The following is a 42300-nucleotide window of genomic DNA, read 5'->3' on the forward strand; positions in this document are numbered from 1 at the left end:
CTTACTGATCGAGCTTGCGCGACAAAAAATCGCGCTCCACCGTCAGTCGACCGATCTCGCGGTAAAGCTCGTCTGTGCTGGGCTCATCGGATTGCTTGCCGGCCTTCCTCTTGCCTTCGAAGAGGTCTGGAGCGTTCTCCAGCAGCTCGCGCTTCCAGGTACTGACCATGGTGGGGTGAATCTGGAATCGGGCGGCGATCTCGGATGTGGTCTGGTCACCCTTGAGGGCGGCCAGAGCGACTTTGGACTTGAACGATGGGCTGTATTGCTTGCGTTTCTTGCTCATGATTCTCCTCCTTGTGGAGATGATGAATCAGAGCTTAGGCACCTGTCCAAAATTTGGGGGCCACTTCACAGGAGCCAGTGGCGACACTACATAACTAAAACATACAGCGACCGGTGCTGCGCGGACGTCCTCGGCACCGACATCCCTTTCCGACTTCGAACGCATACAAATGACTGAACGAAAGGAAATCTAGAATAATGGGGCGCTTGCAGAATTTAACGAGTTATTTCAGAAAATCACTGATCGATGCCGAGCATTTGTGTCCTGATGATAAAGACTTGTTGCCGCTGATAGGGCCGAGTAAGGAAAGCGAGCGCAACACACCCTATAAAGCACTCGCGCGTGAGGATTGGTTAAAAGGCCAGATTCCTCGGGAGTGCGCCGAAGCCATCCTGGGCCAAAAGCAAGGGAAACACTCCCAACCGTTGCGAGAGGTTGAGCTGGCGATGTTTCCGCGTGTCGACCTAATCCGGTACCACGGCGGCAGTCGCGATAGCCGAAAGAGACGTGTGCTCTTGCCATTAGTGGTTTTCGTACGAATGGATAGTAGCGGTCAATTGTGGCCCAGCGGTAAAGCGCCGTGGATTCCACGTGAGTGGCTGGGGCCAAACCAAAGCAGTGTGGAGCCCATCGCCGATGTCGTGGCCGTTGACGCTTTTATGACAAAGCATCCGTTTGAAGGCATCGAAACATGGCCGGAGCTTGTGGCGTATTGCACGCGCCTGCTCTGCTGGGTAACCGACACGCCCTATCTGGAAGCGGATGAACAAGAGCCGGGCACCTCGCTATTCGACTTTGATATCCACTCCGGCTACGAATTGACTCAACAGAGCTTGTTGCAGGTAGAAGATCTGCCGGTTGTGGGTGCTAAGGATAAGATGCTCAGGGTGCTGGATGCCCTGAGTGGAATGCAGGAGCCACCGTTGCTTTACCAGCGCTTTGCCGACAGTGATTCACCGGGGCTGGAACCGTACCAGGATCTCGAGTCCAGTGGGGAACTGGCTGCCCGCCACGTGGGGCAGATGACAGGAGAATTTCCACTCTCCCCAAAGCAGCGTAACGCGTTACATCACTTCCTGATGCAGCAGGATGGCGAGATATTGGCCGTGAACGGTCCGCCGGGCACTGGCAAAACGACCCTCCTGCGCTCGGTAGTCGCTACCCTGTGGACTCAAGCCGCTCTGGAAGAGGTCGAGCCACCACTGATTGTTGCTGCATCCAACAATAACCAAGCCGTGACAAACATACTTGAGAGCTTCGCCAAGGTAGATGAAGGTGGTCTCGATGAACGTCTGGCGGGGCGTTGGCTGCCAGAGGTAAATAGCTACGGACTCTACTGCTGTGCCAAGAGCAAGGCCAACGATCAAAATCCATTTTTGTATCATGGTCCGGAGGGTGAGGGGGCCATGAAGGACTGGCAGACGCGGGACTTTTTTGAGCGTGCCCGTGCTGTCTATCTTGAGCGCGCCAGCCGTTGGAAAGGGACTCGTGTTGCCGATCTCGCAGATGCCAGGAAGGCGCTACATCGAGCCATGGAGCACCACCGGAAACAGATGGTGACGGGCCTTGAGTTGCTTGGGGATTTTCAAGCCATCCAACAGGAGGTCGTTGCAAGCCATGGTGGTTTGGCTGGGCTGCAGGCCGAGATCGTCTCTAGGCGGGCGCAAAAGGAAGAACGTGAAATCCAGCATAAGGAGCTGCAATCCCGCCTCGATCAGATCTATGCCTTGTGGGAGAGTCGGCCTTTGTGGGTGCGTCTGCTGTCATTGGTGCCTGGTATCGGCCCTTCGGTCCGGCAGCAAGAGCATCGTAAGACGGCACGTCTCTTAAACCGATGGGACATGTCTTTTGACGACCACTCCGATGCGGCGGTAGAGGGCTGGTTTCAGGCGCGACTCAACGCCAATCGTAAAGCGCTCCGAGACCTGACGCAGAGCATTTCAGATCTGGAGGCGTGTGGCGAACGCTATCAAGCCACCAGAGAGAAACTGGATGGCTGGATTGCTTATTACCAGCCCGATAACCTGAACTCGGAAGATCTCGTTGAGCGAGTCCATGTAATCAACGATTGCGTTCTACGGTTCGAACTCTTCAAGCTGGCGACGCATTATTGGGAGGCGCGGTGGTTAATGGAGCTCGACGACTTCTTGACCGCCAACGATACGGATAAGAAGTCGCCTTTCAAGGTTCAGCGTAAGTTGCGCCGGTTCGCCAAGTTGACACCCTGTTTCGTTTCGACCTTCTACATGACGCCTTCGACCCTAATGGCCTACGAAAGGCAGGATCAGGCATGGAAGGATATCCCGCTATTTGGGGAGGTCGACCTGCTGATTGTCGACGAGGCGGGGCAGGCATTACCCGAGGTTTCGGCTCCGACTTTCTCGTTAGCTAAGCGCGCCTTGGTCGTAGGGGATACAGATCAGATCGAGCCAGTATGGAGTGTGCCGGCCGGTGTGGACCGGGCCAACTTGGAACTTTTCAACCTGCTGAATGACGAGCGTGCAGACGAGTACAGCTATGATGATTTCTGGCTAACCAGCGGTCTACTGGCGAGCAGCGGCAACCTAATGCGCATAGCTCAGCGCCAATGTCGCTATCACCAGGTGCCCAAGCTGCAACGGGGGCTCTATCTCACTGAACATAGGCGCTGCTTCGATGACATCATTGATTATTGTAATGCGCTTGTCTATGAAGGCGAGTTGAAACCACGACGTGGCAGGCCCGAGAAAGACGTGCCATCGGGGACTCTCTCACTGGTGCCAGTCGACACACCCTCTCGCTCTTATGGTGGTAGCCGAGGCAACCCCGGCGAGGCCGAACGAATCGCGCGGTGGCTGAACGTCGAACGGCAGCGGATTCTGGATTATGCACGCGGACAAGAACCGAAACTAAAGGCAGAAAACGATGCCGAAGTTCTAAAGAAAACGGTGGGCATTGTCACGCCGTTTAGTAAGCAGGCAGCGTTGATCCGGTCCGAGCTGAGGGAGGCGGGCATCAATGGCTTGACCGTGGGTACGGTACACAGCTTGCAGGGCGACGAACGGCTGCTGGTCCTCTTCTCGAGTGTCTACGGAGTCAACGAAAAAGGCTCGGGCAAGTTTTATGATCGGGGCCATAACATGCTGAATGTAGCCGTTTCCCGCGCTAAAGACTCCTTTGTTGTCTTTGGAAGCCTCGATGTTTTCGGGCAGGAAAACCGGAACTCCCCTTCGGGGCTACTTAGGCGGCGGCTATCCGTTTTGGGAGAACCGGAGGCGGATCTTGTTAACTGAGGCGTATTGGGGTGTAAGCTCGGGGCCTGCATGGTTCACTCGGTAGCCGCAGAAAAGTCCAACACTGCGCTCGACTGGAGCGCAATTCCGCCGCGCTTCGTTGCCACTAGCGAGCTTGCGAGCTATACAGAGCTCTAGAGAGCGAGTAATGCTTACTGAAGACCAGATTAACCAGTTCATAAACGAAGGCTTTGTTAAGCTGGAGGGTGCCTTCTCCACAGAGCTGGCAAGGCATTGTCGAGATATTCTTTGGGCTGATACCGGGTGTGACCCAAACGACGCGTCGACATGGAAAGAGGCGGTGGTCTGGTTGTGGGATTACGACCAGGAGCCATTCGTTGAGTCGGCCAATACACCGGCACTGCATGAGGCGTTCAATCAGTTGGTAGGGGAAGGCCGCTGGGAGCCACGCTACAGCTTGGGTACATTCCCTGTTCGTTTTCCTGCAGCATCCGATACCGGTGATACAGGCTGGCATGTGGATGCCAGCTTCCCGGGCCCAGACGCAGATTCTGACGATTTCGCCAGTTGGCGGCTTAACGTCTATTCGCGTGACCGGGCTCTATTGATGCTGTTCTTGTTTTCCGATGTAGGTCCACTGGACGCGCCAACGCGGATTCGGGTGGGTTCACATCAGGAAGTAGCGCGTATCCTCGCGCCCGCTGGGGATGCTGGGTTGAGTTCCTTCGATCTCAGCGCAACGGAGCAATGTGAGGAGGTTCTGGCAACGGGGCCAGCTGGTACTGTATATCTGTGTCACCCGTTTCTTGTCCATGCGGCCCAAGTAAACCAAGGGGTTGCGCCACGGTTCATGGCACAACCCCCGCTTTACCTGGAAGAACCGTATCAGCTCGAGGGGAAAGAAGAGGGATCTTATGTCCCGGTAGAGGAGGCGATTCGCCGGGCATTGGGTAAACCCCATGTATAACCAGTCGTACTGGCGACGTTAGGCTTGGCACCATGATACGCCACGCAACAACAGCGGATGCCCCTGGTATTGCGCAGGTGCATGTAGAGAGCTGGAAAGTGATCTACGGAGGGCACCATCCGGATGAGTACCTCGACTCGCTCTCGCCCGAACAAAGAGCTCCTTCCCGGGATGAAGGTGCCGATGACGCGGCCGGCGAGCTCACCGCCATGTACCTGAAGCCGTCCATACCCGCTAGTCTCGCAAGTTCCGTAAACCGGCGGTGCGACGCCGTGCGCCCAGATAACGGATGATCAGCAGCGGCAGGTGAACCGCCAGCAGGGTCGTGGCGGTGACGAGCAGGAGGCTGCGCATCATGGCGGGCCAGGCGTTATCGAGAGTGCGGGAGCCGTCGATGATGTAGTGGGGCGTTCCGTCCTCGCCGGCGTTCGCGTCAATCAGCATTCCGGAGATGGAGAAGGGTTGCGCGCCGTCGCTTGTGGCGAGTTTCCGCAGGGCGTGCCAGTACGTGTATTCGTCCTGGAGGGAGCCCGGGTCGGGGATGAGATCATCGTGGTCGGCATTGCGAACCTCGACGGTCACTCCGCCGGACTGCGCGTTGTACACCCGCTCTGCGAGTTCGCGGCGATGCTGTGCGATGGCCCGTTCTCCCAGGTTGCTGATTTCACGGTGCAACCGGTTGATATCGCGTCGAATGAGAAAACCGGGCACGGATGCTTCGTCGTCGGTGAGGGCCTCTTCGGCCAGGGCGCTGATTTCGTCCCAGCTGTCGTGCGCGGCGTCGGTGTTGAGCCTTACTGTCTCGAGGATGCTGGTTTTCACCGTGTTGCATCTGCGGCCGATGTCGCTGTCGTTGCTCTCGACGTCCATACAGAACTGGTCGATCGTGCGCACCACTTCCAGCGGGTTGGTTGCGACGCGGATTTCGCGCAAGCCCGTGCCGCTCCTGCCACCGACGAACAGTTGTTCCCGGTAGGTGAGGGAGCGATGCTCCAGTTGTTCGGTTTCGGTGAATTCAATCGCCTGCCGGGGCAAGGGCGCGGTATTCAGCTCCGGGAGGTCGGGGTCCAGGCGGAGATGGTGGCAGTCCAGGTGGAACCGGTTCCTCGGTCGATTGGGGCGCTCCGTGACCTGGCAGTGGGCTTTGCCGCTCAACTGAACCAGCCCGCCGATGCCAGGGGGCGCATCGAGCAGCGCTTGGCCGTTGGCGTACTGGCTGGGTGTCTGGTTGGATAACCACGCCTGAGTCAAATGCAGGTCGTCCTGGAGGTTGATGTCGATATCGGAGACGGCCAGCAGGGTCAAAACCAGGGCTCCCAGCGCCGGGAGCGAGACGGCCAGATGCTTGCCCCAGTAAACCGGGGGCAGGCGCCGGTGTTCGGACTCCACGCTGTAATGCGTGCCCAGGCGAACGGCGCTTTGGTCCTGGACCCGAACTTCCGCTTCCACGCGCTCGCCGTCCCGGTAGGGAAGCGACTCAAACCAGTGACGGGGCACGGTGAACGATAGGTTGTCCCCCAGAGCCATTCCTACGGGGTAATTGCTGTGTTGATGGGCCAGGTCTTCCGGCAGGGTATAGAGCGGCCCGCGGACGCGATTGACTCGGTCAGGGGCGCCGGCCCGGTAAGGGCGCCAGAAGATCCACAGCCCCACGGCCGCCAGTAGTCCCGCGACAGCGAGAGCGCCGTGCCGGACGAGTTCGGTTTCAACGGACGCGCTGGTGGCCAGTGCGATGAAGGCTCCGATCCAGGCTACGGCGGCGATCACGCCGTATCCCCGGCCTTCCCGCGCTTCTGTCTCCGCCGCGGTTTCGGACCGCTGGCCGAGGATGTCCACGCGCCCACCAGGGCCTTCCTGGTTATCGTCATCGTAGATGGGTTTCAGACGCCCGGACGAGCCGCTCTCCCATTGTGTTTGTTTGGCCTGTCGCCGCTGGTCCCGCTCCTGTGCCCCGCGGAGATCGAAGGTGCCGTTCAGCGTGATCACTACGGCATACCGGCCGGCGTAGACGACCTCTGCGCTGTTCAGGATGCCGACGTGGTCGGCCGCATCCAGAGGCAGAATCACTTCCACCCCGGCGATGTGGTAGTGAAAGGTCTCCTGGCCGTGCGCTCTTACACCATGCAGGGAGAAATCGCCTTCCAGGCGGTAGACATTGTGATCCTGTAGAGAAAGCTCGCGTTGCGGTCGAGCGGGGTCCTTCAGCCAGGGGGCCAGGATCTCCTGTTCCCACCCCTCAAGCTGGCGGATTGGCGTGTCCAGCTGCCTTCTGTTAGCCGCAGCACGCTTGGCCTGGTAACGGCGCCACTGGTAGGCAATGAGGCTGGTGAGCGTTACGGCGACGCACAGCACCAGAACGGCGAGCTGAAAAAGTGCAACTCCGGACATCGTGTCTCCCCGGCTTCGTCCATGAAGGTCGAGGCGGGAGTATGCCCGACGGCGGCGGATTTGTCGTGCACCAGGTGCGATGCACGCCGCCAGGGGCGCACTCCAGAGGCGGAGTGCGTTCCACCGGCATGGTCGGAGCCAGCATGGCATGGCCACAAGCGGCCGCGGCGAGATGGCAGGAACCAGCTGGCAACGGCCGTTCGGGGCGATTTGGAACGCAGGGTCCGACCTCGTTGACAGGCTCAATACCGCGTGCCATCGTTATTGCGAATTATTCGCATATAACCCGGGGTCAGGCAGAGTAATGATAAAAGCTGGCATGAAGCGGGAGGGGGAGTTGCAGGACGAGATTATCAAGGATGGTGTTTTTCACAATCTTGTGATCTATGGGCTGGTCGATTCTTAAGCTTCTCGGTGTCGTGAGTGTGCCTAAATTTATCTGGAGATTTGTCGGTTTGGCGGTGCTGGTTGCCAGCATTGTAGTCGTATACTTCGGTATCCTCAGTGGGTATGGGTTTGTTAAAGAGATAACTGGCTCGTCACGCGAAGGAGTAGAGAATCTTGCTATCTTCTTCGGCTTTCTGACTGGTTTTGGTGTCGTGATGTTTTTCTCTGGCATCAGCCTTGTCTTGATTGATCGAGCCGTGACACACGTCATTCTCGTGCCGTGGTACGCCCTGATGATAGCGGGGTTTCTGGTATCAGCGTCGATGGCGGTGTTTGCGTTTTATTCCCGTTACACAGAATACGCGTCGATTGGTATTGAAAGTAAAGGTTTGGGAATGATCTTTGCGCTTGGGCTTGCTTTTATGGCTTCAGGTTGGCGTCAGAAGAAAGCACAGGACAGGTCAACGTTGTAGCTCTACGTTAGAAAACAGAGGAAGTTATGGAGATCCATGAAAACGCAGTTCTGAAAACATCAAAGGAGATCGAGATCTTTACTGGAGGAAGTCCACCTTCCCCCGGTGTGTGCCCGGAGTTCGTGGTGGCCTCCATCTGGATTGTGGCACGATAGCGCCTCCCGGGGGTTCCCAGGGAAACTGACGGACCAGATCGAATGAAGCACGGAGTCGTCATGTCTCAGCCAACCCTGGCGGATACGCTGTCAACCGCAACCCCCTGTACACCGGTCCGGATCGGTACGCTGGATCCGTTGGGCCGAGATATTTCGTATTTTTTCAATGGTCACGGCTATTACGCATTCTCCCACCACGGACAGCGTTTCGCTGAGTTGCCGGAGCTCGATGCAGCGACGCTGAGAATCAAGGGGAAAATCCTGGGGGATGGAAAGAGCACCATCATCGGGTGCAGTCATTTCGCGGTGCCGCTCAGTAAGTCCAGGCGCATTGGCAAGTATGGTCATTATTACTTCAAGATCGGCGAGGCCATTTATCAGGACAGGGGGCCGAATGCCGGCGTGTCCCTGGTCGAGCGTCCGGATATGGATGCGAAGACCCTGAGCGTTCTGGATGAGGACTACGCCAAGGACGCCTTCCATTATTTCCGGCGTGACGGGGAGAAGCTGCCTGTTGCGGAACTGGGTGACGAAAATGAACTGCCTGTTCGGTTGCCGGCCAGGTTCAGGCCGTACCAGAGCCCGTTCCCGCAGCTGAAAAACGACCCGGCTGCCGACCTGGACACCTTGTGGCAGTGGCTGATGGAGGAGGGGGCATCCAGTTGGGCTGCCTACGCGGCCGATGACCGCTTTTATCCGTATTGGCTTGCCTACTTCAAACTGGCTGCGCGGCACTATGCAGAAACTCGGGATGCGGCGGTGTATGAGAATGCACTGGCGGTCGCCGGGCGCTATGGCGCGCTCTTCGTGGCTGAACCGAATGCCCTGGACGAACTTGCGGCATTGCACGAAGCAGCGCGGCAACCGCAGCGGCTGAATGACACCATGGCGGCGCTTCGGATACTGAAGCCGGAGGATCCGGCGTTCACCCCGGACATTGCGCGTCTGCTGGAGCAAACCCTGGATTCCGACCTGCTGCGTTCCGCCCCGGAACAGACGAAGCCCTATCTGTGTCGCCGGGTCCTGGCGCGCTATCGCCTGCTGGACCGCGATGAGCTGGAAGCCCGGTGGGGGAAAGAAGCCCCCTGGTTCGTGGCCAGGCAAACGGAATACTTCGAACGCTACGTGCTGACGGAGAGGATGGTTTCCGTTACCGAATCCAGTGCCGCCTGGCGGATGTACCAGGCTTACAAGGAATATGCCCTGCTGAATCCGCTGGCCCATCTCCAGGTCGCCAACGGCCTGTTCACCATGGCGCACCATTGGCACAACTGGAGCGCAACGTTCTTCAATAACGAACAGCAGGGACGCATTGCCCAGGCCTTTTATATTGCGCACCGGTTTTTCCAGGCGGAAACACCGAACGCGCATGGCGACGCGGCGCTTGCCGGCGCAGGGAAGGTGGACCTGGTCGCGTTAAGCGGTGGCCTGGATGCCACGCAGCAGTACTGCGAGCGGGTGGCGCAGGCAGTGCACAGGGAAATCACAGAACAGCCGTAATCCGATAGTTCCTGCCCCGGGCAGTGCGCTCGGATGCCGCGTTGCTCAGCTGGCGCAGCCGCTGCGTCTGCAGCTCCGTCCAGCCACTGCGGGAGACGATGCTCGAGGAGACATCGTCCATGAGGAGCCACCACTCGTCACGCTCCGGGGGGAGGCTCGCGTCCAGGGTGGGATTCGCGAGCGGCAGCGTGACGATGGGTTCGCATCGGTGTGTCTGCGCGGCCCCGCAGGACCGCACAGACACCGGCTGCCTGTCAGTGGCGGGTTCCCTGTCGCGGTATCAGTCCCCGTCGTACATGGCATCGATTTCCTGACGGAACGCGTCCATGTCGTACTGGGAGCCGTTGAGCAACGTGCTCCATTTCCGGATCAGCGCCCCCGTCGCAAGGGCCTCCCGCATTTCGGCGTCAGTGGCGCCGTGTGCTTCAGCGCCCCTGGTGTGGGAGTAGACGCAGTAATCGCAGGGAATCTGCGCCGAGACGGCGAGCGCGATCAGCTCCTTGGTCTTGCCGTCGAGCGCCGTGTCCGGACTGACGATGATCGACTGGATGTTCTGCCAGGCTTCTTCGACGCTGTGCTCCGGATAGGTGTTCTGGACGAAGTCGGGCGCGTCGCCGGCATGCGCCGGAGCGGCGAATCCGGTGGAGATTGCCAGGGCCAGTGCGCCTGCCGTGGTGATGATGGTGGTCTTCATGGCTGCCTCCTACGGAACGTGTTGTTTCTACGCGGTTGGCCCAGCCTTGCAGCGCGATTGATTGCACTCGTGCCGCGAACTGGACAGTGTCAGCAGACCACGGCGGCGTTGGAACGGGTGTTGGAACGGTGAGGGCGGACTCAGGCCGGGAGGGTGCGGCCGAGAACGGCCTCGGCCTCCGCGGCGGTGTGCCGGGCGCGGGCAGAGAGGCAACCGTGGGCCACGGTATGCATGTGGTCCAGGTGAGCCAGCGCTGCCGTGCGATCACCTGTGGCCAAGGCGGTCCGGGCGAGCAAGGCACGGGCGATGATGACCTCGTTCGCCAGATCAATGATCCCGGCGGCATGCAGCGCCTTCTCTGCGCGCTCCCGGGCAGCATCAGGCTGCTCTGACTGCCAGTGGATCAATGCCGCCATGTTCTGCACGTAGGCGATCATCCACTGGCTGTCGGCCGCATGCAGCTGTTCCAGGGCATGATCCAGGCGCGCCGTCGCCTGCGGGTCGCCTCGCTGCAGCCTGGCCAGGGCCTCAAGGGCCTGTGCGAACGGCGCTTCTGCGCCGCTGTTGTCGCCGAGCTTGTCGGCGACGGTCTGCAGGGTCCGGCAACAGTCCAGTGCGTCGTCCGGGGCCTGCCGTTCCAGCTCGATCATGGGCAGCCGGGAGAGGCAGTAGCACTCCCACCAGGGCGTCCGGTCCCGTTTGGCGAGTGCCAGGGCATGCTCGATATGTGCCCGTGCCTGCACGAGTTCGCCACGATGGTGCGCCACCAGGCCGCGTGCCAGGGGGAGTTCGCAGCCAAGCTCCCGAACGTCCAGTTGTTCGGCGAGGTGGTGTGCTTCCTCCGCGAGCTGGGCCGCCCGGTCCATGTCGCGACCGAGCATGCCCAGGCAGCGCGCCGTATCGGCCACGGCCTGGACCACGGTGGCCGGTTCCGCCGTGCGCCCGGCCCGCTCCGCGAGCACGGTCACATCCAGTGCGTCGCTGTAGCGGCCACGCAGGTAGAGCAGGACGGCGATCAGGTAGAGCCCGTCGTGGACCTGCGTGGTGGTCCCGATCGCCCGCGCGTCAGCCACGAGTGTGCGGAGCCGCTGCTCTAGGTCTGGCGGTTGATACGGTTCCATCCCCGGGTGGATGTACAGTTCCAGCAGTTCAAAGGCGCGCTGCAGCCGGGTTTCGTCGGGCAGTGGTGCGAGATGGGTCTGACCCTGCTGCGCCAGGGCTACCGCGTCTGCATAGGCGTGGATCCGTAACGCGTAGCGGCCCGCCACTGCGCAGGCGCGCGCGGCGAGTGCGTGATCACCTCCGAGGTCGGCATGGTAGGCCACTTCCCCGGCAGACGACTCCGCCATGGGACTGCTGCGCGCGAGACGTCCGGAGACATGCGGCTGCAGGGTGCTCTTGCGCGACCACAAGCGTGACTGCTCGACGCTGCGCGCCAGGCTCCGGGCGATCTGCAGATGGATCATGCGCCGCCGTGGCTCGGAGAGAGACTGGTAGGCCGCGTGGCCGATGAGGTCGTGAGCGAACTCCCAGTGCCCCGCATCGGTTGCTCTCAGGATGGCGCGACGCTCGAGGTCCTCCAGACCTTGCAGCAGGGTCGTGCCGGGCAGGTTCATCACCGCCGCCAGTCGGTCCGGGTTGAGCCGACGCCCCAATGCCGCGGCCCATGGGAGAATCTCTGCCGCCTCCTTGCCGACTCCCGCCAGACGGCCCGCAATCAGACCGCCGAGGGTATCGCCCAGGAGCGGTTGGCCACCCTGGTGTGAGCGGGCGATTTCCAGGGCGAACAGCGGGTTGCCCTCCGATTCGCGAAAGACGTGGTCGCCGTCCACCTCCGGAGCGATGGTGTGGGCGATGGTCGCCGTCTCCGTCGGGGACAACGGCTCCACGGTCAGAATACGAAGGGCGCGATCCCGGCGCAGCGCGTGGACCGCGCGCTGCGCCGCCGCGTTGCATTCCAGTTCACCGCCGCGCGCCGCCAGGATGAACGCAACCGGGTGGCCGGTGGTGGCGTGGGCGACATAATGCAGCAGCGCGGCCGACGCCTCGTCAAACCACTGCAGGTCATCCAGGACGATGGCCGCCGGCGAACTGGTGCGCGTCATGTCGATCACCACCTGAGCAACGGCGCTGAACAGGCGGTTCCGGTCTCCCGAGTCGTCGGCCGTGGGCCCCAGTTCGGGGAGCAGTGCGGCGAGTTCGGGTCGCCAAGTGGCCGGGATGGGAATCGAGCGCAGGCCGTCGATCCAGGGTGCATACGGGCGTGTGGCATCCATCTCGAATGCACGCCCCCTGAGCACTTGCACCTGCTCGCCCTGAAGCTGGAGGGAAATCTCCTGCAGTAGCCGGGACTTGCCAATGCCCGGTTCGCCGCTGATCAGCAGGGGGGCTCGTTCTTCCAACGCTCCCCGAATCGTCGTCAGCTCGCGTTGGCGACCCACCAGCGGTGGCGCGTCCGACGAGGGTGCGGATGAAAGTGAGGGCGGCGCGGAGAGAGGCTGCGAAGTCGGGTTCAACTGGGCGTGCAGCTGTTCCAGTCGTGCCGATGGCGCCTGCCCGAGTTCGTGCTGCAGCATGCGCCGGCAATGCTCGTAACGCTGCCGCGCCTCTGCAGTCCGCCCCATCGCGTGCAGGAGCATGACCAGGTCGGCGTGGGCATCCTCGCAGAAGGGGTCCAGCACCAGCCGGTCACGCGCATACGGCAAGGCGGTATCGGGCTGGTCCAGCAGCCGCTGTACCAGTGTGCGCAGGACCCCGTCCTGCAGTTGCTGGAGTGCCTGCCGTTCGGCAACGCACCAGGCGTCGAAGGCGTAGCAGTCCGGCAGGTCCACGCTCTCCAGAAACGGCCCGCGAAGAAGCCCGGCGACCTGGCGGAGGCGATGCGTGGAGACGTCCTCGGGGGCCGAGGGGATCAACTCGCGCACGCGGGTGATGTCCAGCGCCACATCCTCGGCCAGGAAGGAGACGTAGTCGCCGTCCGCGACCAGCCGGGTGGTCGTGTCGTCGTTGAGCAGGGGGCGGATCTTGGCCAGGCACCAGCGCAGCTCCGCGCGCGGGTTCGCAGGGCCGTCCCAGAAGAAGTCACAGAGGTGCTCCCGGGACCGTGCCTGGCCCGATGTGACCAGATAGGCGAGCAGTGCGCGGGCCTTCCGGGAGCGCGGCAGTTCGATTGCGGCACCATCGCGCAGGATGGATGCCCTGCCGAGCAGGCGGATTTCCAGCCGGCACACGTCCGGCGTTGCCACGTGATCTTGTCCTGCCTATGACGTTGGTGGTGCGAGCCCTGCGTCCGTCGGCAGGACCATCGCCTGCCAGACGCGTTCGAACGGGTAGCCGGCCGTGCGGTAGGCCATGCGGACGGCTTCGGCATCCGGCGCCTGGAAGGTGCAGATCATTCTCCGGCGATCGCTGGAGAGATAGCTGCGCAGCCACTGAACACTGTGATCCTGCAGGCAGGGGCCGAGACGCTCACCCATGCGTGCCAGGTCGGCGTCCAGCATCGGCTCGTCGAACGTACGCTCCATGACCAGATAACTCATGGGTAGCCTCCACCGTCCATCCCGGAGTGTGCTCCAGGGTTGGTTAGTCAAGACGCCAATGCGCCGCACTCCCAAGTATAGTTATGACTGAGACATAGTCCGCTCAATCCGCGGTGGCAGCTGGCTCCTGTCCAGAGGCGTGGACATGTCCGAATCCCGGCCGATGCCGGCATGGCAGTGAAGGACGTGTGCCGCAAGCACGGCACTCGTTGCGCAGAGCCGTGCCGTTGATGCTGGATGGAGGAAAAGCGAAATGACCAGCAAGTGGCCCCATCTTGACTACCTTGGCTGGCGTGAGACTTGTTCAGCCCTGCATCTCTACCTGCAGATCGCCGGCAAATACCGGCTGGCTCATACACCGTGGCTGAACCATTCGTGGAACGCGACCTTCTATGTGACGCCGAATGGTCTGGCATCCTCGCCGATACCCGACGGCCCGGGCATCGAGATCCTGTTTGATTTTCGGGAGCACAGGGTCGTGGGCACTTGCGGCGAAGGCCGCCGGGCGTCGTTCGAGCTTGGGCCGTCCACGGTCGCGGCGTTCCACGCCAGCTTCGTGCAGCTGATTTCGGAACTCGGCGGCACGCCGACGTTCAACGGAAAACCGAACGAGGTCCCCGACCCGGTACCCTTCGCCGAGGATCATCGCGACCGGCCCTATGACCGCGACGCCGTTCAACGCTTCCATCAGGCGTCGATAGCGGTTGATAAGGTCTTCAATCGATTCCGCACCTCCTTTCTCGGCAAATCCAGCCCCGTTCATCTGTTCTGGGGCAGTTTCGACCTGGCGGTTACCCGCTTTTCGGGACGGCGCGCGCCGCTCCACCCCGGCGGTGTTCCCGCCTTGCCAGACGACGTGGCGCAGGAGGCGTATGACCGCGAAGTCTCGTCAGCGGGCTTCTGGCCGGGCGGCGGCGGCATCGACTATCCTGCCTTCTACGCTTACGCCTATCCGGCGCCGAACGGTTACCGGGCCGCGGCGGTCCGGCCCGATGCCGCGTTCTGGCATGACGGCCTGTCTGAATTCATCCTCCCCTACGATGCCGTGCAGTCGGCGGACGACCCCGACGAAGCTCTGATGGCTTTCCTCGTCTCGACCTACGAGGCTGCCGCCGATCTGGGCGGATGGGACCGCGATCTTCTGGAATGTGCCCATGGGCAGCCACGTCAGGTACGCACCCCGGACGCGGCGCCGGCGAAGGATGCGCCTTCAGCCGGCGACGAAAAGGTCGAGCGGGAGGATGGAGCAGCGAAGGGGCGCTATTGGATTGTCGTCGATGGCATCGAGGCCGAGATGACCTACAGTCGGGCCGGCGAAGGGTTGATCATCATCGACCACACGGGAGTGCCTGCGGCGTTGCGCGGCCGCAATATCGGCGAGCGGCTGGTGCGCCAGGCGGTTGAAGATGCCCGCCGCGACGGCGTCGCCATCATGCCGCTGTGCCCGTTCGCGAAAGCGCAGATAGACCGTCACCCCGAGTGGCAGGATGTGGTGCATCGGTCAAAGACCTGACGGCAATGAAATCTGATCTGCTGGTGATCTCCCGGGTTCGAGAGCTCCTGGCGGCCGAGCTTCGCATCAGGGCTCAATACATATTGGGGGGCTTTCATGGACGACGTGATCTACTGGTACGCAATAGCTGCGGTGTTGCTTTTCTTCAAGATGTTCGCGGTTTCTGCGTACCAGGGGTTTCACCGAATAGGCAAGTTGACGTTCAAGACGCCGGAGGATGCGGCGTTCGTTGGCCGCGCTGCGGCCAGTGAAGAGTTACCCCAGGTTCAACGGGCGGCGCGGGTGTGGCTGAATGATCTGGAGAACATTCCGATCTTCCTCGCGCTCGGCGTCGCCTATGTCTGGGTGGGGGCTTCAGCGGGCGCGGCACCTTGGTTCTTTCTTGCGTTCACGGGCGCGCGGTACCTTCACACGGTCTTCTACCTGAGTGGCCTCCAGCCCTGGCGCACCATTGCGTATGCCCTCGGTGTAGTGTGCATGTTCGGCATGTCCGTCCAGATCATCCTGGCGTTGCCTTGAGCAGTCCATCGAGCGGCCGGGGCGAACTGGCGTGGTCTTCCGGCATGGGTAGACGCCGCGGGCCTGGAGACCCCTTCCTGCCGCGAGATGCTGCCACATGAGCCTGGCCGCTTCTGTGTGAATGCCGCGGTGGCAAACCTTGTCTCGTCATAATGCCCTTCTGGCTTGTCTATACATGAATAGGTGGGAGGACTCGATCACAGGATCATTCGATATGTCGAAGATACGCAAACCGAATTCAAGCCGTAAGCCGCCAACTCCTTCCGATGACCATACGGTTATCGACGACTGGATTCGACGGCGGGTGATGCCTGATCTAAGCCCCATGGTTCGACAGATAGACGAGTTGATACGTAATACGCTGCCTCGGCTTCAGTACGCCATAAAATGGGGGAAGGTCTATTATGGGATTCCGGAGTTGGGGTGGGTTATCGAGTTAGCGGCCTACGATGTTTCCGTTAATATCGTTTTCCTGGGTGGTGCTGATTTTGATGACCCGCCTCCTCTTGGAGAGACCGACCGATCTCGCTATGTGAAGCTGAAAACGCTGGAGGAGGTGCAGGCGCCGGAGGTCGGCAACTGGATCAGACAGGCGGCAAGCGTGCCAGGCTGGCAATGATCATTTCCATGAGACATTACAGGAAAAACAGTGGCCATTGCTGAGACAGGCAGAATGCGGATACGCCACCTCACTGCTGAGGATGTCGGGGAGCTGGCGGCGATGCTCGCTGACCCGGAGGTCATGCGTCATTCCATTCGGGGCGTGCTGACGGAAGAGGATACGCGCGGCTTCATCTCCTGGTGCATCGGTCTGTACCAGCGCTGCGGCTACGGTCCGCTCGCCCTGGAGGACAAGGAGTCATCGGGGCTCATCGGTTTCTGTGGTCTCAGCCCGGAGACTGTGGCTGGTGTCGAGGAGGTTCATGTCGGGTACCGGCTGGCGCAGCGGTTCTGGGGCAAGGGGCTGGCCACCGAAGCTGTCCGGGCCACGGTAATGGATGGGTTCCAGACGCACCGGCTGGGATCGGTGATTGCCATTGTAGAGCCTGGTCATCCGGCTTCTTGCCGCGTTGCTGAAAAGGCCGGCTTCGGCTCCATTCAGCGTCAGCAGTTTCATGGGCGTGACGTCCTGGTATACCGCAGGTTCGCCCCGGTCCACGCCCAACGGTAGGTTTCACAGCGCGCCAGGGTACGCGCAGTCCGGCAGTGGCATCACCGGGTCAGGTTGATTCCTCCTCCGGGGCGTCGGTGGAGAAGGCGATTTGCCGCTGCGCCTCCAGTTCATCCAGCCGGGCAGACAGTGCACCGCGGATCGCATGATAGGACGCGCCACCGAGCACGAGACGTCGCGGCGGATCAGGTTGGTCCGCAACCGCGATCATCGCATCGGTCATGCGCTCGGGGTCTCCGGTGATGACCCAGTCGCCGCTCAGCAGCGCGTCACGCGTCTGGCGGGCGGGCGTGGCATCGTAGGCTGCAATCGGTTCCGGGTATACGAGACTGCGCCCGAAATCGGTGCGCGCCGGCCCCGGCTCGACAAGCGTGAACCGAATTCCGAACGTGGCCAGCTCCTTTGCCAGCGTCTCGACAAATCCCTCGATGCCCCACTTGGTCGCGTGATAAAGGCTGAAGCCAGGGTAGGCGATCTGGCCCCCTTCGCTCGAGACCTGCAGGACCTGCCCACCCCCTTGCTCACGCAGGGACGGGAGTGCGGAGCGGATCAGTACGATCGACCCGATGAGAGGAGCAAGGGTTCGACGCGGGCATCCGGCTCGGCGAGGCGGTACCGCAGGACATGGTTGCGGTGAGGATCAGTAGCGATCTCCGCTTCCTCGCCGTCGCCGCCCCGGATTATGTAAGCCGCTTCGGCGAACCCATCACCCCCGACGATCTGCTTGGGCATCGCTGCATCCGCCAGCGGCTGCCTAGCGGCAAGCGCTACCGCTGGGAGTTCGAAAAGCATGGGCAGGAGATTGCCGTCGATCCTCCGGGGATACTGACGCTTGACGACAACGACCTAATGGTCGAAGCGGCCGCCGATGGTCTGGGCATCGCCTATGTGCCGGAAGCCGCAGCGAGCGATCTTCTCGCGGCAGGCCGTCTGACAGCGGTGCTGGAAGACTGGTGTCCGCCTTTCTCCGGCTTGATGCTGTACTACCCCGGGCATCGCCACGTGCCCGCGGCGCTGCGGGCCCTTATCAACCTGTTGAAGGAGCCGGATACAAAGGCAGCCCTGCTTGCGCCGCCGGACGTTAGCGTGGGCCGGGTATCGTGAAACCGCCATCGACCAGGAGCGACTGGCCGGTAATGAATCTCGCCTCGTCGGTACAGAGCCATACCGCCACATCCGCAACGTCCTGAGGTGTGCCGATCCGGCCCAGGGCGGCCCGTGCCGCCAGCGGCGGGATGACCTCTTCTCCGTGGGCGCGCAGCATGGGGGTGTCGATGACGCCGGGATTGACGTTATTGATGCGTACTCCCTTGTCTCCAACCTCAAGCGCGATCGCCCGGATCATGGCATCCAGACCGGCCTTGCTTGCCGAGTACACGGATGTGCCGGCCGTTGCCCCAGTGGACAGGAATGAAGATGTGTTGACGATGGCGCCACCCGGGCAATCCTGGCCACCATCGAGCATGGAGCGCAGCGCGGCCCGGGTCAAAAGCCACGGCCCTTTCAGGTTGATGGCGATCAGCTCGTCGAAGCTCACTTCTTTCATCTCGATGATCGGGCGGCCATCACCCTGAATGCCGGCATTGTTAAAGACGCAGTCGATCTGTCCGAAGCGGTCCAGCGTCTCGGCAACGACCCGGTCCACGCCACCGGACAGGGACACGTCGGCGGCCACTGCAAGGGCTTCACCGCCCGCCTTCGCTATCGCTTCCGCGTTGGAGCGCAATGGGCCCTCCCGGCGACCCACCAACACGACTCTGGCGCCTTCCTTGGCAAAGGTGCGCGCGGCTGCTTCACCGATGCCACTCCCGGCACCCGTGACGATGGCAACCTTGCCTTCCAGGCGGGGATAGCCACTTTTATTCATGGTTAATATCCATTTATTGATTGCTGACACAGCGTCGCTCAAACTTATTCCTCGGTAAGAGGCAGAACAAGCCGGGAAACCCCCAGCACACTGATGGGCGGAATTCATTAATGCCGCGAAAGATGCGTGCCGGAGAATTTGCTGAACTGAGAGCGTTTGCTGCCGTGGCAACAGCACGGAGCTTTCGCCGGGCAGCCCTGGAGTTGGGGCTCGACCCTTCCACCCTCAGTCACGCGGTCCGTGCGCTGGAGAAGCGCCTGAGTACGCGCTTGCTACATAGAACAACCCGCTCCGTGGCCCCGACCGAAGCCGGCGAGCGTCTCCTTGCCAGGTTGTCGCCCGCGCTGTCGTCGCTGGAGAGCGCACTGGAAGAGGCCCTGGCTCCCGGTGACACGCCTTCTGGCACGGTTCGCCTTGTTGCCCCGCGCCTTGCCATTCAGACGCTGATCACTCCCATCATCGAAGGCCTGGCGCGCGACTATCCGCATGTGATCCTCGACGTGATCACGGACGAACAACCCGGTGATATCGTCCGATCCGGTTTCGATCTGGCGATCAAGCTGGGCGAGACGGTCGAACGCGATATGGTGTCGGTTCCGCTGATGCCCCGTTTCACGACCGCAGTTGTTGGCTCGCCGGCTTATTTCGCGGAGCACCCGCCTCCCATCACGCCGCACGACCTCGCAGAGCACCGGTGCATCGGCTGTCATAGCGGCCCGAATGGAAGCCTTTATCGATGGGAATTCGAGAAGGACGGAACCGCCGTCGTGATGGATGTGACGGGGCCGCTGTCCACCGATGATCCCGATCTGATGATGTCGGCGGCCCTGGCAGGCATAGGGTTGTGGCACGGCGTGGAAGAGCTGGCGCGACAGGCGGTCGCGGAGGGGCGGTTGGTGCGGGTGTTGGCAGATTGGTCACCGACCTATCCAGGCTTTCACCTTTGCTACGCTGCGGGTGTTGCGCTGGCGCCGCCGGCCCGGGCAGTTGTGGATGCGCTCAAGGCAGAGGCCCGCATCAACGTGTCCAATGCCACTGGCGTTAATTGGTAAGAACATGAAACCAGTCATTCAGGAAGAGATCAGCGGTTGTGGTATTGCGGCAAGTGCTGCGCTGGCAGGCATGAGCTATGCGGAAGCCAAGAGTAGAGCTAATGCACTGGGCATTTACGCGGCAGACCCGACGCTCTGGTCTGAAACGGCGCATGTCCGCAAGCTTCTGCAGGCGTTCGGTCTCTTGGCGGCGCCGGAGGAAACCCCGTTTGAGTCCTGGGAGCGCATGCCGGATAAAGCGCTTATGGCGATTAAATGGCGCGTGGAGAAGGGCAGAGCGTTCTGGCACTGGGTTGTATTTCTGAGAGAAGAGGGTGAGGCAACGGTGCTGGATTCAAAGAAGGGGTTAAGATCAAACGTCCGCCGTGACTTCTGGCGAATGAAGCCAAAGTGGTACATAGAAATCTTCAATTAACAGGTCGCAGGCGCCCGCAAACTTCGGGAGCCCAACGCCCGTTGGGCGCGGTCTCAGGTCTCGCTCAACAGCGCAATGCTCAGCTTCACGAAGTCGGCAGACGTCAGGATGCCGACCAGCTTGCCGCCCTCCAGCACCGGAAGACAGCCGTGCTTACGCTCGACAAAGAACCGGCCGGCGTCGACCAATGGCAGCTGCGGTTGAATGGTCTCGGTATCGGTCCCGAGAATATCGGCGACCGGACTTTTTTCCGTCTGCCGATCAATTCCTTGCAGGCCGTACTTGTCCGCAATGCGCAGCATCTCGGCCAGCATGGCCTTCTGGGTCACCACGCCAACAAACTCCCCGCCTTCGCGCGTGACCGGCAAATGGCGGATGCCATGCTCCGTCATCAGCTCCCGCGCCTGCGCAATGGTCGACTCCGGGCGCACGGTGATTACGTTTGACGTCATGATATCTGCGGCGGTTTGAGCGCTTTTGGTCATGTGGCGTATCCCGACTATGGTCCGATGTTGGCTTCCGCCGAACAGCAACCGCACATACCGGCCGGTGCATCCTTCGGCTTTCCTTCTCTAACACATCGGCCGATCCGGCCCGGACTAAAGGCGAGATCCGTGAAGGCGGGAGGCTGCCGCTGGAGTTCGACCTGGCAGGCTCGGGCTCACCCCGGCCCTGTTAGTGGGCCAGCAGGGCAGGCGCTGGTTACCAGCGCCATAACCGATGCGCGAAAAGCAGACTGACCACAATGCTGGGAAGCGTCGCGCTGCCGTACGCGAGCACAATGTAAGTCAGTGCATCGACGGGGCAGTACAGGCTATAGACCACGGCACCGATCATGCTGGCCAGGATCGCGCAGCCGACAGCCAGTCGACGGGGGTATTGGGGGCGTGCGCGAGCCATTCGTATTGCCGCCTTATTCGGCCGAGGCGTTGGAAGCCGCCGAAGAGAGTGGCGAGAGCTTTAAATCGCCGCTGGCGGCCAGTTCGCCCAGCAGGCGTTGGGGATAAGCCTGGTAGCGGTGGCTGTGATGATACTAACGGGCTTTGATGCCTGGATTCTGGTCTGGGCTACCGAGAACCTGCCGCAGACGTGGCTTGATCTCATTACCCGTTATTGAACCGATGATCGGCATGGCGCGCGGTCCTCACAGGGAAGAGGGATGGTGCCGCTTGGCGGGTTGTCAGCCTGGCAATGGCCAATGGAGAAGACAGTGCTAAAGCCGACGGGGGAAGTGGTGCGTCGTTACCCCCGCCGGCCCAGCGTTGACGGGCCCCGATGCGGCGTCGGTGGACGCCGCACCGTCGCTGGCTTAATCGTCCGCTTGGTCTCGTTCAAACCGGTCGAAGTAGGCCAGGGCGAAGACCAGGGGGGCCGTGTAGTCAATGGCGTATTCATTGGTGGAGTAGGACGGCAACTCATCCAGATACGCCTTTGCCGGCGGGACATCGCCGCCCTCGATCAGTTCTTTCTGCAACGGATCGCCGCCCGGGTGATCGTTGGGGCCACCCACCAGTAAGCCGGGGATGTAGACGCCCGTGGCGTGCCAGGTGCGGTGGTGGACGTTCTGCACCTGTTGAACGCCGGAGCCGGAGAGATAGCTGTAACTGGTGGCGTTGCGGCCCAGGACGTAATGGATCTGGTCTAGCGCAGCGTCCTCATAGGCTGCGTCGGGGGACACCGCATTGGCCATCAGCAGCAGGTTGCCAAGCGCCACCGCGTTCTTTGCCGAGGCCCAGGTGTACTGATCAGGCGTCAGCGCCGTGTTGTACCCGTCGCGATCGACCTGCTCCAGAATGGCATCCGCCGAGTCCATGAGTGCCTGGTTCACTTCCTCGTAGCGGTCTGGATCCGGCTCGTCGGCCGTGAGGTAGGCCCAGTGCCCCAGAGCAAGCGCATCCAGCCAGCTAATGGCCTCCGGATGCTCGGAGAAGTAGTCCGGCAGGTGTTCGTCCAGGTAGCGCTCGTAGCGGGCGTCGCCGGTGGTCTTGAACAGCTCCGCGGCCACCCAGAAGCGCTCCTCGGCATCCTCGTGCTTGTCGTAAGGGCCTGACCCGCTGTTCTGGTCTTCGTCCTCGCGGAAATACGGCTCCGGGTTCGCTTCCAGGTACTCGAAGGCATCCTTGGCGGCAGCAAGCAGTTGTTCCGCGTAGTCCGGGTCGTAGGGTTCATACAGGCGTGCGGCCATGGCCATCACGCCCCCGAGTATGCCGGTGCCGTAGGTGGACATCCCGTAGACGTAGCGTGTCTGGTCGTCCTCCTCCGGTGTCGTTTCCATGCTCGGCCACTCGGCTCCCGAGACCTTGTGGTAGGCGGCGCCGTCCGGGCGCTGCATCTTCAGCAGCCAGTCCAGCTTCCACTGTGTTTCCACCAGCAAATCGGGGAGGTCCGTATCCCCCGCCGCTTCCGCGACTTCCTCGGGGAAGAGCATTTGCCCCTGGGTGAACGCCTCTGGCGCCCATTCGTAAGCCAGCAGAAGTTGCGCAACGGAGATGGCGCCCGGCGTGGTGTACTTGCCGAAGTCACCGGCGTCGTACCAGCCGCCGAGCATGTCCAGCGTTTCTCCTTCCTGGTGGAAGTCATCGCTGAAGTACATCTCCGCCTCGGCGTCCTGCATGTGCGCCTCGCCGTGGTACAGCCCGGTCAGCGGGTCATCGATAACGAAGTTGGCCCGTTGCAGGGTGTAGGAGCGCAGCGTGTCGACCAGGGCGCCGTGGTAAACGTCAGACGAGATACGGAACGGATAGGACTGGCCGACGCCATCGACCTCAAGAACAAAGCGGCCCGTGTCACGGAGTTCGGAGAAGTCCGCCTGCTGAACGGTGTCCCCGGAGCTCTCATCGTCCACTGGCTCCGACAGTGTTCCGGAGTAGACGACCTCGCGTTCTCCCAGGCTCACGACCTGAAAACCGGTTGCCGGCTCGGCGACCACCACGACCCCCATTTTCGGGGCGTCAGGCAGGTATCCGACCTGATCGACCTTGACCTGTTGTCCGTACGATGACTGCACATTGTCGTCGGCATTCAGTGAACCAAGCGTGCATCCCGCCAGCAGGGTGGCGCCGGCCAGTATGGCCCACGCCCACACCTGACGCAGGTGTCTTCCTTTATCGAGTGTCATTGCGATGTGCTCCTCCGAAAAGCGTTGTTCTTGGTTTTCGAGGCCAGCGCCGGGTTCGCAGTGACGCCGTCGCAGGGGCGCGCTACCCCGTCAGTGGATGGCCTCTCATCGCCAGCATAGTAATAAACGGGAGGTTTGCAAACGTTTTCTTGTAGCCCGTATCTACATAAGCCGTTGCGCGCTGGGCTGTTCAGCTCCTGAAAACTCACCCTTTTCATGTGGGGTGGTCATAAGCGCATGAGTTTTAATGTTTTGACAGGGGTGCAAGAAGGTTCTTGTGCAGCATGAAGTCATGTTCCAGCCTGCGGAGGTGATGTTTCCAGGTGTGAAAACGTCACTCAAAATTAGGGAGGCAACGGGATGCATGGGCGCTCGTGCCTCGCGCCGGTTAGTTGTAGGTTGAACAGTCTCAGCGGACAGGAACAACGCGGGAGCGACCCATGACCAACTACCGGATCACCTTTGTTGCCGACGAGGACAAGGACGACTGGCGCGTGCTGTTCAACGGCTACGCCGATTTCTACGGGGTGCCGATGGACGATGCCATCGCTGATCGAGTCTGGCGCTGGCTGCGGGATCCGGGCCATGTCCTCGAGGGGTTGGTGGTGCGTGACGAAACCGGCCGGATCGTCGGCCTCGCCCATGTCCGCAGTTGTCCGCGGCCCCTGGGCGGCTGCGACATCGGTTTCCTCGACGACATGTACGTTGCTCCGCAAGCCCGCGGCAGCGGCGCGGCGGATGCGTTGCTCGAGGGCGTGCGTGCGTTGGCCGAGGAGCGCGGCTGGCCGGCGGTCCGCTGGGTCACCCAGCACTTCAATGCGCGTGGCCGGCAGTTCTACGACCGCTACACCGGCGGCCCGAGCGACTTCATCATGTATCAGTGGAAGCAGGAGTGAGCTGCCGGACCTGAGGTTCTCCGTGACGCCCTGTCGATTTGCTCGCCTGGCGTTCGACAACGGGGTGTCATTGGAGAGCTGAACAGGAGAACGGCATGACAACCCCGGCAAAGAACACGGTATGCCTCTGGTACGAACACGGCGCCGAAGAGGCCGCACGCTTCTACGCCGATACCTTTCCGGACTCATACGTCGGTGCGATCCACCGTGCGCCGGGCGATTACCCGTCGGGCAAGGCAGGGGACGTGCTCACCGTGGCGTTCACGGTGATGGGCATCCCGTGTCTCGGCATCAACGGCGGCAGCGCCTTTACGCACAGCGAGGCGTTTTCGTTTCAGGTCGCAACCACGGATCAGGCCGAGACTGACCGCTATTGGAATGCGATCGTCGGCAACGGTGGCGAGGAGAGCCAGTGTGGCTGGTGTAAAGACAAGTGGGGTCTGTCCTGGCAGATCACGCCCGTCGTCCTGACCGAGGCCATCGCCCACCCCGACCCGGCTGCGGCAAAGCGCGCCTTCGGTGCCATGATGCAGATGAAGAAGATCGACGTTGCTGCCATCGAGGCCGCGCTACGCGGATGACGACGGGCACCCCGCGATGACTGCACCAACCTTGATCCCCGGGCTCAGCCCTTCGCGTGATTGATGGCGCAGGCCACCTCGTGATTGAAGAGAAGCCTGACGCGTTGTCGAAGGAGATCATGGCTTTCGCCCGGGCATAGAGACCAGCGAATGCCCGGGGCCGTGTGGACACCGGTTGAGGCGATACCCCAAGGCGGTTGGCCCCGCCTAATAGCCAACCGTGATAGCGCGTCGGCTGTGCCTCGGTGTCTCCGCTTCATCGAGAAGGGCCACCGCGAAATCTTCCATTGAAATCCGGGACATGCCATTTTCATTCGTTATCAGGGTGTCGGTGCCAAGGCGATAGCGTCCCGTACGCTTCCCCGGTTCCAGCATTGCGGGTGGCGAGAGATAGGTCCAGTCAACACCCGTTTCACGCAGGCAGTGTTCGTATTGCGCCTGACAGGCGCGCGCTATTGCGATCGCGGACGCGGGAAGGAAGTCCGGCGAACTCAACACGGTTTCGCCTTCGCGCCCGGGCACCAGCAGTCGTGCCGCACCGCCAACGACGAGGGTCCGCACGCCTGCGCTTGCTGCACTTTCGAGTACCGCGCGGGTGAGTGGAACCAGGCTGTCCTCAAGCCCTTCCGGAGGACGCAGCGCACTGATGGCCAGATCCTGCCCCTCCATCGCGGGGACGAGTTGCCGCTGATCGCGTACATCTGCGGCGTAGGGGGTCACGCCATCGGGAAATGCGCCTGGCTTTGCCTGCGTTCTGGACACGGCAGTGACTTCATGTCCTCGCGCCAGTGCCTCATCCACGATGCGTTTGCCGACACTACCCGTGGCGCCGAGTATGGTGATATTCATTTGTAACCTCTTTCGTGTCCGTAGGGGGTGATTGTTCACGCCTGGTGTGGCCAAGAGTGAGCAGGGCGACTCCGGTGGCGATAAGGCCGGCGCCGACGAGCAGGCCTTCGGGCGGTGCTTCGCCCTGCAGGAATATTGCGACTGGCACCGCGACGACAGCGCCGACAGACCCCAACAGGCTGAGCAGTACCGGTCCACCTGTTCTCTGCAACAGGAACAACAGCAGGAACATCCCGGCGAAGACGACCGATTGCAGGGCGATCAGGGCGAGCGACAGGCTGTTCTCCGTGGGGAGCGGGAGCGCAAAGCCAGGCAGGAAGCCGGCGGTCAGCAGCATCAGCGAGGCGGCAACCAGCATCCCTGGTGCGAGCGCCCCGGCGGACGTGCCTTTGGGCCAGCGCAGTGTTCGGTAGAGGTTGCCGATGGCCAGCAGAACCGGTCCGAGAAGCGCGAGGAGGATCCAGAAGGTATCGGCATCGGGCGCGGACAGCTTACCGGCCGCCAGCACACTGGCTCCTGCCAGAGCCGCCGCCACGCCCGTGGCGCGAACAGTCTGGAAGCGCTCCATTGAGAGGGCCAGCGCGCCGATGTAGGTGAGCAGCGGTGGCAGCGAGATGATCAGAGCGACAAAGCTGGCTCCGACGTGGGGCACCGCCGAAAAGAAGACCAGATTGGAGCCGGCGACGCCTGTCACGGCCGATACCGCATAGTACTCAAGGGTGCGGGCACTGACGGGTGGCAGCTCCCGGCGGAACGCAGCGACGGTGAGCAGGATCAGGGTTGCACCAAGGATCGCCCAGAACAGAAAGGTCAATGGTGGCAGATGCGCCTCACCTGCGATCTTCGCCAGATTCGTGGAAAGACCCAGAAGCGCTCCTCCGGCCAGAAGGCTTAGTAGCGGAGCGAGCCACACGCGTTGATGTTCGAATGCGTTTGTTGCCAGCTTCATCACCGGTTCGGACTCCAAAATTATCTTGAATTCAAGATAGGTGGGTGAAATCTTGATGTCAAGATAAAGCCGTGGCAGGCTACGGAAATGGACCATGTAGACAAGATTCTCGCGCAGTGGAGGCAGGAACGGCCCGATCTTGAAGTCTCCCCGATGGGTACGATCGGGCGGATCAAGCTGTTGTCTCAACTACTCACTCGGGGATTGGAGAAGACGTGGTCGGCGCACGGCCTGAGCGGTGCGAGTTTCGATGTTCTGGCCACTCTGCAGCGATCGGGCTCACCGTATGCGCTGTCACCCGGAGACCTGATGGCGTCCACCATGGTGACTTCGGGCACCGTGACGCACCGTGTTGATCAACTGGTGAAGGCGGGGCTGGTTGAGCGCATCAGGAACCCGGATGACGGTCGTGGCTTCCTGATTTCCCTCACTGCGCAAGGCCACGAACTCATCGATCAGGCGGTCACCGCCCATGTCGAGGCTCAAGCGGAACTGGTCGCTGTCCTCACCGACGAGCAGCGCGCTCAACTCGACGATCTGCTGAGACAGTTCCTGCACGGCCTGGAGCAAAGCTGACCCCGCATGGCAGCATTGGCATCAGCTACAGGCGCCGCGCCATTACCAGTTCCTCGTGCCCGGTGTGTTCATCGACCTTCTCCGACACGGCCCTGAAGCCGCAGCGCTCGTAGAACCCGATTCCGTTGGCGTTCTGCTTGTAGACATCGAGGGTCAGGTCGGGGCAATGCCGCAGGGCTTCCTGTAGGAGGCGTCGGCCGATGCCAAGGCCCTGGTGGCCGGGCGCGACGAACAGCGCCGCAAGCTGTTTCTCGTGGAGAGAAAAGAAGCCGCGGATGGTTTCGTCGGCCGTCTCCACATACGTGTCAGAGCCAGGGATGTAGATCTCGCGCATGTCGTCTGCCCGAGCATGCCAGAACGCCGGATCGATGAAGTGATGGGCTGCGATGGAGGCGTCGAGCCAGATCTGGATGATTGCGTCGAGATCGTCGGGCCGGAAGCGGCGGATCATGTTCCTTCTCCTTTGCTGTACACATCGATCAGCGTGTCGTGCCGCTTGAGGTTCTCTCGAACCTGGGCAGTGTAGCCGACACGTCCAACGTGGCACCTCGGTGTGAAGATCTGCGAGGCCGGCTGGACTTTTCGGTCGGGCGCGTCTTTGCTTCACCGTAGGCAGACCTTGCCATGAGCGGCCGAGGGAGGGCGGTGATGACGCAGCACAGGATTTTCGCGATGCCGTTTGCCAGGATTTATAGCGCCTATCTGCAGAAGGCGGAACGAAAGAACCGCATGCAAGACGAGGTCGACGAGGTTGTATGCTGGCTAACGGGGTATACCCGGTCAGGGTTGGCGGAGCAGGTCGAGAAGGGCATCGATGTCGAGACCTTCTTTGCCGAGGCGCCCGCATTCCATCCGCATGCCCCGCTGATCAAAGGCGTCGTATGTGGCGTTCGCGTGGAAGATGTTGAAGATCCGCTGATGCGGAAAATACGCTACCTCGACAAGCTGATTGATGAGCTTGCAAAAGGGAAGGCAATGGAGAAGATTCTGCGGTGAGGGTAATCGGACGACGATCGTGACGTCATAAGCGAAGGAGAGCAACTATGACAACGGAGCAGGTCGAGACGCTTCTGGACGATGTTCGCCATCTGGGCGAGGCGCAGCACGCGATCATGTTGCGGGTGCGCGAGCTGGTCCTGTCAGCCGGTCCGGATGTGTCCGAGGAAGTGAAGTATGGCGGCGTTCTTTTCTCCGTGCATTCGCATTTCTGCGGTGTTTTCGCCTACGCGCATCATGTCTCGCTGGAGTTCAGTGAGGGCGCCAGACTGCCCGACCCGCACCACGTGCTTGAGGGCGGCGGAAAACACCGCCGCCACATCAAGCTGCGAGGGGCTGACGATATTTCCGCGAAGCGCGTGGGTGAGTATGTGCGGGCTGCTTACGAGGCGGCGCGGCGGGGTCAGTAACGCGGGTGGTCAGCGCCTTCACTACCGCAGATGTTCGGAGAGTCGATCGATAACCTGCTCATCCTCCGCCATCAAGGCAACATCCATGGGGGTGTATCCATTCTCCAGCTCCGACTGATGCAGGTCGAAGCCTGCGTCAAGAAGCAGTTTCACCGCCTTGCCGTCCCTGAGGGTGATTGCTTGCAGCATTGGATCAAGCCCGTCCTCGTTCGGTTTCTGGAGGTCGGCTCCGGCCTGAATCAGTAACGTCATGATTTCGTGGCGTTTGCACGATGCTGCGGCTAGTAGCGGAGTCATTCCGGTCGCATCCTGCCAGTCGGGTGACGCGCCAGACTCAAGTAGTGCTGAAACAACGTCTGGATGCCCGGCGATGACAGCACCGCTCATTATTTCCGGATCCAGATCCGACCAGTCCGCGTCCTCGGTCCACTCGGCAATTTTCGATGCATCACCGCGTATGGCCGCGTAGTAGATGATGCTTTTGTCGTAGAGCCGGTCGTCTCCGTCGGAGTGCTCGATCATGTCTGCGGCTTCTTTGGGAGCCGTCTCAGGTAAACCCTCGCAGGGGCTTGCCGACGCATTTACGGAAACAAGAAGGGCCGCAACCAGGAGTATTGGGCCGGATATTGAAGAAAACGACTGACATCTGTCCATGATGTATACCTACACGCGTTTGTTGAGGGAGCCGCATCCCCGAGCGGATCCGTTGTCAGGGGCTGGGAGTCATTCCCGGCGCGGTCAGGATACCTCGAACGCATCTGGGTTGCGCTGGATCTTCTCGGTGCTACTCGAGCAAGTCGCCGACCTCGCCCCGCCGAACGGGCGCGCATGGCCGGGCGAGGTCGGCGCAGGCCTCACCTTCCTCCAAAGGTTGGTGCGTAATCCTGGCAGAACCTCAAGAACGTCGTCGGCTCCCGGCCCAGGATGTTCCGGACGTTGTCGGTGATCACGTCGTCGTGGGTTTCGCCGTTTCGGTTACGGCGATTGACGTCTTCGACAAAGCCGGCGAAGTCTTCCGGTACGCCCTGGGCAATCAACCGGCGCCGGAAGCTGTCATCGTCCAGTTCCACGTACCGGATGCGTCGCCCCAGCACCTCGGACAGCACCTCGGCCGCGTGGTGGTGGGTGATGGCCTCGGGGCCGCTGAGCTCGTAGGCGCGGTTGTCATGGCCGGACTCGGTCAGCACCCGGGCAGCAACGTGGCTGACGTCGCGTGTGTCGATCCGGCTTACTCGGGCATCACCGATGGAGTCGTAGAAGGCGTCCTCGTTGCGGATGTCATGGCCCATGAGGGTGATGAAGTTCTGCATCAGGTAGTTGGGACGCAGAAACGTCCAGACCATGCCGGTCTCCTGAATGCGCAGCTCGATCTCCCGGTGCAGTTGGCCGACGATGAAGGTATCCCTGTCCGCCCCGAAGGACGAGACGTAGACGATGCGCCTGACTCCAGCCTCCCGGGCGGCGTCGACCATGGGCTTCTCGTGGGTAACCTGCTGGGACAGCAGAAACAGCGAGTCCACTCCTTCGAGCGCCGGCGACAACGTCTCGGGGCGATCGTAGTCGATGTTGCAGGTCTCCACGCCGTCGGCGTCCAGTGGCCGGACATGGACCGCTGCGCGCACGGGTTCACCTTTTCTTACCAGCTCTCTCAGCAGCTCGGAGCCGATCGTTCCGGATGCGCCTGTTACAAGAATCATGAGGAATCTCCTTGCGGTTGCGTTGCCTGCGATGGGCAACGGTGTCAGGTCAACGACTTCGGCCGAACGGGAAGCCGTTGAGCCCGAGGCTAGCGGTGATGGGCGCACCGGCGCTTCGCGCAGACGGGCCATGAAGCACAATTCGGGGGATGGCCTGTTCGGGCCATGGACGGGTCAGATGAGGCCGGCGGTGGCGGCTTGTGTTGCGGCCGCGGCGCGCGTTGGGGCGTTCAGGCGCAGCAGGATGTTGGCGACATGCCGGTGCACGGTATGCGTGCTGATGCCCAGCGCGGAGGCAATCTCCGCGTCACTCATGCCCTGTCCGACCAGCCGAAGAATCTCGGCCTGTCGCGGCGTGAGCGGCGGTGGTTTGGAGGTGGAGGGCTGCTCAAGCCGGCCGCGGGCGCCCAGGCGTTCCAGGGTGCGCCGTGCGCTGGCTGTCTCGGCCCGGGCACGCTTCGGGCGCTCCAGGGCGGTGAGCACTTCGGCGAGTTCCAGGCGGGCCCGGGCGGCCTCAAAGGGGGTGCCGGTCCGCTCGTAGGCGGCCACCGCATCTTCGAGACAGACAAGGGCATGCTGCATATCACCCGATGCTCGGGAGAGGACGCCAGCGGCAAAGCACGCCGCCCCCTGAAGGGGGCCCGTACCGGCGGCCGAGGCGATGGCCTTGAGTTCATCGGTGGCCCTGGCCGCACGTGCATGGTCACGGTTGGCGGCGTCGATGCGTACCTGAAGCTCCAGAGCGGCGGCACGGCCAAGGCGGTTGCTCGCAGGGATATGGCGCAGGACGGTTGCGACCCGCTCGGCGGCATCCTCAAGGTGTCCGCGATCCACGGCCACCTCGGCCAGACCAAGCATCGCCAGTGGATGCCATTCGTGCGGCAGCATCAGTGCTTCAGCTTCGTCCAGATAGCCCTGGCGGCGGCGCAAGTCCCCCAGGCGAATGGTGGTCTCGGCCGTTTGTGGTGGCCAGCTGACCTGAAAGCAGGCCGCAGCCTCGCTCAGGGTGGACTCCGCCTCCTGCCAGTGGCCGCGGCAGGTCAGGAGCGTCGCGTAATGAGCGCGGCATATCCCCTGGCTGGCCGTGTGCTCGAGCCGCTCGGCGGCGTCGCGCATCATCTCGCACCATTCAGCGGCACGGTGGAAATCGCGGGCCCGTTCGCAGGCGAAGATAAGCCAGCAGAGGACGGGCAGTTCCCAGATCGGCTGTCGTAGCTCTCCACCGAGCACTGCGGCCGCCGCTTCGTCAAGCCGTTGCATGCCGTCATCAATCCGGCCGTCACTCATGAGCGCCAGCCCTTCCATGGCCAGTGCAAGGATGCCGAGGTCGGGGTCGTCGCAAGCCTCCGAGACAGTCAAAGCGGTGCGGGTGCACCGCCCCACATGGTCAGGGTCCTCGTCGTGGCTGAGGGAGGCCCAGCAATCGAACAACGCGAGCCAGCCGTGTTCCGGCACCATCGGGTGGTCCCGCAGCAGGCGATGTGCACGTTGCCTCCACCCGCGGGCGACCGCCAGTTCGCCACGAAAATCCTCGTGGTCCTTGCCGGCCCACATGGCCATGCGTGCGGCGCTGACGGGGTCGTTCTGATTGCGGTACAGCCGGTAGGCGTTCTGCCGGGCCCATAGCACTTCATCACCCGCATCCATGGCCAGTGCGGCCCAGCTCAGGCCTTCGTAGGCTTGCGCACTTTCCCGGGCCTTCAACGCTTCCTTGAATGTGGCGCGGGCCCTCGCCCAGTTACTCTGCTGCAGGGCCTCCTCAGCGCGGCGTAACGGTTCGTCCGGGTCGGCGCCTGACATGGCAGCCTCCGATATCAGCCCGTTCGGTCAAGAGCGAGTGCCTGCGCCCGGTGCGCTGACACGCATCACGCCGCGTCGCCATCCAGTCTGTTGGCGTGAATGCCTCCGCCCTTGAGGATCAGCTTAAGTGAGGTATCGGGGGTGTCCAGAAACGTGAGGTCTTCCTCGGGGTTGCCGTCTACCAGCAGCAGGTCGGCGAGGGCGCCCGGCTCGATGACGCCGAGCTTGCCCTCATAGGGCGCGCGGTCGCCAGAGAGGGCGAGCAGCTCGCCGTTCCCGGCGGTTGCCTTGCGCAGCACGGATAACGGCTCCATCCAGCGCGTGAGTTTGGCCAGCTGCCGGCCCTGTGACTCGGTCTTGCCCGGGCTCATGAGGATGTCGGTGCCGAACCCGGTGCGCACGTTGTGCTTGTCGGCCAGCTCGAAAGCGCGCTCCGTGCCTTCGGCGACTTCCGCCTGCAGCGCCTGGCGGGCAGCGTCGGGGTAGACGTTGGCGTCCTCGTCCTGGAGGAATGGTTGCAGGCTCCACCAGATGTCGTGGTCCGCCATCATGCGCACGGTCTCTTCATCCGCGAGCTGGCCGTGCTCGATGCAACGCACACCGGCACGAATGGCACGCTGAATGCCCCCGGGGGTATACACGTGGACGGTCACGTAGGTGCCCCAGTCGGAGGCGGCATCCACGGCCGCGCGCAGTTCCTGCTCGGTGAACTGGGCGGAATCCAGTGGATCGTAGGGGGATGCCACGCCGCCGCCGGCCATGAGCTTGATCTGGCTGGCGCCGCGCATGAGCTGTTCACGCGTCCGTCGGAGCACGGCGTCGCCACCGTCGGCAATGGCGGCGACGCCGGCCCTTTCCGTGTACGAGAGATCCCCGTCTCCCGCCCTCGGTAGCTCGTTGAGCAGGCGGAAATCGCCATGCCCGGAGGTCTGGCTGATCATTGCCCCGGCCGGGAAGATGCGCGGCCCGGCCATCACGCCTTCGTCGATCGCCTGCTTCAGCGCAAATGCGGGCCCGCCCACGTCGCGCACGGTTGTGAACCCCCGCAGCAGCGTTCGTTCGGCCTCACGGGCGGCCACCAGGTGCACGTAGGCGATGTCGGCGGTCATGGCCGTCACCTGCGACACCCCGCACAGTGTCGAGTGCCAGTGGGCGTCGATCAGCCCCGGCATCAGTACGTGCCCCTGGCAGTCGATCCGGCGCACGTTCTCGGGGGCGGCGTCGGCGGCGATGACGTCCTTGATCCGGTCGCCTCCCACCAGCACGGCGCGCCCCTGCTGCAGTTCCAGGCGGTGGCCATCGAACAGGCGCAGGTTGGTGAGGAGCAGGGGGCGTGGATCGCGTTTGGGAGCCTCTGCCATTAGAAGGGGCGAGGTGCCGAAGCCGGCGTAAAGGCCGACGGCTGCAGCCATGCCGCCCAGGACCATCCGGCGCTGGATGTCCATCTCCAGGCGTCGGAACCCCGCCTGGACCCGGGGGTGACCACATAGGCACTCGAACCCGTGCGCCTGACCACAACACGCGTGCGCTGATGCCGCCATGGTTTCGCTCCCCGTCGTAGCCCCCAGCGGGCTCGTCACAGAAGCTAAGTATTGGCGTAAGTCGGGCGGCGTGCCACGCCGCTGCCTGCTCAGTCCGAGGTACGGTGGCGCGTTCTGGTGCGATGGGCCGGCGTGTCGCAATAGAGCGTGCCGCGGGCCACGCGCTCCAGGTCGATGTGGCGCTCCACGCCGCGCTGCAGTTGATTTGGCGTCGCCGCCAGGGTGGTGCAGGTGTTGCGGTTGGGCCGGCAGAGTTCGACCTGCGCGCCGTTGTAACGGGCTTCGGCCTGGACGCGGCGGGTGCTGCGGTCTATCTCCGGAATGTCGATGACTTTGGTGTCGCCCCGCAGCACGGCGAAGCCGACGGGTTCGGCGGTACGCCAGTCGCCGCCCAGGTAGCCCTCGGCATCCTGCAGCACGCAGTGCACCACTTCGCCCGGCCCGGCGTCGCGCAGGCGCGCTTCGCGGCGGTCCTGTTCCAGTCGTTCCTGCTCCGCGGCCAGGCGGGCGGCCTCGGCACGCCGCGCCCGCTCCTCCTGGTCCAGCTCGGCCTGGTGTTGTCGTGCGTCCAGTTGCTGCTCCGGGCTCAGTCGCGCCCATTCATCCTCAGTCATTCCAAGAGGGTGGGAGGTGGTGGCGCAGCCGGCGAGCAGGGCTATGGACAGGGTGACCAGGGCGAGACGAGTGGCATGCAATGACGTGTCCTCAGGTGAATGGGCGGGTCGCTCAATGGACCGGAGGGATAAGATAATGGAAACTTGATCGAAACACACAATCGAGGGTGCACACGGTGAGAAAGCGGGTAATGGGGGTGTGCCTGGCGGCGACGCTGGGTTCGGCGGCGACTGTCGTGTCTGCATCAGGCGATGACGATCGGCCACTCACGGCGCTGGGTGGGGTCGAATTGCTGATCTCCGGCGCGGACTACGCGACCATCCTCGATCATCTGCTCACAGCCAACACCGGGGTCGAGCCGGAGCATCTCGGCATTGCCTTCCACAACGCCGCGACCGGTGAGCGCCTCGACCGCCAGGAGGTCCGCGAGCTCATGGGGCCTGTGCGGCAGGATGGTGCCTACGAGTTCCTGTCTCTGGCCACGGAGTTTACCGGCGGAGCGTTGCCGTACACCCAGGCGCAACTGGAACTGCTTATGGACGCCGCGTTCGTTGCGAGCATGCGTCAGCCCCCGGACCATATCAGTGTTGAGTATTACGACACCCGCACGGGGCCGGTCGGTGTCGGGGGTGGCGTGTCCGGCCGGGTCCCGGAGCGGTCGGAGGGCACACGGTCGAACGAGTCGGCGCGGGTATCGCCGGAGTCGTATCGACCCGCTACCGAGGCGGAGGTGATCGCCCACTTTGAGCGGTTGAACGTCCGTGTGCCGCAGCGCCCGGGATACGTGGTCCTGCCGCTGATGGCCGGGGCGGCCGACGACGACGCGCTGGACGCGGCGCTGGCGCGGCAGATCGCACGGGCGGAAGCCGCGTTCGATGTGCGTTTCGAGGAACGCATCGCCAAGCTGATCGATGTCAGCCCCGAGGGCGTGCCGCGGGTATCCATGGTCGGGTACTACACCGCTGAAGAAGACGTGCTGCGGGCGTTGGAAGAGGAAATAGACGGGATGTTCTACGAGGCTAACGCAGAGCCGGATGTCCGTTGAGGGTGCAGGAGCTTCAGCCCGGGGGAGTATCCCGGGCTTTGCACCGTAGCCTGTGAGACGCTAGATTCATGGTAAAGGATACCCGGCCACGGAGCGGTTGGGAGGCAGGAGCAGCCGCAGCGCACAGGGATGTCGAGCACACCGGGCCCATGCCCGCCTACCGCTTGCCCCCTGACGTTGCCGCGTTTTCGGCCCGTGACTGTTCATGCCGGGTGGATTGTGGTGTCACAGGGAGAGTGTGCGATGACAGGACGTCAGGCGGAAGTGACGAGCGTTGCGGGCGGGGCGGATGATCCGCTGGTTGCCCCGCATCCCCACAGACAGTTCCGGCTGGAGCTGCCCGATCTTTCCCCGGACGCGCTGGAGGTGGAAACCCTGGCGTGTGATGAGCATGCGGTGGACGCGGATTACCGGTTTGACGTGGCGGTTGTGAGCCGCCAGCCACTGGATGCCAGGGCACTTCTCGGCGCACCGGCTCGGCTGGCACTGGGGCTGGGCGATGCGGCTTCGGTGATCCACGGCGTGGTTGTGGCGGTGGAGCAGATCGGCGAGGGGGATCTGGGCCATGAGGCGCGGTTGCGCCTCCACTCGCCGCTGTGGCTGCTGACCCACGCGGTGCACCACCGCGTATTCCGCAAGCGCACGGCACCGGAGATTGCAACTGAAGTGCTTGAGGCCGCACTGCCAGACGGCGTGCGGGTGGAGGCCGAGGTCGGGCGGGAGTGCCCGCAACAGCCCATGGTGGTGCAGAACGACGAGCCCGACGCGGTGTTTGTCCAGCGTGTGCTGTCACGGGACGGGCTCCTGCTGTTGGTCCGCCAGGAAGCGGACGGTCCGGTGGCAGTTATCCACGACGATCTCGCCCAGGCGGTGGAAGGGTGTCTCGATCTGACCTACCAGCGCCAGAGCGGCCAGGTCCGTGGCGGCGACAACACCGTGCACGCATTGCGCTACTGGGATGCGCTGCAACCGGCCGGCGTGCGTGTTGCCGATTTCGATCCCGCCCATCCCCGGGACAACGCGCCCGGCCTGGTCGAGGGCACCAGCGGCGCCGGCCGGGTGGAGTTGTTCGGGCAGCGTGGCGGCGGGCGCGAGGCCTCTCGCGCGCTCGCCGGCGTGCACCTCGCGGCCTGGGATGCCCAGCGCGAAGGCGTGGAGATCGAGACGGCGTGCCGCCACCTCGGGCCCGGCGTGCGCATCCGGCTCTCCGGCCACCCCGACGATGCCGTCAATGGCGAGTACGTGACTGTCTCTGCCAGCCATCATGGTGATCAGGCGGCGGCACTGAAGGGAGGCGAGGGCGCTGGGCGTCCCACCTACCGCTGTACCGCACGGCTGCTCCCGGTGGCCGTGCCGTATCGGGCCACTCCGGTGGAGCGTCCAGTGGCCGGTGCCGGCCTGCTGGTCGGCGAGGTGGAGGGGAAAGAGTCGGGGCAGGCCCACCTGGATCAGGAAGGCGCCTACCGTGTGCGTCTGGCCCTGGACGAGGGCGACGCCGACACCGCCGAGGCCAGCCCGCCGGTACGTATGGCGCAACCATACGGTGGGGCGGACTACGGCCTGCATTTCCCGCTGCTGCCGAAAACCAGGGTCGCCATGGCGGGGCTGAACGGTGACAGCGAGCGCCCGGTGATTCTGGGGGCGCTTCCGTCGGACAGGCAGCGCCCACCGGTGACCACCGAAAACCCCCACCACCATGTGCTGCGAACGCCCGCGGGCCATGCGTTCTGCCTTGACGACAGGCCGGATAAAACCCGGCTGAGCCTCACCGCCGCCAAGGAGGCGGGCAGTCTCGTGATGGAACAGAGTGAGTCGCAGCGGCGGGTGGCCCTCACCACCGGAGAGGGCAGCATGGAGCTCACCAGCGGTGGCGATCTCACCGTGCGCAGCGGCGGCGACCGGCGCGTCGAGGTGGAGGGCGATTACGTTGCCAGCGTGGTCGGCGATCATACCCTCCGCGCCGAGCGTGGCGCGGTGACGTGGAGCGCGTCCGACCGGCTGGAGCTGTCCACGGACGAGGGGGACCTGCACCAGGAAGCCGTTGAAGGCGATGCCGAGATCAGCGCCGGGGGTGAGCTGCGTGTGGAGGCCGGTGGCGGCCTGACCATGCGCGCCACCGAGGGGGATGCCGCGATGATCGCCGAGGCCGGGGCGCTGGACCTGGAAGTGGACGGCGATCTGGCGCTGGTGAGCACCGGCGACGGCGATATCGTCATCGGCCAGAGCGGCGGACTGCGGATCTGCGGCAACGGCGACGTGGTGCTCGACGGCCAGGACGTCAGCATCAGTGGCGACCGCATTACCTTCACGGCCAGCGACATCGCCGAGAACTGAACGTAACGGTACAGGGAGGTTCCGTCATGGCAGATACACCGTGGTCGCAACCGTGGGGGCGCGTGTGGCTGGGCCAGACCGTTTTCCCGGTCAAGCGTCTGGATGTGCGCGAGTGGGTGTCCAGCCCCTTTCGGGCGTGGGCCTACGTGGTCGTGGGCAAGGGTGAGCAGGCGCCTGCCCGCACCGACGTCATCGGGCAGCCGGCCCACCTGGAGTGGGGCAACGGCGATTGGGGGCGGCGGTGCCGTGGGGGTGTGGTCACCTGGCTGCGTGGCGGTGACTGCGCGCAGACGGGGCGGCGCTATTTCGAGCTGACCATCGAGCCCCGCCTCACACAGCTTGCCCGGGGGCGGGCCACGCGCCTGTTTACCGCCGTGGAGCACCGGGAGTTGGTGGCCCATCTGCTGCACCGGGCCGGTTATCCCGCCCCGGCCATGGAGTGGTATGGCGACACCCTTGAACGGCGCAGGCACCTGCTGCAGGCCGAGGAGAGCGATCTTGATCTGCTGCAGCGCGTGCTGGCGCGGGCCGGCGTCTGTTACGCCTGGGGCGACGGCGCCGACGAGAGCATCCGGTTCGTGGAGGACCCGCGGGACTTCCCGTTACACGCGCAGACTGCCGTGTTGTCGCCGCAGTCTGCGGCGCCGGGGGCGCACGGGCTCGATCGACACACCCTCGTGCGCCAGCTTGCGGTGCCGCCCGCCGCCCCGGTGGCGCCTCGGATGCTTGAGGATGCACAGCGGCTGCGCACCGTGAGGCGCCAGCGCGCCGATGCGGCGACCTGCCGCCTGCAGGCGTCCGGCCCGAGGGCCGACCTGAGCGCCGGTGATCGGCTGAAAGTCGCCAGTGATGACGGGCCTGATGTCCCGTATCTCCTTGTTCACACACACCACCGCCTGAACCTTGATCGCAGTGGTGAACAGGTGCCCGGGGGCCATCGGGTCAGCCTGGAGGCGGTGCCGGAGTGGGACGACGGCCACGAACGCATCTACCGCCCGCCGGAGCCGCCCAAAGTGGCGCGGCCATTGGCAATGAGCGCGGAGATCGTATCCCGGTCGACCCGAGGTCCCGAGGCCTACCCGGGCGGCGGCGCCCGGCTTCGCCTGGCGCAGGATGAGCAGCCCTCGGGCGAGCTGCCGCGGGTGACGCCATTCAACGGGCGGGGGAGCAGCCGGTCGGGCTGGTACACCCCCCTGGCGGGCGGTAACCGTGTGCTGGTGTCGTGCCTGGACCACGACCCGGACGCCCCGGTTATCCTCGGCGTCCTGCCCACCGCCAGGAGCCGCGATCAGGCCGCCCGCACCACGGGGCGCGACGGGGCGTGGGTATCCGCGGCCGGTCAGGGTCTGACGGTCACGTCGGCCGGCGTCCGCGTGCCGGAGCACACGCACCTCACCCTGCATTCGCCGGGCGCGGACAACTGCCTCCAGTTCCGGGTGGAGGACGAGCGCGTGAGTGATCTCGTGCGGCTGGCCAGCGAGAAGGGTTTGTTGAACCTGGAGTGTGGCGGCGATCTGCTCGAGCGCATCGGTGGTGACCGCCGGGACGACGTCGCCGGCGACGACACGCTCACCGTAAACGAGAGCGTGACCGTGGCCGGTGAGGCGGGCGTCTACGTGCGCGCGGCGCAGTCCATCAACCTGACGGGTGGTTCCGGGGTGCGCGTGGCCAGCGGCGGGGCACTGCAGCTGCGCGCGGGCAAGGGCGTGACGCTGCGTGGCGCGGCCGGCACGCGGGTCCGTCTCTCCGGCGGTGACGGCGTCTGGCAGACGCTCGGCGGGGATCTGCAGCTCCAGGCTGCTGGCCCGATCCGCCTCCGCTCTCACCGCGGGACGATCACCCTCACCAACGCATCCCGGTCCGCGGGGCTGTCGGTGGACAGCGGCGGCAGCACGGCCTTGTGGGGTGGGGATGTCACCCTGCGGGCAAGCGGCAGCTTGGTCATGCAGGGGGATGTGGACTACAACACCGGTGGGCCGATCCCGGTCGAGCCGGTGGTGGTCAAGCCATCGGAGTGCGCGGATCTGACCAAAGTGGCCGCGGAAGGCGCCATGGACATTGAACCAACGGAGTGGTGACAGCGATGCCGGGTACGGAGCCGGAGAGAATGGTCAGGCCTCAGGAGACGCGGCAACTGCGCTTTCGCGCCCGCCGCGCCGAGGACGGCGACGTGGCGACTGTGTCCGTCTACTGCGTGGACGGCAACGGGGATCGCAGGGGCGATCCGATCACGGAGAAGGAGGTGGAGCTGCGGTCCGGGCAGACCGACTACGTCGCCGAGGTCACCCTGCCCGACGGCGGTGGCGGTTGCTCCCGGGGTGGCGGGCAGGCGGCCGGCCTGCGTTTCGGGCTGCGCGTCCAGGGCACACGCAATCGCACGCCGTCGCCCCTGGCGCGGGTCATGCAACCGCTGCGGCTGCGCCTGGAGACCTCACCGGAGACGGACTGGCAGCCGGACTGGGCCGGTGCGCGCGTCCTGCTGCGAGACCGGGAGGCGGATGTGACCTTCGAGGCGACTGCCGATGCCGCCGGCGAGGTCGCCTTCCCCGAGCTGACCTTCGGCGGGGAGATGGAGATCAGCGTTGCGCTGCCCAGCGAGTCGGCCGTTCGTGACACGGCCGCCACCGACGCGCCGTGGGTGGATGCGGCCATCTACGGCGTCGTGGGCGACGATGTGGAGGGTGACGTGCGCGTGCTGCCCGGGACGCCGGTGGTGTTCCGGATCGACGGCCCGCTGTCCGAGCCGCTCAAGGTCCGCTGCCTGCCGCCTCCAGTCATGGTCGACCTGCGCCTTGATCCCGAGGACGCCCCGGATCCCGCGTACCGCCTGAGCGATCAGGAACTCCGGTACTTCCAGGCGCAGGGCAACGCCGTGATCTTTGTGCATGGCTACAACGTCGGACATGGTGGCCTGCCCAAGCGAATCAACGAGCTGGATCGGGACTACAGGCTTGACGAGCGCATCAGTGTGCACCGAAGCCACTGGTCCGCAGTGGTCGACGACGACGTCGCCCGGCCCATTGCTTATGACCACTCCGTCCTCGCGGATCGGTTCCCGGCGTTCCGTCGGGCGATCGATTATCCGCAGATGGTGAACATCGAGCCGAACATGGACCCGAACGAGCTACTGAACGGTGAGGGGGCCTGGGGCTGGCTGCTGTGCATGGAGTACAACCTCAACCGGGCGGCCGGGCTTGGTGGCGAGAACGACGATGACTGGCCCTGGGAGCGCTACACCCGCTGTATCGGGGTCACCTGGACCGGTGACAACGGCACCAGGAACTTCAAGGAATCCCAGACGGCCGCGGTCGTGGCCGGCCGCAGGCTGGTGCCGCTGCTCCGTCAGCTCCACGACGCCGGCGTCGCCGTCACGCTCATGGGGCATTCACTGGGCGCGCGCGTGGTGCTCAGCGCGCTGCACGTCCATGCCGATACCGACGACCCGCGCCGCGTGGTCGACACCGCGCTCTCTCCAGCCCCGGACAACGAGTGCGACGATCCGGACGACCCCAGCCCGCTGGGCACGGCCGTGTTTCCTCGCGCTCACCGGGCGGCCGAGCGTTTTCTGGTACTGCACTCCAATGGCGACAACGTCCTCGGTGGCGAGGCGCCGGTTCCCGGCAGCGGATCACTGCGCGAGGGAGTCCTCGGGATGCTCGGCGGCGTCTACCCTAAACACCGCTGGCGGATGAGCATGAACAGTGAGTTTCGACGGCTGCTGGAGCCTTACCTGGGATCCCACTACACGATGCCGGCTCCCATGTCGCGTGACAGGTGGGCCGATTATCAGCGTCGCATCGATGACTACGCCCGCCGGCCGGAGGTCCGGGCTGCGTGGTCCCGGTTTCGCAACGCCGTGATGGACGAGGCGCGCAACGCCAGCGCACCCACGCCCGGCCTGCTGCCTGAATACCACCTGCTCAGCCCGGTCGCCCTGGACGAGCGGATCACCGAAGCCAGGGCCAAGGCCTACTGTGATGCCCTGCACGCCCTGTGGCGCGACCGCTTTCATGTCAACCATCCGCCTCGGTCGGCTATGGGGTATGGCGGTTTCGCAGATGACCGTGGCGGGCTTGACGATTTGGATCTGATTGATGCGCAACTTGACGATTTCGACCAGAAAGATGTGCTGCACCAGCACAGCGGCATGCGGGTACCGGAGGGGTTGATGGGGTTCGAAAGAAATGACGAGACCCTTTTTGCGAAGGTTTTTCAGGAAGAGATCTGGAACTCGAGACTTAGTAAGTACACAGGATTCGGCGCATGGTGATAACGACCAATAGAAAAGTTCTTTGGGTGTTGGTTGCTTTGGTGGCGTCTTTGGCAACCGGCTGTTCGTTACTCCAGCCCGGCCCGGCGCAGGTGGTGAGCGTCTCGGACGACGGCCGCTACGTGGTGAGCTCCCACGACAACCGGCGGTTGATCCTGTGGGACACGGAGGAGCGCCAGCGCAGCGTGATCAGCCGCAACGCCAATATCTACTCCGCACACTTCGTTTCAGGGCGGGACGACACGTTCTTGTGGCAGGACCTGGACGACGTGGTGCACGTGCAGACGGTGGACGGGGAGGTGCTGGAGTCGTTCGAGCACTTCCCGACGTACGGTCACGTGATGGGCTCGGATCTAGAGACGTATTTTGCTTCGGACGCCGGCTTCCGTCTCTTCAAGGGGTGGGGTGAGGACAAGGCGGCTTTGAAAACCGACAGTACAGGCGGCAAGTTTCGCGGAACCTTG

At 63.4% G+C, this 42300-nt stretch carries 39 protein-coding genes and 2 pseudogenes; 21 read left to right on the forward strand and 20 right to left on the reverse strand.

Annotated features, from left to right (window positions below; translation table 11 throughout):
- Position 1 precedes the first annotated feature (1 nt).
- Positions 2–286 carry a transposase gene (locus BMZ02_RS18105; RefSeq protein WP_007153505.1) on the reverse strand — a complete coding sequence of 95 codons (285 nt, stop codon included), beginning with the start codon at positions 284–286 and terminating at the stop codon, positions 2–4.
- 197 nt (positions 287–483) lie between these two features.
- On the opposite strand from BMZ02_RS18105, the gene BMZ02_RS18110 reads away from it, so the two are divergent.
- Positions 484–3558 carry a DEAD/DEAH box helicase gene (locus tag BMZ02_RS18110; RefSeq protein ID WP_091646427.1) on the forward strand — a complete coding sequence of 1025 codons (3075 nt, stop codon included), beginning with the start codon at positions 484–486 and terminating at the stop codon, positions 3556–3558.
- A 148-nt stretch (positions 3559–3706) separates the two neighbouring features.
- Positions 3707–4486, forward strand: a complete 780-nt coding sequence (locus BMZ02_RS18115; protein ID WP_091646429.1) for a phytanoyl-CoA dioxygenase family protein — start codon at positions 3707–3709, stop codon at positions 4484–4486.
- 234 nt (positions 4487–4720) lie between these two features.
- Here BMZ02_RS18115 and BMZ02_RS18120 read toward each other — a convergent pair whose 3' ends face one another.
- Positions 4721–6874, reverse strand: a complete 2154-nt coding sequence (locus BMZ02_RS18120) for an IgaA/UmoB family intracellular growth attenuator (RefSeq protein WP_171909991.1) — start codon at positions 6872–6874, stop codon at positions 4721–4723.
- A 455-nt stretch (positions 6875–7329) separates the two neighbouring features.
- Between BMZ02_RS18120 and BMZ02_RS18125 the strand changes: the two genes are divergently transcribed.
- Together BMZ02_RS18125 and BMZ02_RS18130 are read left to right on the forward strand one after the other, a co-directional pair.
- The gene (locus BMZ02_RS18125; RefSeq protein WP_091646432.1) at positions 7330–7734 is read left to right on the forward strand and encodes a hypothetical protein; all 405 of its coding nucleotides are present in this window, start codon (positions 7330–7332) and stop codon (positions 7732–7734) included.
- 215 nt (positions 7735–7949) lie between these two features.
- Positions 7950–9389 (forward strand): hypothetical protein, encoded by a 1440-nt coding sequence (locus BMZ02_RS18130; RefSeq protein ID WP_091646434.1) that lies wholly within the window; start codon positions 7950–7952, stop codon positions 9387–9389.
- Here BMZ02_RS18130 and BMZ02_RS19075 read toward each other — a convergent pair.
- The 4 genes from BMZ02_RS19075 to BMZ02_RS18150 all read right to left on the reverse strand — a co-directional run bounded on the left by BMZ02_RS19075 (position 9373) and on the right by BMZ02_RS18150 (position 13622).
- Positions 9373–9510 carry a hypothetical protein gene (locus tag BMZ02_RS19075; protein WP_171909992.1) on the reverse strand — a complete coding sequence of 46 codons (138 nt, stop codon included), beginning with the start codon at positions 9508–9510 and terminating at the stop codon, positions 9373–9375. The genes BMZ02_RS18130 and BMZ02_RS19075 overlap by 17 nt on opposite strands.
- A 159-nt stretch (positions 9511–9669) precedes the next feature.
- Positions 9670–10083 (reverse strand): carboxymuconolactone decarboxylase family protein, encoded by a 414-nt coding sequence (locus BMZ02_RS18140; protein WP_091646437.1) that lies wholly within the window; start codon positions 10081–10083, stop codon positions 9670–9672.
- Between the two features lie 140 nt (positions 10084–10223).
- Positions 10224–13328, reverse strand: coding sequence for an ATP-binding protein (locus BMZ02_RS18145; protein ID WP_091646438.1), 3105 nt, complete (start codon positions 13326–13328; stop codon positions 10224–10226).
- Positions 13329–13343: 15 nt separating this feature from the next.
- Positions 13344–13622 carry a DUF4242 domain-containing protein gene (locus BMZ02_RS18150; RefSeq protein WP_091646439.1) on the reverse strand — a complete coding sequence of 93 codons (279 nt, stop codon included), beginning with the start codon at positions 13620–13622 and terminating at the stop codon, positions 13344–13346.
- A 253-nt stretch (positions 13623–13875) separates the two neighbouring features.
- On the opposite strand from BMZ02_RS18150, the gene BMZ02_RS18155 reads away from it, so the two are divergent.
- The 4 genes from BMZ02_RS18155 to BMZ02_RS18170 all read left to right on the forward strand — a co-directional run bounded on the left by BMZ02_RS18155 (position 13876) and on the right by BMZ02_RS18170 (position 16825).
- Positions 13876–15135 (forward strand): DUF5996 family protein, encoded by a 1260-nt coding sequence (locus tag BMZ02_RS18155; RefSeq protein WP_091646441.1) that lies wholly within the window; start codon positions 13876–13878, stop codon positions 15133–15135.
- Between the two features lie 96 nt (positions 15136–15231).
- Positions 15232–15654 (forward strand): MAPEG family protein, encoded by a 423-nt coding sequence (locus BMZ02_RS18160; protein WP_091646443.1) that lies wholly within the window; start codon positions 15232–15234, stop codon positions 15652–15654.
- Between the two features lie 214 nt (positions 15655–15868).
- Positions 15869–16273, forward strand: coding sequence for a DUF1801 domain-containing protein (locus BMZ02_RS18165; protein ID WP_216110942.1), 405 nt, complete (start codon positions 15869–15871; stop codon positions 16271–16273).
- Positions 16274–16303: 30 nt separating this feature from the next.
- Positions 16304–16825: a GNAT family N-acetyltransferase gene (locus BMZ02_RS18170; protein WP_216110944.1), complete on the forward strand. Its 522-nt coding sequence runs from the start codon at positions 16304–16306 to the stop codon at positions 16823–16825.
- 49 nt (positions 16826–16874) lie between these two features.
- Here BMZ02_RS18170 and BMZ02_RS19260 read toward each other — a convergent pair whose 3' ends face one another.
- Entirely contained in the window at positions 16875–17048 is a 174-nt protein-coding gene (locus BMZ02_RS19260) for a hypothetical protein (RefSeq protein ID WP_245754080.1), read from the reverse strand.
- 111 nt (positions 17049–17159) lie between these two features.
- Positions 17160–17393: pseudogene (locus tag BMZ02_RS19450) on the reverse strand (SDR family NAD(P)-dependent oxidoreductase); the annotation flags it as partial.
- A 20-nt stretch (positions 17394–17413) separates the two neighbouring features.
- Between BMZ02_RS19450 and BMZ02_RS18180 the strand changes: the two are divergent.
- A pseudogene (locus tag BMZ02_RS18180) lies at positions 17414–17929 on the forward strand (LysR substrate-binding domain-containing protein); the annotation flags it as partial.
- On the opposite strand, the gene BMZ02_RS18185 reads toward BMZ02_RS18180, so the two are convergent.
- Entirely contained in the window at positions 17907–18734 is an 828-nt protein-coding gene (locus BMZ02_RS18185; RefSeq protein ID WP_216110946.1) for an SDR family NAD(P)-dependent oxidoreductase, read from the reverse strand. The pseudogene BMZ02_RS18180 and the gene BMZ02_RS18185 overlap by 23 nt on opposite strands.
- Before the next feature lie 68 nt (positions 18735–18802).
- Between BMZ02_RS18185 and BMZ02_RS18190 the strand changes: the two genes are divergently transcribed.
- Together BMZ02_RS18190 and BMZ02_RS18195 are read left to right on the forward strand one after the other, a co-directional pair.
- On the forward strand, positions 18803–19744 hold the full coding sequence (locus tag BMZ02_RS18190; RefSeq protein ID WP_216110948.1) for a LysR family transcriptional regulator: 942 nt from the start codon (positions 18803–18805) through the stop codon (positions 19742–19744).
- A gap of 4 nt (positions 19745–19748) precedes the next feature.
- Positions 19749–20159: a hypothetical protein gene (locus BMZ02_RS18195; protein ID WP_091646452.1), complete on the forward strand. Its 411-nt coding sequence runs from the start codon at positions 19749–19751 to the stop codon at positions 20157–20159.
- A gap of 53 nt (positions 20160–20212) precedes the next feature.
- On the opposite strand, the gene BMZ02_RS18200 is transcribed toward BMZ02_RS18195, so the two are convergent.
- The 3 genes from BMZ02_RS18200 to BMZ02_RS18210 all read right to left on the reverse strand — a co-directional run bounded on the left by BMZ02_RS18200 (position 20213) and on the right by BMZ02_RS18210 (position 23277).
- On the reverse strand, positions 20213–20644 hold the full coding sequence (locus BMZ02_RS18200; protein ID WP_091646454.1) for a CBS domain-containing protein: 432 nt from the start codon (positions 20642–20644) through the stop codon (positions 20213–20215).
- A gap of 217 nt (positions 20645–20861) precedes the next feature.
- The gene (locus tag BMZ02_RS19465; RefSeq protein ID WP_091646456.1) at positions 20862–21059 is read right to left on the reverse strand and encodes an NrsF family protein; all 198 of its coding nucleotides are present in this window, start codon (positions 21057–21059) and stop codon (positions 20862–20864) included.
- Between the two features lie 409 nt (positions 21060–21468).
- Positions 21469–23277 carry a glycoside hydrolase family 9 protein gene (locus BMZ02_RS18210; RefSeq protein WP_091646457.1) on the reverse strand — a complete coding sequence of 603 codons (1809 nt, stop codon included), beginning with the start codon at positions 23275–23277 and terminating at the stop codon, positions 21469–21471.
- A 440-nt stretch (positions 23278–23717) separates the two neighbouring features.
- Here BMZ02_RS18210 and BMZ02_RS18215 point away from each other — a divergent pair, with 440 nt between their 5' ends.
- Both BMZ02_RS18215 and BMZ02_RS18220 read left to right on the forward strand, forming a co-directional pair.
- Positions 23718–24173: a GNAT family N-acetyltransferase gene (locus BMZ02_RS18215; protein WP_091646459.1), complete on the forward strand. Its 456-nt coding sequence runs from the start codon at positions 23718–23720 to the stop codon at positions 24171–24173.
- Between the two features lie 95 nt (positions 24174–24268).
- Positions 24269–24754, forward strand: coding sequence for a VOC family protein (locus tag BMZ02_RS18220; protein ID WP_091646461.1), 486 nt, complete (start codon positions 24269–24271; stop codon positions 24752–24754).
- 207 nt (positions 24755–24961) lie between these two features.
- On the opposite strand, the gene BMZ02_RS18225 is transcribed toward BMZ02_RS18220, so the two are convergent.
- Together BMZ02_RS18225 and BMZ02_RS18230 are read right to left on the reverse strand one after the other, a co-directional pair.
- A complete protein-coding gene (locus tag BMZ02_RS18225; protein WP_091646463.1) occupies positions 24962–25603 on the reverse strand; it encodes an NAD(P)-dependent oxidoreductase in 642 nt (213 codons plus the stop codon).
- Positions 25572–26648: a DMT family transporter gene (locus BMZ02_RS18230; protein ID WP_216110950.1), complete on the reverse strand. Its 1077-nt coding sequence runs from the start codon at positions 26646–26648 to the stop codon at positions 25572–25574. The genes BMZ02_RS18225 and BMZ02_RS18230 overlap by 32 nt, the downstream gene beginning before the upstream one ends.
- Here BMZ02_RS18230 and BMZ02_RS18235 point away from each other — a divergent pair.
- The gene (locus tag BMZ02_RS18235) at positions 26640–27128 is read left to right on the forward strand and encodes a MarR family winged helix-turn-helix transcriptional regulator (protein WP_091646464.1); all 489 of its coding nucleotides are present in this window, start codon (positions 26640–26642) and stop codon (positions 27126–27128) included. The two genes, BMZ02_RS18230 and BMZ02_RS18235, sit on opposite strands and share 9 nt — an antisense overlap.
- A 25-nt stretch (positions 27129–27153) precedes the next feature.
- Here the strand turns inward: BMZ02_RS18235 and BMZ02_RS18240 are convergent, their stop codons facing one another.
- Positions 27154–27579 carry a GNAT family N-acetyltransferase gene (locus tag BMZ02_RS18240; protein WP_091646466.1) on the reverse strand — a complete coding sequence of 142 codons (426 nt, stop codon included), beginning with the start codon at positions 27577–27579 and terminating at the stop codon, positions 27154–27156.
- Between the two features lie 197 nt (positions 27580–27776).
- On the opposite strand from BMZ02_RS18240, the gene BMZ02_RS18245 reads away from it, so the two are divergent.
- Together BMZ02_RS18245 and BMZ02_RS18250 are read left to right on the forward strand one after the other, a co-directional pair.
- Entirely contained in the window at positions 27777–28124 is a 348-nt protein-coding gene (locus tag BMZ02_RS18245; RefSeq protein WP_091646468.1) for a DUF2200 domain-containing protein, read from the forward strand.
- A gap of 47 nt (positions 28125–28171) precedes the next feature.
- A complete protein-coding gene (locus BMZ02_RS18250) occupies positions 28172–28534 on the forward strand; it encodes a DUF1801 domain-containing protein (RefSeq protein ID WP_091646469.1) in 363 nt (120 codons plus the stop codon).
- A gap of 21 nt (positions 28535–28555) precedes the next feature.
- Here the strand turns inward: BMZ02_RS18250 and BMZ02_RS18255 are convergent, their stop codons facing one another.
- From BMZ02_RS18255 to BMZ02_RS18275, 5 genes are all read right to left on the reverse strand, one after another.
- Positions 28556–29056 carry an ankyrin repeat domain-containing protein gene (locus BMZ02_RS18255; protein ID WP_171909993.1) on the reverse strand — a complete coding sequence of 167 codons (501 nt, stop codon included), beginning with the start codon at positions 29054–29056 and terminating at the stop codon, positions 28556–28558.
- A 332-nt stretch (positions 29057–29388) separates the two neighbouring features.
- Positions 29389–30231, reverse strand: coding sequence for an SDR family oxidoreductase (locus BMZ02_RS18260; RefSeq protein WP_171909994.1), 843 nt, complete (start codon positions 30229–30231; stop codon positions 29389–29391).
- A gap of 174 nt (positions 30232–30405) precedes the next feature.
- Complete coding sequence (locus BMZ02_RS18265) at positions 30406–32031, reverse strand: LuxR family transcriptional regulator (protein WP_091646474.1); 1626 nt, start codon at positions 32029–32031, stop codon at positions 30406–30408.
- Positions 32032–32096: 65 nt separating this feature from the next.
- Positions 32097–33572 carry a metal-dependent hydrolase family protein gene (locus BMZ02_RS18270; RefSeq protein WP_091646476.1) on the reverse strand — a complete coding sequence of 492 codons (1476 nt, stop codon included), beginning with the start codon at positions 33570–33572 and terminating at the stop codon, positions 32097–32099.
- Positions 33573–33661: 89 nt separating this feature from the next.
- Positions 33662–34267, reverse strand: a complete 606-nt coding sequence (locus BMZ02_RS18275; RefSeq protein WP_139209269.1) for a hypothetical protein — start codon at positions 34265–34267, stop codon at positions 33662–33664.
- A gap of 155 nt (positions 34268–34422) precedes the next feature.
- Between BMZ02_RS18275 and BMZ02_RS18280 the strand changes: the two genes are divergently transcribed.
- The 5 genes from BMZ02_RS18280 to BMZ02_RS18300 all read left to right on the forward strand — a co-directional run.
- Positions 34423–35232 carry a hypothetical protein gene (locus BMZ02_RS18280; protein WP_139209270.1) on the forward strand — a complete coding sequence of 270 codons (810 nt, stop codon included), beginning with the start codon at positions 34423–34425 and terminating at the stop codon, positions 35230–35232.
- 243 nt (positions 35233–35475) lie between these two features.
- Positions 35476–37566: a type VI secretion system Vgr family protein gene (locus BMZ02_RS18285; RefSeq protein ID WP_171909995.1), complete on the forward strand. Its 2091-nt coding sequence runs from the start codon at positions 35476–35478 to the stop codon at positions 37564–37566.
- Between the two features lie 26 nt (positions 37567–37592).
- Entirely contained in the window at positions 37593–39644 is a 2052-nt protein-coding gene (locus BMZ02_RS18290; protein ID WP_091646483.1) for a contractile injection system protein, VgrG/Pvc8 family, read from the forward strand.
- Between the two features lie 29 nt (positions 39645–39673).
- Positions 39674–41836, forward strand: coding sequence for an alpha/beta hydrolase (locus BMZ02_RS18295; protein ID WP_171909996.1), 2163 nt, complete (start codon positions 39674–39676; stop codon positions 41834–41836).
- Positions 41830–42300, forward strand: a 471-nt coding sequence (locus BMZ02_RS18300; RefSeq protein WP_216110952.1) for a hypothetical protein, incomplete at its 3' end; no start/stop codon positions are given. The genes BMZ02_RS18295 and BMZ02_RS18300, both read left to right, overlap by 7 nt.

This window comes from Aquisalimonas asiatica (assembly GCF_900110585.1).
Classification (GTDB): Bacteria; Pseudomonadota; Gammaproteobacteria; order Nitrococcales; family Aquisalimonadaceae; genus Aquisalimonas; species Aquisalimonas asiatica.

Bases quoted from the DNA above. Each gene is read 5' to 3' on its own strand.
- BMZ02_RS18235 (WP_091646464.1), top strand. From the start codon at position 26,640: ATGGACCATGTAGACAAGATTCTCGCGCAGTGGAGGCAGGAACGGCCC.
- BMZ02_RS18230 (WP_216110950.1), bottom strand. From the start codon at position 26,648: ATGGTCCATTTCCGTAGCCTGCCACGGCTTTATCTTGACATCAAGATT.
- BMZ02_RS18225 (WP_091646463.1), bottom strand. From the start codon at position 25,603: ATGAATATCACCATACTCGGCGCCACGGGTAGTGTCGGCAAACGCATC.
- BMZ02_RS18130 (WP_091646434.1), top strand. From the start codon at position 7,950: ATGTCTCAGCCAACCCTGGCGGATACGCTGTCAACCGCAACCCCCTGT.
- BMZ02_RS18295 (WP_171909996.1), top strand. From the start codon at position 39,674: ATGGTCAGGCCTCAGGAGACGCGGCAACTGCGCTTTCGCGCCCGCCGC.
- BMZ02_RS18240 (WP_091646466.1), bottom strand. From the start codon at position 27,579: ATGATCCGCCGCTTCCGGCCCGACGATCTCGACGCAATCATCCAGATC.
- BMZ02_RS18265 (WP_091646474.1), bottom strand. From the start codon at position 32,031: ATGTCAGGCGCCGACCCGGACGAACCGTTACGCCGCGCTGAGGAGGCC.
- BMZ02_RS19465 (WP_091646456.1), bottom strand. From the start codon at position 21,059: ATGGCTCGCGCACGCCCCCAATACCCCCGTCGACTGGCTGTCGGCTGC.
- BMZ02_RS18245 (WP_091646468.1), top strand. From the start codon at position 27,777: ATGACGCAGCACAGGATTTTCGCGATGCCGTTTGCCAGGATTTATAGC.
- BMZ02_RS18250 (WP_091646469.1), top strand. From the start codon at position 28,172: ATGACAACGGAGCAGGTCGAGACGCTTCTGGACGATGTTCGCCATCTG.
- BMZ02_RS18190 (WP_216110948.1), top strand. From the start codon at position 18,803: ATGCCGCGAAAGATGCGTGCCGGAGAATTTGCTGAACTGAGAGCGTTT.
- BMZ02_RS18115 (WP_091646429.1), top strand. From the start codon at position 3,707: ATGCTTACTGAAGACCAGATTAACCAGTTCATAAACGAAGGCTTTGTT.
- BMZ02_RS18200 (WP_091646454.1), bottom strand. From the start codon at position 20,644: ATGACCAAAAGCGCTCAAACCGCCGCAGATATCATGACGTCAAACGTA.
- BMZ02_RS18290 (WP_091646483.1), top strand. From the start codon at position 37,593: ATGGCAGATACACCGTGGTCGCAACCGTGGGGGCGCGTGTGGCTGGGC.
- BMZ02_RS18155 (WP_091646441.1), top strand. From the start codon at position 13,876: ATGACCAGCAAGTGGCCCCATCTTGACTACCTTGGCTGGCGTGAGACT.
- BMZ02_RS18105 (WP_007153505.1), bottom strand. From the start codon at position 286: ATGAGCAAGAAACGCAAGCAATACAGCCCATCGTTCAAGTCCAAAGTC.
- BMZ02_RS18150 (WP_091646439.1), bottom strand. From the start codon at position 13,622: ATGAGTTATCTGGTCATGGAGCGTACGTTCGACGAGCCGATGCTGGAC.
- BMZ02_RS19075 (WP_171909992.1), bottom strand. From the start codon at position 9,510: ATGGACGATGTCTCCTCGAGCATCGTCTCCCGCAGTGGCTGGACGGAG.
- BMZ02_RS18165 (WP_216110942.1), top strand. From the start codon at position 15,869: ATGTCGAAGATACGCAAACCGAATTCAAGCCGTAAGCCGCCAACTCCT.
- BMZ02_RS18255 (WP_171909993.1), bottom strand. From the start codon at position 29,056: ATGATCGAGCACTCCGACGGAGACGACCGGCTCTACGACAAAAGCATC.
- BMZ02_RS18270 (WP_091646476.1), bottom strand. From the start codon at position 33,572: ATGGCGGCATCAGCGCACGCGTGTTGTGGTCAGGCGCACGGGTTCGAG.
- BMZ02_RS18120 (WP_171909991.1), bottom strand. From the start codon at position 6,874: ATGTCCGGAGTTGCACTTTTTCAGCTCGCCGTTCTGGTGCTGTGCGTC.
- BMZ02_RS18110 (WP_091646427.1), top strand. From the start codon at position 484: ATGGGGCGCTTGCAGAATTTAACGAGTTATTTCAGAAAATCACTGATC.
- BMZ02_RS18260 (WP_171909994.1), bottom strand. From the start codon at position 30,231: ATGATTCTTGTAACAGGCGCATCCGGAACGATCGGCTCCGAGCTGCTG.
- BMZ02_RS18140 (WP_091646437.1), bottom strand. From the start codon at position 10,083: ATGAAGACCACCATCATCACCACGGCAGGCGCACTGGCCCTGGCAATC.
- BMZ02_RS19260 (WP_245754080.1), bottom strand. From the start codon at position 17,048: ATGACCGATGCGATGATCGCGGTTGCGGACCAACCTGATCCGCCGCGA.
- BMZ02_RS18160 (WP_091646443.1), top strand. From the start codon at position 15,232: ATGGACGACGTGATCTACTGGTACGCAATAGCTGCGGTGTTGCTTTTC.
- BMZ02_RS18285 (WP_171909995.1), top strand. From the start codon at position 35,476: ATGACAGGACGTCAGGCGGAAGTGACGAGCGTTGCGGGCGGGGCGGAT.
- BMZ02_RS18195 (WP_091646452.1), top strand. From the start codon at position 19,749: ATGAAACCAGTCATTCAGGAAGAGATCAGCGGTTGTGGTATTGCGGCA.
- BMZ02_RS18210 (WP_091646457.1), bottom strand. From the start codon at position 23,277: ATGACACTCGATAAAGGAAGACACCTGCGTCAGGTGTGGGCGTGGGCC.
- BMZ02_RS18220 (WP_091646461.1), top strand. From the start codon at position 24,269: ATGACAACCCCGGCAAAGAACACGGTATGCCTCTGGTACGAACACGGC.
- BMZ02_RS18215 (WP_091646459.1), top strand. From the start codon at position 23,718: ATGACCAACTACCGGATCACCTTTGTTGCCGACGAGGACAAGGACGAC.